We start from the raw sequence: 57671 nt of genomic DNA, 5'->3' as shown, positions 1-57671 counted from the left end.
CCAACAGGTACGGGAACTCTGGGGACTACCGTTATGGGTTCAATGGAAAAGAGAAGGATGATGAAATCAAAGGTGAAGGAGCTCAATATGATTATGGATTTAGAATATATGATCCAAGAGCTGGTAAATTTTTGTCCCAAGACCCATTATTTAAATCATTTCCATGGCTAACCCCATATCAATTTGCTAGTAATACCCCAATAATGGCAGATGATTTAGATGGGTTAGAGAGCAGAATTGTAATTTTTGGGCCATGGGGAACAAAGCCAATTACGTATAGTGAAAATGATAAAGGGATTGATTATAGAGCTATAAAAGCAGCACATTACAAGGCTTTTGCAAATCATGAGAGTTGGGTTTTAGGGGCTGATGATTATCATAGTTCTACTAAAGGTTGGACAGGTCCTAATTCAGGAACACTAACAATAGACGGGCAGGGAAGTACAACTAAAATTACTTATACAAAAGATTCTGGCTTTAAGGTGTTGAAAAGGTCTTTGTCTAAAGGTAGTGAGGCTATGAATACTTATTTGTTTAATCCTACTCAGCTAAATGAAGGTTCTGAAAAATTTAAAGAGACTGTTTGGACTTATACAGCTGCTGTGGTTGGGGAACCATTGGTTGAAGTAGGTTTGGCAAGAGGAGCAGTATTGTTAAAAGAAGCTTATTTTTTAAGTAGGCTTAATCCTGGAAAAACAACTTCAATTGTTGGTAGTTGGGATGATATAAAACATATAGATAAAGCTTATAGTATTGAAAAAAACGGTACGAATATTGGGGGATTATCTAGGTTGAGTGATGATGTGTCTTGGAATAAATTAATAGATAAATATACTGATGCTAAAGGAAATGTAGATTGGGATAATGTTAATAATGATTGGTGGAATCAATATAATGAACCTTGGCTAGATGCTATTATTAAAAGAGGAGATGATATAAAGGTTGTTTCAGATACTAAAAATGAAAAGCTACTTTATTTTACAGATGCTACAGGAAGAAAAACCAAAAGACATTTTAAGAGGGAAATAGATTATTTAAAATCCAAAGGGTACAAAGAAAAGGGTGGTTATTTTGTAAAAGAGTAAATAAATGAAGGGATTAGATTTAAAAAAATATGTTATACAGAGTATGCAAAATCATGAGTGGTTTGGTAGGTATGGAGTAATGTTGGAAAATGATTTGCTGTGTAAAGTTGTGTTTAGAAATAGTATTGTAAAGTTCGTAAAGAATGAAAACTATGGATATGTTGATTGTTATGTTGTTAATCCGAGAGATTTAATTAATAAAAGAGGTTTTGAAAAACGATATTATGTCTCGGGAATTTTAAAAGCCCTCGATAATTTTGATGTGATTTTGAAAGATCAATTAGCAAATGAAAATGATGGATCATATATTGATTGCTTTGTCAAAATTTTAAATAATCAATTAATAGATGTAGTTAAGGGGATGTTTTTTTGGACGGATAGATATAATGAAATTAATGATAATGAAATAGAAATATGTGAAGTTATGGATGGTTATCTAGATTCTGAAGATTTTTTGGCTATAAATAAAAAAATGTTAACTAATGATGTTAGTTGGAAAATTGATTTAGAAAATTGGAAAAAAAAACGATAGCGCGGATTTGACCTAAACCCTGCTGCCGCCCGAATGAGTGATCGCTAGTGCTCGACTCTGTCGGGTACCGTATTAGATTGGTATTACTAGAGTGATAAGGGTAAGAGTAATAAAATAAAAATAGATTAAGATATAGATTCTGTTTACTTGATCCGCCACCCGAAAGGATTCAGGCGGTAGCGTAGGTAAATTCAAAGTATAAATGGTATTATAATTAAAAGCTGTAGTAAATTCAATATATAGTGTATAGATATAAGATGTCTATATGGATATAACAATTCTTAATAACTTTACTGTAAGGTTTATGATCAAATTGCTACTTTTACAATATATAAAACGAAGAGAATATGTCTGATACAATAGAAAGAATAAAGTGTCTTATTATAGGTTCAGGTCCTGCAGGATATACTGCGGCAATATATGCGGCAAGAGCAGATCTTAAACCTATTATGTATACTGGTATGGAACCAGGTGGCCAATTAACGACTACTACAGAAGTGGATAATTTCCCCGGATACCCAGAAGGAATAGATGGTCCTACGATGATGGTACAATTACAACAACAAGCAGAGCGTTTTGGTACAGAGGTACGTATCGGGATGGTAACTGCTGTTGATTTTAATACTACAGAAGGAGGAATCCATAAAGTAACAGTAGATAACTCAACGCAGATTGAAGCAGAAACAGTTATTATTTCTACAGGAGCTACAGCAAAATACCTGGGACTACCTAGTGAACAAAAATTACGTGGTGGTGGAGTTTCTGCCTGTGCAGTTTGTGATGGATTCTTTTACAAAGGGCAAGATGTAGCGATTGTAGGAGCAGGGGATACTGCAGCAGAAGAAGCTACTTATCTGTCCAATATATGCTCTAATGTTACGATGTTGGTTCGTAAAGATCATATGAGAGCTTCTAAAGCAATGCAACATCGAGTAAATAATACTCCAAACCTTAAAGTATTATATAATACAGAGGTAGATGAAGTATTAGGAGATCAGGTAGTAGAAGGATTACGAATGGTAAACAATCAGACAGGCAAAAAAGAAGAAATTGAAATTACCGGTTTGTTTATAGCTATTGGCCATAAACCTAATACAGATATCTTTAAAGGACAATTAGATATGGATGATACAGGGTATCTTATTACCGAAGGAAAGTCTACAAAAACTAATATTCCGGGAGTATTCGCTTCAGGAGATGTTCAGGATAAAGAGTATAGACAAGCTGTTACTGCTGCAGGAACCGGATGTATGGCAGCTCTGGATGCAGAACGATATCTGGCAACAGTAGAAACAAGTGACGAAGTTTCTGCTTAAGCCGAAAAAAATATAGCATTAAAAAAACATCTCGCTTAGCGAGATGTTTTTTTTTAATTTATCTTAAACCTACTAGGAACGTAGTCTATATTTTTTTTATACAAAATAGCTTCATTAGTGAATATTTTCATCATAACCTTAGGCTCACCAAGGAGGTAGATTTCAGTTTTATCCTTAGCTTCAATACTAATTTCTTCATTAGTTAAAATATAACAATCACTGGCACCTTCTGCAATTAGTGTAGTTTTGGCAACACTTAATTTTTCGCCATAAAAATCAGTATCATTATCTGCTCTAACCAGCATTGATTTTGCTTCCCCTTCAAGTTTAGCATATCCTTTTTGGTATAAATCTACTTTAAGGCTATCAGTCGTAACAATTCCTTTTACTTCTGAATTTTCATTAATTTGATAAGTAACTTCCTGAGCTGTAACATGTAACTCTACTATCGATTTTCCATTGGTTATGCAATCTACTTGATTGGCATCAGCTGTAAGAAATACTTCGGCATTATCATTTGCATTTACAATTAGTTTAGTAGTGTTTATAGGAGACAATGATTTAATATTTACCTTGTCATATAGTATAATTTTCTTTAATTCTGAAGCATAAGAGATATCGAGATTTAATGCTTTTGCACGTCGCATATCCCGATCCGATTTGATTGTTAAAACACTATCTACAACTTCTACCTGTATAACCTCTTGCAGATTACTATCTGCTTCGATCTTTACTTGATTATCACTACCCTCGTCTAATGTAACTTCGAAACCTTCATAAATTTCTATGGTATGGAAGTCTTCAACGTCTAGTTGTTCTGTGCTAACAATTTTGTTGCCTTTAATTTTTTCCTTTTGCCCATAGGTGTTTCCCAATACCAGAAGTGCCAATACTAACAATAGTGCTCTCATATTTGTGCGAAATTTATATACTAATAAACAGTTTTTTTTGCCTTTAAGTATAGTTTTGTATAAAACTTGTTACAAATATAAATAGAGAAGTGGTTTATATTATTTCAGATTAAAAATAATGTAGTATCTATTATATGAACATGAGATATTTTGTTATTAATAAAAAAGGTCGCCATATAAGCAACCTTTTAAAATATCTAATTTTTTTACCAAAAAATGATTAATTATGAACATCTGTATACCCTTTCCAATGTTCTCCAAAAGGAGCGGCGCGATATGAACCTCTTCTTTTTCCAAAGGTACTTGATGCTCCTTTTACTGCCCACCATCCCGGTTGTATAGTATGTTCTTTGTGTTTATGCTTATTTTTACCCCAGGTAAGGTGGGCGGTTACAGCCCCATTACTATTATGAAAAACCGATGTATACATTTGTATATATTTCCATGTAGCAGAGGATTGATAACGTCTACTGGTCTTTTGACTATTATAACATTGTTCTGCACCTGGAAAATTATGACAGAAGGCTTTGGTCTCTAAATTAGGATTTGTAGTCATTAACTTTGTAGGGAATTTTGTAATAGAAAAAACCGAGTGATCTAATTTTTCTACTACTGGTCTATCGCTTGATAGTTTTGCTTTTTCATCAGCATTAGCAAAATCTATTAGTGCTTTAGGGACAGGAGTACCTTTGGGAGTAAGAGATAAATATACTTTGAGTATAGAGTTATTTTTAAAATCAATAAACATCTTGGTGTCATTAGGACCAGATTCCAGAGTAGATACATAGAGTTCTGATTCTTCATACCCTTTGCTCATGGTCAAACTAATTCCGTTAGAGAAATTGAAGGTTGCCAAATCAATTTCTTCGACTTCTGAGATGTCATTTGTTATAATATCTTCTTGGATATCCTGATCTTCTTCTTGACAGGAGATAATAACAAGTGTAAAACATGCAATAAGCACGAATTTTGTGACATTTAAATACTTCATTTTGTTTTTTTTAAGTTTGTTAATATTGGAAGCAAACTTAATACTGTCAGATTATGAAGTGTCCTGATTTTTTGAAAATCAAAAAATCAGGACACTTTCTTGTACTTTTATATGCTATAGGAGGGAAGAGTTGTTTTCTAATACCAGTTATACTTTGAATTTACCGCAATAAAATTCTCTTTTTCGCCTATGCTTCAAAATAAAAATTAACCGAAGCTATGGCTATGCTGAATTTTTCTTCTTTACATAAACAAAAAATAGCTGATTTTCTTTTACGGTAAATTCAAAGTATAACTGGTATAACTAGATTTAAGAGAAACAGAGATTCTATAAAAAAACTGCCCGAAAAGCATTGGTTGGTTAGTGTTGCTTTCTCAGACAGCTTAGTTTTGGTTGATTAAATTAATTGGGTTGTTAGATCTTAATGACCTCTAACATCTCCACCAGAGTTATCTGTTTCAGATACTTTTTCTGGTTTTCCGTAGTACACAACATCTGCACCACTTGTTGCTTTTCCTGTAAACTCGTCCTTTGCATGGATTTTAATAGAAGCACCACTTGTTGCTCTTGCTTCGGATACTAAGCTTAACAAATCTTCTGCGCGGATATCTGCACCACTGGTAGCATTTGCTTTATGATTGTTTACTTTTCCGGTTAAGTTCATCATGGCTCCACTGGTAACAGAAGTTGTTATAGTTTCTGCCTTTACTCTTAATTTAATATCTGCACCACTAGTTGCGCTAAGATCAAGATCTTTTTGAACTACAGCTTCATCTGAAGAGATGCTGGCACCGCTATTAACATGAACTTTATTGATTTTGTCATAAGATACAAATACATTTTTTTCATCTGCATAGTATATGTTTTCATCAGAAGTAACATATAGTGTACTACCTTCTACATATACTTCGATATGATCGTGTAAGTTTTTATTGGCTTCTACAATTACTTTTTGATCAGAATTGTTTACCAGGATAACATCTAAGCCTCTACTTGCTTTTATAGCGTTAAAGTCTTGACTTATGGTTCTTTCTTTTCTAATTACTTCTCCTTGACCTTTAACCCCATTAAAGACAACATTACAGGAGCAACATAAAGCTGATAAGCAAAAGGTGATAATAATTTTGGCTAGTGTAGTCATAATTGTTTGTTTTGATATGTTTAACTGTTCGTTTTTTGATTAGTCTGCCAGAAGCAGATTGATTTAGTTTTCGGTTTTTATTTCGATTCCGTTCTCGTCTATTTTTACTTTTACGGGTTCATTATTTAATTCTACTCCGTCTTCTCCTATTTTTAGTTTAAAGTCTTTGTCTTCAGAGTTTATATTTATGTTTACGCTATCATCATCTTCATCCCATTCGTTATATTCCCAATCGTTCTTATCTTCTGGACATTCTTTACATTCGAATTTCCCGTCGACTAATTTGATGTATTCTCCTTCTTTACCATCAATAGAAATATAATCATCGTATTTCCATGAGTTATTAAATTCTGATGTATTATCATTAGCAAACACTGTAATTCCTTCTGGTAATGTTAAGATTACTTTTATTTCCTGATCTCTATATTTGCTTGCATAGTCAGTAATTGCGTATCCATCTAATAAGAGGGTATTACCATTAACTTCATATCCATATTTGAGTTCTTCGGCTCTTTTTGAAGCTTCTTCATACGATCTTCCTTCTGCATTTTTTTCTATAGTAAGTCGTACTGTCGAATCTCTTTTTGAAGCTTTTAAGTATATTTCTATATCTCGGATAACGATTACTCGATTACCTTGGTCATCTCTTTTGATTTTATAATCATTTCTATGGTATAAATGTTTGACATACCTATTATTTCCTTCCATTTTTATGGTTAACGTATCGTTACTTGTAATAGGAAGTACTTTTTGCTCCATGATCACATCTGCGTCATAAGCTTCGAGTGTAGCTTGTCTAACTCCAAGAATTCCTAACCCGATAAGAGAAAATATCCATATGGCTAGTAAGCCTAATTTGGCTGGTGTTCCGATTGATTTTAGGTTTTTTATCAGAATTTTTAACCCAAGAATAAATAAAAAGAAAAAAGGTATTCCTACAGCAAAAAATGTTACTAATGATATTAACCATAATGGAACTTCGGGGTGACTACCTACTTCAATATATTCGACCCAGGGAACATCCATAAATCCAAATGTTCCTATTGTAAACAGACCAACAAATAAACTAATAAGAGTAACACCGGCTACTATAATAAGAATCACACCGATAAATTTCACAAAAATCTTTAAAAAGAATAGTAATACATCACCTAAAGCTTCAAAAAAAGTAGTAGAACTGCTTTTTACCTTGCTACTATATTTTTGATAATCTACATTTTTTACCGTATCTGCTACACCATCAAATCCTTCTTTAATTTTCTTTTCGATGTTACTGATATTAACAGCTTCGCCTTTCATAGCCAAAAAATCAGCTGTTGTTTTTGCTTCTGGTACAAAAATCCAAAATGCGATATAGATTAGAATAAATGCACCACTAGAAAAAATAGTAAACAATAACCAGGCTAATCTAATCCAAATTGGTTCAATCCCCAGATAGTGACTTAAACCAGAGCTTACTCCTCCAACATAAGAACTTGTAGTATCTCTAAATAACTGTCTTGATGCTTTCGTTTTTTGATATGTTGTATTTGGTTCATCCTCGAAGATTTCTTCATCTAATCTATAATCTTCTGGTTGCCCCATTACGGCAATTACTTCTTCTACTTCTTTGTTTCCGATAACCTGTCGTTCATCCTTTATTTTTTCACTGAACAATTCTGCTATTCTGGCCTCTATATCAGATATAATCTCATCTCTCCCTTGTGAATCGGTAAATGAGCGTTTTATAGCACTGAGATAGCGTTGCAGTTTTAGATAAGCGTTTTCGTCTATATGAAAAAATATGCCTGCTAAATTTATATTAACTGTCTTATTCATTTTACTTCTTTTTTTGTTTGGTTACCAGATTTACAGCATTCCGTAATTCGTCCCAAGTGGTATTTAATTCATTAAGAAACAATTTTCCTGTTTCTGTGAGTCCGTAATATTTTCGTGGTGGCCCTGATGTAGATTCTTCCCAGCGATAACTCAGCAATCCAGCATTTTTGAGTCTAGTTAATAAGGGATATATCGTGCCTTCTACCACAAGCATCTTTGCGTCTTTAAGGGTTTCTAAAATTTCAGCTACATAGGCATCATCGTCCTTAAGGATAGAAAGTATGCAATATTCCAGAACACCTTTGCGCATTTGCGCTTTTGTGTTTTCGATCTTCATAAAACTAATTTTTAAAAGTTAAACTGTTCATTTTTTGATTGATGTTGGTGTTTGATGATTGATGATTATTTTAAAAAATATTGATCAGAAAGTACTACACCGGCAATTAAAACAGAGGTTAAAAGATAATTGATTAGGTTAAATTTTAAACTATATCCTTGTTCTTTTGACGTTTTTATGACAAGAAAAAATAAAGTAAAACATACAATTAACGGTAGTATCCATTGTCCAAGTCCAAGCCATTGGCTTATTCTGGCTTCATCATTAGGATTAAAGATAGATACAATCATAGCCATTAATCTAAATGCAAAAGCAAAAAACAAGAATGGATACCAGTATGTGTTTTTTGTTTTTCTGATCACATAAAAAAACACAAATGCTGTTAGTATAGTGAAAATTGGTCCTGCAGCACTTATAAAATGATCATGCCATGCAGATTCATATTCTCCATTTACCAAGAAAGCCGAATTAAGTGTCATCTTCATTGAATATCCTAATAACTTTCCTGTAAGTAAATGTGCCAATTCATGAAAAAAGAAGGACAACAGAACAGCAAGAGCGGTTATTAAAATATATTTTATGTTAATTGTTTGCTTCATTATATTATTTTATAAACCGTATAGATAATGGATATCTGTAACTTTCGCCTTTATTCGCTTTTAAAGCGGCAGTGATGACAAAAATGATTTCCAGAAAAAATCCGATTAATGCTATAATTCCAATAAAGGAAGCTCCTATAAGAGTTCTAAATCCTCCTGCATCAGAAAAATTGATTGATATATCATTAAAATGAAACAAATCTGTAATTGTAGCATCTCCAAAGACATGAAAAATGAAAAATGGAAAAGAAAATATTCCTAGTATTACAGTATATAATAGAATACTTAATTGAAAATTGATTGCTTCCTTACCATGATCATCTATAAAATCTGATTTATCCTTATTGGTAGACCATAATAATATTGGAACTATGTAATTTCCAAAAGGAATAAAGTATTTAGAAAATACTCCCAGATGCATAAACGTTGCGATATTTTTGTGATTTTTGATTGACATTGTAAAAGTATATAATAGTTTCTTATGCAAATATATGGTTAAAAAAAGGTATTATGCAAAACATAGTACCATATTTTAACATAAATTTAAGATTTATACCCCTTTTCTTGACTATTTCTTTTGCCTATATTGTGAGAACTAAAAATAAAACTCATGGATATTACTCCTAGAAAACTTAATGCCTTCTTACTATTTAAGTTACCCTCTGCCTGGCTATGTGGTGTAAGGGTTAAAAATATAGATAGAACAAGCTGTACCGTTAGTGTAAAACATCGATGGATAAACCAAAATCCTTTTAAATCTATGTTTTGGGCAGTGCAGGGAATGGCGGCAGAATTAACTACCGGGGCCTTGGTAACAGGATATATAAGAGACAGTGGAAAAAAGATCTCGATGCTGGTGGCAAGCAATAATGCAACATATACCAAAAAGGCTGTTGGTAGAATTACTTTTGTGTGTACCGAAGGAGATTTGGTAGCAGATGCCATTAGAAAAACTATTGAAACCGGTGAAGGACAAACAGTATGGATGAAATCAATAGGAACCAATCAAGATGGGATTGAAGTTTCTACGTTTAATTTTGAATGGACAGTTAAAGTGAAGAATGAAAAGTAAAATAGTGTAGGGAAAAAATGAGTAGACTGTAACACTTTATGAAATTCGTTTACTTATAAAGAAACTATTCATTAATCAAAACACTATAAACATTAAAAAATATGACAGCACACGAAATCGACTACGAAATTATTGGTGAAGAAATGCAATACGTAGAGATAGAACTAGATCCACAAGAGGGGGTGATTGCAGAAGCAGGAAGTTTTATGATGATGGAAGATGGAATAAAGATGGATACGATTTTTGGTGATGGTTCTGCTAAAGATACTGGAGTTCTGGGTAAAATATTTGGAGCTGGTAAACGATTGTTAACTGGAGAAAGCTTATTTATGACGGCTTTTTATAATCAGGTAGGAGGGAAAAAGAAAGTAAGTTTTGCATCTCCATATCCAGGAAAGATTATTCCTATAGATTTAACTAATTATGGAGGAAAATTTATTTGTCAAAAAGATGCATTTTTATGCGCGGCCAAAGGAGTTTCTATCGGAATAGAATTTTCTAGAAAATTAGGAAGAGGACTATTTGGTGGTGAAGGGTTTATTATGCAAAAATTAGAGGGTGATGGTATGTCCTTTGTTCATGCAGGTGGGACTACATCTAGAAAAGAACTACAGTCTGGCGAAAAACTAAAAGTAGATACAGGTTGTATTATTGGATTTTCTAAGGGAATACAATATGATATAGAATTTGTAGGAGGGATTAAGAATACAATTTTTGGAGGAGAAGGATTGTTTTTTGCAACATTAACAGGTCCAGGAGTTGTGTATATACAATCTTTGCCGTTTAGCAGACTTGCAAATAGAGTATTGGCATTGGCCCCCAGAGGAGGAGGGAAAAGCAAAGGTGAAGGTAGTATTCTAGGTGGTTTGGGAGATATTTTGGATGGCGATAACAATTTTTAACAGTGTTAAATAAGCGCTAAAAGACTATTTTTTTGGTTTTATTTACATATATTAGCTAGAACAACTTTAAAAACTATAAGATTATTCCTACAATTACTTGTTTTAAACCTAACATTTTTTAAACCCCTATTAATTTATGGCTAGAGCAATGTTTGATTACACAAAAACTGTGCTTAAAAAAGTAAGTTTTGATGTTAATCTTTTTACTAAGGAAGTTTTAAAAGCACTAAACAGACTACTTCCTCACGAGATTGAAGAATTAAAAATCTGGATTCAATCATTAACGATGAAACAACCAGAATTACAATCTTGTTTAATCTATTTAAAATCATAAAAAAAAAGCGACTTTCTAGTCGCTTTTTATTTTTGCCATAGGGCTAATGATTTTTACATTTTGAAAAGTAATAGCTCCTTTTACAACTCCAGCAATAGTAGAATGCAAAGCATCAATAATTTGCATTTTTAGTTCACTTTTATTAAAAATTAAGCTCACTTCTCTCGCAGGAGAAGGCTCATTAAAGTAGTGAAGATTACTTTTTTCATCATTCTTTATATCTAAAGTATGTAAATAGGGTAGAAGTGTCATTCCCAAGCCTTCATTTGCCAGCTTTACAAGTGTCTCAAAACTTCCACTTTCTAACTGAAAATGATCCTCCTCATAACTTTTCTTGGTCTTACACAGGTTAATAATCCCATCTCTAAAACAATGACCATCCTCCAGAAGAAGCATATCATCAATATCAAGATCAGTAATATCAATTTTTTTCTTCTGATTTAATCTATGAGTAGAAGGAATATAACCTACAAAAGGTTCATAGTATAAAACACGTTCTTTAATGTTTTCGTTTTCTAAAGGAGTTGCTGCAATAGCAGCATCCAGATGACCATCGAGAAGACGTTCAATTATAGCTTCTGTGTTTAATTCCTCTATTTTTAATTTTACCTTTGGATATTTTTTTATAAAATTGTTTAAAAACATAGGTAAAAGAGTAGGCATTATCGTAGGAATTACACCTAATTTAAATTCACCACCTATAAACCCTTTTTGTTGATCTACAATATCTTGAATTCGTTCACTTTCATTTACAATATTTTTTGCCTGTTGAACAAGTTTGTTACCAACTTCTGTAAGTTCAATAGGTTTTTTACTACGATCAAAGATGAGGATATCTAGCTCTTCCTCAAGCTTTTGAATTTGCATGCTTAGCGTAGGTTGAGTCACAAAAGTTTTTTCTGCAGCCTTCGTAAAATTTTTGTGTTCGGCTACTGCTAAAACATATCTTAATTGTGTTATGGTCATGGTTTGCGTTTTGGGGAACAAAAATATAAAAGCTATTGATATTATTTATTAAATAATTATTAAAAATTTATTTTATCTATTGTGTTTGAAATAAAAAAAGGAATAGCACAGATGAAATGCTATTCCTTTTTAGATATACCTGTTAGTCAGGTTTTGATTGATGAATATGGGGTTATAAATTACATTCTGATTTCTAGTTCCAGATTTTCTGAGTTTACTTCGAATTTGGCTTCATCCCATAATGGAGGACCGTAACTCATATTGTTATTAGATACACCATAATCTTCTTTTGGCATTCCGCTAGGTTCAAAATCCATTCGATTATTTCCATTCACATCATGAAAACAACTAATAGCGAATACTCCTTCGGGAACATTAGAAAAAGTAATTTTTGCTACACCATCTACAATTGTACTTTTTTCGCCTTTGATTGGGGCAGCTTTCATAAAAGTATTTTCATTATAAAGCCCAAAAATAACTTCTCCTTCAGAACTTGTTATATTGGGAACGGTTACTGTAATGGTTACTCCTTTAGTTTTTTCTTGAGCTTGAAGAAGAAAGTTAGAAACTAAAAGCGCGGCTAGTAAAGCTAGAGTTTTCATAAGATAAAGTTTTATAGTTATTTGTTTTTTGATGAACCAAAAGTCTATAAATCTTTATTTGAGAACAATAAGAAACTCCCCAGTTGTCATTTTTGTAGGATGAAATGTATTTTTGAAATGATTGTAGAATAGGAGATTAGAAATTATACCCTATCTAGTCTGAAGATGATAGTCTGAAATTTGAAATTTTCGAATAGATTTTTTCACTTATCAAATAGTTTGTATTGCCCTTTTAGTCTTATCGTTACGACAATATCTTCTTTGTTGTTATTTCTAAAATACCAACCGTGTTTCCCTTCAAAAGGAGCTGTAAATGTTCCTGCCATATTGTTAGAATATGCTAAAGTATAACTCTCATAAAATACATTTTCCGGAGGTTTTTCTTGTCTCACTTCTCCATGAAAATCAATATAAACAATAGCATCATTAGCAGTACTCCACTCATACTTTATACTCCCATATTTTAATGCTTTAAACTTGTATTCTATACCTTTTCCAGCAGGGACAGTCACATTAATAGTATCATTTTGCTCTGCAAATTGTTCTGATGGTGGTGGATTGTTTGCTTCTTTGGGTTTAGGTACACTTACCGGAGAACCTAATTTTTCTAATTTCAGTTTCTCGAAATTTAATTGAGATACTGGTTCTGTATCGACTGTTTTTATTTTTTCAGTATCATTTACATATAATCTGCTAAAACCAAAAAGCTTTCCTGTACCTAGTGGGTCTATATTGTATTCTGCAGGCAAAACTGCAGTTATAAGCACAACAAAACCAATAAATAAGGCTATAAAAATTGATTTTATAAGTTGTTTTTTATTCATTATGTGGGTATTGCTTGTTGTCATAATTTAGAGTTACGTCATGAAATATCCTGTCATTTGAAATCCAAACAACAAAAAGCCTGCAGCCATAAGAATTATATTGGTAAGGTTAGAGAATTTAACGTAACTGTTATACCTTCTCCAAACCCCTAAAAGTATAAGAACTAATCCTAAGGCTAAAAACTGTCCTATTTCTACACCTATATTAAAACCGATTAGATTTACAAAAAGGCCTTCTCTATCAAAATTGAATTCTTGTAATTTGGTCGCTAATCCAAAACCATGAAACAACCCAAAAATTAATACCGCTATTTTGGTATTGGGTTGTTTCTTAAAAAATTGCTTAAATCCTCCCAGGTTATCAAATCCTTTATATACAATCGATAATGCGATAATGGCGTCTATTAAAAATGCGTTTACATTAATATCTGCCATTACACCAAGTAATAAGGTAAGACTATGACCGATTGTAAAAAAACTTACATATAATAATATTTCTTTTGTTCTGTATAAAAAGAAAATGACCCCTACCAGAAAAAGTAGATGGTCATATCCTGTTATCATATGTTTTGCTCCGATGTATAGAAACGGACCAAAAGCGATTCCTTTATTTCCTAATAAAAAAGACTGTGTTTCATCATCAACACCATGCGTAGCGTTTGCTGTTATTGAAATCAGTACAAAGGCGAGAAATATAAAGAATGTTTTGGTGTTTTTTAACATTTTTGCAATATAGATTAATGTGCGTGTCCGTGTTCTTTTACTTGTTGGATGCTATCTAATCTTGCTTTTTCAGCTTCATCAATCTCTGTTGTTGATTCTTGAGTAGCTTCTACTTTAGCAGGATCTGTGTTTTCTTCTTTTTTTTCTTTTTTCTCTGTACAGGCTCCCAAAACCCCTAAAGCTAAAACAGCTATAATCATTGATTTTTTAATTGTCATGTTTGTGTTTTTTAATAAGTTAATGCTAATAAATCTCTTTTAAATTTTGAAGTCAATACTAATTAATTTTTCAATCAAAATGTATTTTCTTCTTAATCTTTAAACAAAAATTCATCATTTTTAGTATGTGTGATTTAACAAGTAAAATAGTTTTGTTTACATGGTAAATATAGTTTTTTTTCTAAGATTGCCACAAAGAATGTATATCTCTTAGTGGTATGAATATTCTATAAAAATAGAAAACAAAAAATAGTGATTTTATCGAAGCAAGAGTTGTAAACAAGCTTTACTTATAATAATCCTCGAGCTTTGATCTCCAGATATTTATTAATAGTATTAACAGTAAGATTTTCTGGAGTAGTTAAGACGGTTTGTATTCCATGTTTTTGTAGCTCTTTTACCATTACTTTTTTATCATATGCAAATTGTTGTGCAATAGTTTGATCATAAATAGTTTGTAGATCTTCTGCATTTTGTTGGATAAGATGATCAAGTTCTGTATTCTGAAAGAAGATGACTACCAGCAAATGTTTTTTTGCTAATGCCTGTAAATATGGAAGTTGTCTTTTTAAAGATGATATGTGTTCAAAATTAGTATATAACAAGAGTAAACTTCTATGGTTAATTTGTCGTTTAACATGAGTATATAATAACCCATAATCAGAATCAAGAAACTGGGTTTTGACATTATAAAGTGTTTCAGAAATATTGTTAATGTATGTTTTCTTTCCGCTAGACGGCAAAAAATCATTTACTGTATTAGAAAAAGATAACATTCCTACTTTATCATGTTTTTTTAAGGCGATATTAGAAAAAGCCAGCGTACTGTTAACAGCATAATCCAGAAGACTCAATCCTCTAAAAGGCATTTTCATAACACGACTAGCATCGATTATAGAATATATAGGCTGAGATTTTTCATCCTGAAATTGATTGATCATCAAATTGCCATGTTTTGCAGAAGCTTTCCAGTTAATGGTACGAACATCATCACCGGTTACATATTCTTTAATTTGCTCAAACTCCATAGTATGCCCAATACGTCGTATTTTTTTAAGTCCTATTTGGGTTAACTTATTATCAATAGCCAAAAAATCATACTTTTTCATTTGGATAAAAGAAGGATATACTTTTACCATTGCAGCTTTATCAAAACTATAACGACGTTTTGCAAGGCCTATTCTGGTCATGGCGTACACATATAAGTTTCCAAAGACATACTCTCCTCGTTTTACAGGGCGTAATGAGTATTCAAAATCTAAAATAGACTTAGGAGAAATACTTCCTTTTTTGAGAAAATCACGTTTTTGAAATTGCACTGGGATCTCATCAATAATCTCTACATTAGTAGTGAACTTGTAATTACTTCTTATTCTTACCGGAACCGCATTAAAATCACTATTCGAAAATTTATCTGGTAAAATTCTATTGGCATGAACTCCATTTTGAGTATTATATAAAGCCACAATATCAAACAGAAAAACAATCATTAATCCCCATACCAATAACCAGACAATAGGGTAGATTGGAGTAAACCAGTATGATAATAAAAACAATACTGATATTAGAGTGAGTATATAAAATACTCTGGAACTTAGATATAGTGATTTTAAAAATTGGATCAAAACTAGCGGGGTATTTCTACAGATTGCAATATCATTTCAATAACATTTTCTGTTGTCATTCCTTCCATTTCACGTTCTGGTGATAAGATTAAACGATGGCGTAATACAGGGAAAAGCGATTTTTTTATATCCTCTGGTGTTACAAAATCTCTCCCGTTAATTGCAGCAAAAGCTTTTGAAGCATTCATAACAGCAATTGATGCACGCGGAGAACCTCCTAAATATAAGTGAGGATGTGTTCTGGTTTTGGTTACAATCTCTGCAATATATCCCAGAATTTTCTCTTCAATGATTACATCTTGTGTTTTTGCTTTAAATTCTAGTAATTGTTTTGGAGTAATTACAGGATCAACCATTTCTAAAGGCTTTGCTGTTTTTCTAACATGATGGGTCTTTAGGATATTTACCTCGTCTTCAAAAGTAGGGTAATCTACCTTGATTTTAAATAAAAACCGATCCAGTTGTGCTTCTGGTAAAGCATAAGTCCCTTCTTGTTCTACAGGATTTTGAGTTGCCAATACCATAAAAGGAGGATCCATAGGATATCGAATGCCATCTATAGTTACTTGCTTTTCTTCCATCACTTCAAACAGGGCTGCTTGAGTTTTGGCTGGAGCACGGTTAATCTCATCGATGAGAACCATATTAGAAAAAATAGGACCTTTTTTAAATTCAAAATCACTGGTTTTCATATTAAGTACAGAAGTCCCTAATACATCACTAGGCATAAGATCAGGAGTAAATTGGATTCGGTTAAAATCAGTCTTTAACGTTTTTGCAAATAATTTGGCAGTTACCGTTTTTGCGATCCCAGGTACTCCTTCGATTAAAACATGACCGTTAGATAACAAGGAAACAATTAATAGCTCGATAAAATCCTGCTGTCCCACGATTACTTTTGCCAATTCTGCCTTTAGTTTTTCTACAGATTGTTGTAATTCACTAAGATCAATCCTGTTCTGAAAACTCAGATTTTGCTCTTGAGATTCTGTTTCGGGAGATTGCTCTGGATTTATATTGTTTTTAATTTCTTCGTTTTCCATTTATACTTCGTTTAAATGATATATCGTTTTTAAGATCGAGTTTTGAATATGTTGATTAATTGATAAAGTTTTAATAAATCTTCTTTTTCAACTTTTACTTTTTTATTGAGTTCATCAAAATATTTAAATATTATTTTGGTATCTTCTATACTATTGTTGCTTCTGGCTGCAATATCGACTATTGTTTTTTCATTTAGTTCATTTGTAGGAATTCTAAGCACGTTACGAACATAATCCAAAAATAACAGGTTTTGCTTAGTTGCTATTTCTTTATGTTTTCCTTTTTCAAAATACATTCCGCTAATGGTCTTTGTAAAAGATAAAGTCTGATTTTTTAAAGGCTCTATAATCGGAATACTACGTTGTTTTCGTTTTCCTTCAAAAATTACAAAAAGCACTACTCCAATAAGAACAAAGTAGTACGCCCATTTGAGATAGCGATTATTTAAAAGTAAGAAAAGGGGAGAGGTATAAAATGTCTTTCCCGATTTATAATAATTATCCCATAGTATTTTTTGATTGGGATTTATATATGCCAAAAGGTTTTGAGTATATTGATAATTCGTGTCTTTTAGCATAAAATAATTTCCAAAAGCTTCGGGAAAGGTGTGTAATAGGATTTTTCCATTACCAAAAGATTGTTGTATATAGTTTACTTTTGGATCTTTGATTTTTAATGTATCGTTATATAATTGTGAAACTCCTAAAATAGTAGCATTTATAGTATCTAATTCACTAAAATATGGATTGTAAATATCTTGATTATATAAAAAAGGAGACTGTGCTTTAAGTTCTTTATTAACCAACTCAACAAGTGGTTTGGTAGATATTTTGTCAATAGATATAAGATTATCTGTCTCAATATTAAGAGTGTCTAATAATCGATTTTCTATAGTTTTTGCTGAAACAAATAAAGTATTCCCTCTTTCGACCCATTTTAATATTGTATGTAGCTCATTTTTATCAAAACTTATTGATCCATTAATAAAAAAATATGTTCCTGATACACTATCATTATCCTTGAGAAATTCATAAGGCGGTTGGTTTATATCCTGTAACCCTTGAGTATCAAAAGACTCTTTTATTAAATTGTAGGATACGAAAGAACCCAAGGGAATTTTATCTGTTTTGGCATAACTCGGATACCAGTTTACAGGTTCGGGCTCACTAGCTTCTATGTAGGTGAGTAAACCAATGGCTCCTATAATAATGATGATTAATATTTTAGAACTTTTAGTCATCACATTAACGTTGGATAAGATGGGTTATAGAAGTAAACTCTTTTTCAGCTTTCAGGTATAACTTTTCATTAACCTCAAAGCTTCCGTACCAGATAAAATCATATAACTTGGTGATGGATTTAAATTGATGTTGTACCGAATCATCTGTTAATTCTTTTATATAATCGGTATTTGTTTTTTGAGCTTCCCATTGAATGAGTTCTACATCAGATAATTTTTTTAATACAAACAAGTAATAATACCGAATTGCTAATCTATAATTTTTATGCTCTAAGGCCTGATTAATGAGCTGTTGGATATCCTGATTTTGAATAATATCTTCGTCTTCTGTAAGCTCTACCTGTGGAGCAAGTTGCTTTTCAAGAAGCATATCTGCAGGATTTACCCTCATAAATAACCAACCTAATAGAAATAATACACCTATAACTAAGAGATAGGGTAATAACCTAAAAACTACAGCCCAGAATCCGGTTACTTCTTCTGTACCGAATAACCACGAGATAAATTGATGCCAGAGTTGAGTCACCCAATTTTTAAATTGTGTCCACCAGTTATCAGGTTCCTGATATTCGGTATAATCAAAATCGTCTTGTGTTTTGAATTCTTCTATTTTTTGATCATCAAACTGAGGTGCTTTTTGCTTAGAATCGAGATCATAAACTAACTCCCGGGGGGCAGATATAGCAGTACTATCCTGAACCCTTGCTGATAAGAAGAGTGGCACAAAAAATAAGACGTAGTAAAGAATTTTCAATTTATTCTGATTTACCTAAAGAGTCAATTTGTTCTAAAGCGCCTGTAGCGTGTTTTCTTTCATTCAAATTATAATATATAAATGCAGTAGAAATTGCGGTGATAATATATAATATATATTGAACTGCCGATGATAGCGTATTTAAGACTATAAAAACCCAATCAACCATAGTAGATGGATCGGCCAAAGACCCTTCTGAAGCTGCAGTAAACGTTTTTGTAAAAGTATAGACTACTGCCGGAATAGAAAATACCATACTTATAATCCCTATAATTATTGCAATAACAAAAAGTGTAGCAAAGGTAATCCACCATTCGTTTTTCACAAGTAAGAAACTATCATTTATAGCATCAGAAATACTGGTGTTACGAAATACCAGAATTGAAAAAACCAAACTCATAGGGACATATAAATAGATACCTGGAATTGCACAAAGCATGAAACCAAAAAAAGTAATCAATCCCGAAAGTATTCCTAATCCGATAATATTTCCGAAATCTTTTTTTACTCCCTGTACTACAACTCCCTCGTCAACACTACCTTTGTTATCTATATAGTTTTTAATATAATGTAAAACGGTTCCGAAAAGTAATGCATAAAATACGAGTAATGTTGCCAGCATTGCAAAAAGAGCAATAATAAGCACTCCCGAATTTAGCATCCCTCCATTTCGGATACTCACCGGATCAAAAATATTAGCAGAAGAATAAGTATAATACCCAGAAGCAAGTAAAAGTAATACAAAAGCGATACCTGATGTTTTTAATAAAACAGATATCAATGATTTACCATTTTCTCTTATAAAAGCAAAAGTATCTGTTAGGATATCTCCTAACTCTCTTTTTTTCTTAAACTCTATGTAATTATTATTCATTTTTTTGTCTGTTGTAAAGTTGTCTGGGGTAAATTACGTAATAAAATAAGATTAGAGCTAGCGACCCACATATGATTACAATGGCTAGCCAATCCGGCATTTCTGTATGTCTGGTCACAAAACCTTCTAAAAACCCTGCTACTATAAAAAAAGGAATCGTGCTAATCACAATTTTTAACCCTGCTTTAATTCCTCTAATAAAAGAAGTAAGTCGAGTATATGTTTTTGGAAATAAAATAGAATTTCCTACAACCAGGCCTGCACATCCTGCAATAATAATTACAGAGATTTCAATAGTACCATGAATCCATATCGTGCGAGCACTTTCCCAAAGTAATCCTTTCTCGTAGAAGAAATACTGAAAAGAACCTAGCATTATAAAATTTTGCATGAGCATATATATGGTTCCTATCCCGAACATTACTCCTAGAATAAAGCAATTAAGAGCTACTTTGATATTGTTTAAAGTAATTCCCAAAAACATATTGGTTTCTCCCATTTGTTTATATACTGCCATGGGATCTTCATTAGCAATATTTTCTAAGGTCATATTTACATATGCATCACCTAATATAGATCTTACAAAAGCTCCGTCTGTCGCAGAAGAGTACGCTCCGATAGCTGTAAATAAAGCAGAAATGAGGAATGCGATTAGTAAGTGTTTTTGATATTGATAGAACTCTAAAGGAAATTCTTTAACCCAAAAAGAATACAATCGGTTTTTTTTCTCTTTTTTTGTTTTATAGATTTTTTGATGGGCACTGGATGCTAAGCCATTTAAATAGTTAAGAGTTTGACTATCAGGGTAAAATGTCTGAGCATAACTAAGATGATCAGTTATTTCTATATACAAATTAGAAAGCTCATCTGGAGTTATTTGAGTATTATTAACCAGAACACTTTCAAATTTTAACCATTTATCTTTATTTTGCTTCACAAAAGCCGCCTCACGCATGTATCGAAGATTAAGAGGCTCAAAGAAACATAATTAATGGATAATTTTCAAATAGAAACTGCTCAAAATGTTAGTATACAGCAAAATGCTGCTGGGATAGGAGAGCGTATTCTAGCGTATCTTATTGATCTTTTGATTATCATAGCTTATTTTATCATAGCTATATTTATGATTGGGGCATTAAGTCTTGATTATGGAGACGAGTGGGCTTTTTGGTTAATTTTAAGTTTACCTCCATTCTTATATTTTATATTATGGGAAACATTTTGGGATGGTAAAACTCCTGGTAAAGCAACGATGAAGATAAAAGTGGCTCGCATGGATGGTGCAAGACCAGCTTTTTCGAATTACCTGGTGCGATGGCTGCTTCGCTTATTAGATATTACTTTGGCATTTGGTGGTGTTGCGGTTATTTCTATTTTGTTAAACGGCAAAGGACAACGTCTTGGAGATATGGCAGCAGGTACTACTGTGATTAGTGAGCGGCAACGTGTACGATTTAATCAGACCATATTAGTCGATATTCCCGAAGATTATGTAGCCATGTATCCTCAGGTTACTGTTTTTAGTGATGCAGAGATTCGTAAAATAAAAACTATTTATACAGAAGCCAGGCGAGATGCAGATCATAATATTATTCTGGAACTTTCGAAAAAAGTAAGTGCTTTAATGGATGTTACTCCACAAGAAAAACCATTACAGTTTGTAGATCGAGTAATAGCCGATTACAATTATTATACGCAGAAACTATAATTAATATTACTTATGATTGGTTGGTCTTCTACAGGCTAATACTAACAATTGAACTTAGGTTTGTCTTTTTAGTCTTTTTTACCATTAAAGCACTTTAATTATCATGTTTAATATTTCAATAATTGATGTTATACAATTGAAAAAGAGGTGTTTTTATCTTTTTTTAAATTTATATTCATCTTGTTGTCAGTAGGTTGTGGTGATTCGTAAATGTTTTACGGTATAACCGTATGCGTTGCGTCGAGAAAAAATGGTAGTATTGTATTACAGTTCGATTTACTCCACTATCCTACCTAGAAATCGGATTTTCATATTTGTTTTATTGATCAATTTCAAGAATGAAGGTGTGTAGTATGTATCTAATCATATTTTCTTGTATCAAGAAAAATGTAATTGATATAGTACAGAAATATACGGCTGATTTTTGAATTGAATATAAAAAAGAAAACCGTTTCTGTAATCAGAATTAAATATTAAATACAAATCATTAATTTTTTAAAATCAAATTAGATATGAAAAAAATCGTTTTAACTTTAGGAATATTTTTAAGCGCATATGCGACGTATGCAATAGGTAATAATAGTAATGAATTAGAAATTGAAAGTAATAATTCAATACGAATTGTTGAGGAGGATGATAATTGTTATAGAATAGTGGATCATTATGATCACGCTGGAAATTGGATAGGTGTTTCTGTATATCCATGTTAGTCAATTTAAATAAATAATTAAATTTTTATGGAAACGGTTTTAATATAAATAATCTTATATAGTAGAAATGAAAAACCTAATATTTATAATAGCTTTTTTAATCTTTAATTATACAGTTAACTCGCAAAAAGAAACTATTGGTATTGTAAAATATCAAAATATAATCCATAATGAAAATGGAGTTTCTTTTGCGGTTCCTTATAAGTTGTACTTTAACAGTGTTATTTCTTCGTATAGAGAAGAAGGAGTAGCAAAGAGAGTAAATCATGAAAAAACAATAGAAGAAGAAAGAGAAGAGGGAGGGGTTGCTTCTGAACATAAAGTAATGAAGAATAGTTTGCCACGGGCATATTACTACACAAATAACAAAACCAATGAATTAATTTTTAGAGAATCAATAGTTGGTAAACTTTATGTTGTTAAAGATAGTATTGAATCTATTCCCTGGCAGTTACATGCTGAACATAAAAAAATAGGGGTGTACCCTTGTCAAAAAGCTACAGCAAAATATAGAGGAAGAGAATATACAGCATGGTTTACATCAGAAATTCCTATATCGCATGGCCCATGGAAGTTGAGGGGATTACCAGGTCTGATTCTGGAAGTTACAGAAGAAACTGGTAAATTTGAGTTTAGAGCAATTAAAATAAACCTACAACCAGATAAGAATGAAGTTCAAGATAAATTAGACAAGCCAAGTATAGACAAAATCACAGATATGACAACCTATATAAAAGCACTTAAAAATAAATTTGAAGAAACATTGGCAAACCTTAGGGCTTCTTTACCCAGAGGAGCAAAGCTAATGACAGACTGTGATGTTTGTCCCGATCCAAAAAACAATAGTTTAGAGCGATTTGATTAATTATGAAATGAAAAAGTTATTATACTTAATACTACTATTTGTAATTAATTGGACAATTACTGCTCAAGATCAGTTTACTGGCATTGTACAGTATGATTTTATAATCAATAATCCAAATGGTGTTTCTTTTGCTAATCCATATTTGCTTTATTTTAATAATCAAGTGTCTTTTTATATAGAAAACGGAGATGCAAAACGAATAGACAATAGTATTGATCAAGATATGATGGAAATAACGGGTAATATAGTTGAAGAAAAGATTATGAAAAGTACTTTGTCTAAAGATTATGTGTATACGAATGTAGATAAGGGTGAATTAATTTTTCAAGAAGAAATAAACCAAAAAGTTTTTGTAGTAAACGATAGTACTGCCAATATTAAATGGAAATTATCTACAAAAAATAAGAAAATTGGAAAGTATACCTGCCAAAAAGCAGATGGATTGTATAGAGGCAGAACATATACGGTATGGTTTACAACAGAAATACCGGTATCCCATGGCCCATGGAAATTAAGAGGATTACCAGGTTTAATTCTAAAAGTAACCGAGGAAACAGGGAAATATGAATTTCAAGCTTCAAAAGTAGATTTGAGCCCAGAAACAAAAGTAGTTAATAAGAGGTTAAAAAAGCCGGAGATTGAAAAACCCTCTAGTATGGAAAAATATATCAAGGCAATTAAAAACAAACAAAAAGATTTTGAAGCAATGCTAATGGCAACATCATCTGATAGAAATATGAAATTTAAAAGAAATTGTGATGAATGCCCCAAAGCAGAAGATCTTAGTTTAGAGATTTTTAAATAAAAAAATAATTTTTTTAAATTGATAAAGACCAAAATATCACAATATTACAGCTGCCTAATATTTCTTCTATTAGGCAATTTTTTATCTGCCCAGTCTATTGTTTCGGGTACGGTAACAGATTCTATATTAAATCCTATTGCATCGGCTAATGTGTTTTTAAAACAAAAAGATACACAGGCTATTATTGCTTTTGCTTATACCGATCAAGAAGGTAAATATATTTTAGAATCTGATGCTACAGGAGAACTAACCTTAAGTTTTTCGGGTCTGGGATATGCTACAAAAGATGTTGCTATTATACTAGAAGATAATACAACAGTTCAAAAGGATATGATGCTATATGCTACTTCATACGAATTAGACGAGGTAGTCATACAGTCAGAAAGAGCAATCACCGAAAAAAAAGATACCATTGTTTTTAATGCTTCATCATTTAAACAAGGAGAAGAAACTGTTGTAGAGGATTTACTTAAAAAACTACCGGGAGTAGATGTCTCAGAAACCGGAACAATAAAAGTAGACGGTAAAGAGGTAGAAAAAGTAATGATAGAGGGGGATGATTTTTTTAAAAAAGGATATAAACTATTGACCAAAAATCTAGACGTAAATGCCGTAGACAAGGTTGAAGTATTAAGACGGTATTCGAATAATAAATTGCTTAAAGGTATTGAAGAAAGTGAAAAGGTTGCCTTAAACCTTAAATTGGATGAAGATTTTAAAAGAGCATGGTTTGGTACAATTTCTCCAGGCTATGGAGTAGTTTCAGAAAATAGATACGATGTTGATGCTACTATTTCTAGTTTTGGTAAGAAAAACAAATATTTTCTATTGGGGAGTCTTAATAATATTGGTGAAGATGTAACCGATGATGTACGAGGACTTATCGATGCACAAAATTATACCGAAGAACCAGGTAGTATAGGAGAAGATCAAAGAGCATATGGATTAATATCCTTGAACACTAATGTACCGGGATTAAAAAAGTCTAGAACTAACTTTAATAATGCAGAGCTGGTTTCTTTAAATTCTATTTTTAAACTTTCTTCTAAGATAGACCTAAAAGTATTGGGGTTATTTAACGCTGATGATAATCGTTTTTTTAAAGACGGATTCGATACTTTTTTTAGTAATACGACCGAGTTTACCAACACAGAAAAATATACCTTAGGTAAAGCTACACATGTTGGATTTGGAAGAGTTGAACTTAATTATGATATCTCTAATACCAAGATGTTAGAATATGAAGGGAAATATAATAGATCACGAATTGAAACAGATTCACAGCTGTTATTTAACGAAATAGAAAATAGCGAGAATTTAGAGGATGAGAATATGTTACATGATCATATGATCAAATATAGCAATAGGTTTAAGAACAATAAGGTTCTATTACTAACAGGAAGGTATATTAATGAGAAAAAACCTCAAAAATATAGGACAGATCAATTTTTATTTGAAGAGTTGTTTTCATCGGTTCAAGAGGTAGATAATGTAGAACAATTCAGTAGGAATGAACTTAATTATACAGGGATTAAAGCTCATATATTAGATAGAAAAAAGAACAAAGATTTACTAGATTTTAGTGCAGGATATGAATTTAGAGAAGATCAATTATTTTCTGAGTTCTTTCTAAAAGAGAATGAAAGCATAGTGTTTGATCCTCAGGAATATAAGAATAACACCCAATATCGAACACATGATCTATATTTGAGTACTGGGTATAGAAAGAAGTTGAATGATATAAGTGTAGCATTACATATAGAAGGGCATCAATTATTTAATTCTTTAGATGAGATCAATAAAAAACTAAAGGAATCTCCCTTTTTGATGAACTCAAAATTGGATTTTAGCTGGGAGATTAATAAAGCAAATAGGGTTTTTGCATTTGCGGAAAATAGAAATTCTAATGCTCGTATATCAGATGTGTATACCAATCATGTATTAACAGGCTACAGGAGTTTTTCAAGAGGAACAGGAGAATTTAATCAACTTAATTCTACAAGAGTATTTGCAGGATATAATCTGGGTAATTTTGGAGATAGATTCATTGCTAATATAGCATTGTCATATATCAAAGACAACGACTTTCTAAGTACTAACGCTGTAATAACTCAAAATTTCATACAAACGACAAAATTAATCATTCCTGACAGAGAATTCTATAGCGTAAATGCTGGTTTAGACCGATATGTAAGATTTATCAGAAATAATATCAAAATTAAGTTCGGGTATTCACAAGCAGAGTTTAAAAATATAGTAAATAGTACAAGTCTAAGATCGATAACAAATCAAAATTATAAATATGGTTTTGAAATAAGATCAGGTTTTAGAGGAATTTTTAACTATCATCTTGGCACAACTTGGGATACAACAGAAATTGGGACAACAATCGCAACAAATACAGCAACACAAAATACATCTTTCCTCGATCTTTCATTTGTGTTAAGTTCTAGGTTAAATTTGCAATTGCAATCTGAACGTTATTATTTTAATAATTTGGAGAATGATGATGATACCTATTATTTTTTAGATTTTGAAATAAATTACACCCCTAAAAATAAAAACTTGAACTTTTCTTTGATTGGTAATAATGTATTAGACACAAAGGTTTTTAGAAATTATTCGATAAGTGATACTAATATTTCAAGTACAGAATATAAATTATTACCAAGATATGTATTGCTTAAGGCTAGCTATAAGTTTTAAATTATCCTAAATACAGCAAAATAATTTTCTTCTTTGTTTTATTTCTTCCCTTCAGTTTTATAAAAAAAATCTTTTTTAAGGCAACATTTTTTTCCTTGAATTACCGATGATGTTTTAATTAAAATATAAGGTAACATTTATAAATTGATAAGTTAAAATTTATAAATGTTAAGTACTACACCTTTCAATACAGCATACCATTGCATTACCTTTATTGGACATAATATTTTATGATGTCATAAAATATTTTCGCGAAAATAGTCGTAAAGTCGTAAGCGACTTAAAAAAAATACAGACAAATTAATTCTTAAAACAATAATCATGTTAAAATCTATTTTAGAAATTAATGGTGTTAAATCACTAACTAGAGGTAGCCTAAAAAATATATCAGGTGGAAGAATGAGAACAGATTGTAGTATAATATTTGGTGCGTGCGATGAACAACACCCTACAAATGATGATAAGTTTGTAAAGTGTCTGAATTATAGTGGTTGTGGACCTGCTTTCTAAGATGATAATGCCAACAAGCAATAATCATAAGAACAGTACTTAAAATTTATTTTAAAAAGCCCTTTCAAGGGGCTTTTTTCTTTTCAATAGCCGGAAATAGACTTAGAACTGAATCTTATAGGTTTTAAGTTATCTTAAATACTGCAAAACAACTTTCTTCTTTGTTTTATTCCTTCTCTTCGGTTTTTATAAAAATAGTTTCTTTTTTAGGGTAACAATTTTTTTCCTTGTTGATATGATGGTATAAATCATAAAACTTTTATAACATGAAAAAAATGAATTTTAAAAAATTAGAATTAAACAAGAAGACCATTGCACAGGTAAAAGGAGGGTTGGCACACCCTATGGGACCATATAAAGAACGCGTAAAGTGGGCTGTGGGAACACATAACACATGTCAATGTGAAACTATTGCTGCACCATGTTAAATTTTATAAGCGGACTTAGGTCCGCTTTTTTCTTTGTTTTATACTATAACTAGTATTGCTTACTTAATCACTTCAGCTTTTATAAAAATATTTTCTTTTGGCCATTCGCTACCATCTGTAGGAACATTAGAGATTTTATCAGCCACATCCATTCCTTTTACAACTTTCCCAAAAATCGTATGTTCTCCATCCAGGTGAAAAGCTCCGTTTTTAGCAATTACAATAAAGAATTCGAATGGAGTTGAACGATTTGATGGATTATCTACCCATTGTTTGGATAAGGCAACAGCACCTCTGGTATGCCTCAAACCTTTTACGGGTTCCTGCGGAATGGTATAGTCTCCAATTTCATGACGTTTGTTTGCCATTTGTTGACGATCACTATTTCCTCCCTGGATCACAAAACCTTTGGCTACTCGATAGAAAAAAGTTTCATCAAAATATTTCTGTTTTACCAGATAAATAAAATTTGCTCTATGTATAGGTGTTTTTTTATTTAATTTGATATGGATATCACCATATATGGTTTTTATATTAACCAATGTCTCTGGATTTTCTTTACCATAATTAGTCAGGAATTCCTCTAGATTATCATTGGTGAGTCTAAATGGCTCTTCTTCAGAGTCTTTGTTTTTGCTGTCCGATTTCTTTTTTCCCTGTGTTGCAGTAGTATTCGTTTTTTCCTTTTTATCATTTACAGAAATTGAGTCTGTATTTGTTTTTACATTCTGTTTATTTTTCTTAGAATGTGTATCTTCACAACTAGAGAATATGAAAATAGATACGCAAAAGCATAAAATTGATTTGGTAAATGACATTTGAAACATTTAAGAATTTAATCCCAAAAATAGAAAAAATGTCAGTACCGGGAGAATCTTCCCATTTTATTATGGCTCCAGAAGCTCGTATGAAAGCATTAAATCATCTTAAAATTGAAGAGAAGAACCCTCGTAATGCTGCAGTGATGATGCTTTTTTACCCAAAGGATGCTATAACTCATCTTGTACTGATTTTACGACCCGAATATGAAGGAGTTCATTCGGGACAAATAGCATTGCCAGGAGGAAAAGTAGAGACTTATGATTTAGACTATACAGAGACCGCATTACGCGAAACTCATGAAGAAGTAGGGGTACAGCCCAATACGGTTACAATTCTAAAGTCCCTTACAAAAGTATATATACCTCCTTCTAATTTTTGGGTACATCCGTTTTTAGGGTTTTCTGAAAGAAGACCCAATTTTGTTCGCCAGAAAGAAGAAGTTGCAAAAGTTATTGAGGTTCCGCTAACAGAACTTCTTAATGAAGATAATGTAGTTTTTAAAAAATTAACTACTTCTTATGCAAAGAATATAGAGGTACCTTCCTTTGAACTAAACGGTTACGTTGTCTGGGGAGCAACTGCAATGATGTTAAGTGAGCTTAAAATGCTTTTAAAGACGTCAATAGCGTTATGATTTTGTATATTTGGCATTCCTAATACAACCGGTTTTCTACATATGGGATTATTTAAAAGAAATCCATTTGGACATATATTATTTTTTAAAAAATGGCTTATCCGTATTATGGGTGGGTTAACGCATAGTCGTTATAGAGGTTTTAATGAATTACAAATTGAAGGAAGTGAAATTTTTAAAAACCTTCCAGATAATAATGTGTTATTTGTTTCTAATCATCAGACCTATTTTGCTGATGTAGTAGCAATGTTTCATGTCTTTAATGCAAGTTTAAGTGGTCGCACAGACTCTATTAAAAATGTAGGGTATCTGTGGCAACCAAAAATGAATCTATATTACGTTGCTGCAAAAGAGACGATGAGAGCTGGATTGTTAGCAAGAATTCTAGCATATGCAGGAGCTATTACTGTAGAGCGCACCTGGAGAGAGAAAGGAAAAGATGTAAATCGCCAGGTGAAAATGAGCGATATTACTAATATTTCAAGAGCATTAGATGATGGGTGGGTGATTACATTTCCGCAGGGAACCACAAAACCTTTTAAGCCTATTCGTAAAGGGACTGCTCATATTATCAGAAAATATAAACCAATAGTAATCCCTATTGTAATAGATGGTTTTAGAAGATCTTTTGATAAAAAAGGTATTCGAATTAAAAAACGAGGAATATTGCAATCTATGGTTGTAAAAGAGCCACTGGATATTGACTATGAAAATGATTCTATTGACGATATCGTTAGTAAATTAGAGTATGCCATAGAACAGCATCCTTCTTTTCTTAAAGTAATTCCGAAGGAAGAATTAGAAGCCGAGGAGGAGTTAAATAAGAAAAGACAGTGGGAATATTAATCTTTTTAGTGGTTTCTAGCTGCTCATTTTGTTAGTTAACCAACATTTTTCATTATTATTTCTTTGATTATAATATTTGATTTCCTTCCTTTTCTAATTGTTTAATGAAATAAGAGGGATATATTCCTGTTTTTTTGTGAAAGATTACTGAAAAAGATTTTGAGTTAGTAAAACCAATTTCTTGTGCAATTGCATCAACGGTATATTTTCTGAATACTGTATCCTTCTTTAATTTATTAGTTATATAATCAATTCTTAGATCGTTAATATAATTACTAAAGTTTTTTTCCTTATGTATATTAATAACTTTAGAAAGATACGTAGAGTTCGTTTTGATTTTTTTTGCCACAGAATTTAGGCTACAATCCTTCCGTAAAAAAAAATCTTGATCTTCAAGTTTATTTAAACCTAATAATATTTGTTGTACTTTAGATTCATCTATGGAGGTTATTTTAGTTGATTTTTGTTTAATCCTAGTTTCTCCCTTAATTCTCTCCAAACGGTTGATTTTTTCTATCAAATCATTGAATCGTAAAGTATTAGATTTTTGTTTTTTAACATATAAATATCCTCCTGCCATCAACATCAAAATAAGTAATCCAGAACCAACTAGACTATATGTTTTAACTTTTTCGCTAGCATCCTGTTTGTTTTTTAAGTCCTCTATTCGATTTTGAAGCTTTTGAGAATCGCGTTCAAAAATTTTATTAGCAGTTTCATCCTTTTCTTTCTCATAGGACTCTATTAATCTCATATACTTATTGTGCCAAGAAATAGCCGTTTTAAAATCCTTTTTTTCTCCATAACAATTTGCTAACAAAAGATACGCCTGAATTACAGACATTTTATTGAAATCATTTCCTTTTGCTGTCTTTGTTATTTTTAATATATATTCGATTGCCAAATCATAGTATCCCTGCTGGTAATAACAACTTGCTATAAAATAATAGGTCAAAGCTTGAGGAAAAGAATTTCTATTAATTTTATTATTTGCTAATAATTCTTCTGATTGAAATAAATAATTAAAAGATTCATCATAATTCTTTTTATTATAATATACCATTCCTTTTTCAATGTATAAGTGAGCTAAGGTTTTTTTGTCATCAAATAGTTTACTTATTTCAATTCCTTTATCGGCAAAATATAATACAGAATCATATTCTTCTAATGCTAAATATATTTCATTACTGGTAGTCAATACACGCGAATGTATCAGTTTGTTTTTTAAATGTGAATTTTCAGTTAAACGCAAAATTCTTTGTGTAATTTTCAGTGCCCTATCCAGTTGCCCCATTCTTTTTAAAATTGTAACAATGCCAGACAGTGTAATTATTTCTCCTCTTAAATCATCTATTTTTTCTATTACATCTAAAGATAAGAAATATGCATCTAATGCTTCAGGATATTTACCGTCAAGTAAATGAACGTGACCCATACCTGTATAAATAACTCTCAGTAACTTCTCATTCTTTAGCTCTTCTGCAATAGAAGCAGCTTTTTTAAAATATTTAAGGCTTTTTGTAAAGCTTTCTTTGTTTAAAAAAAACCATGCTAAACGGATATATAACTTTGTAGTAGTGGTATCATTTTTGTGGGAACTCATCACCACTTTTTCATAAACTTTTATTTTTGTAGTATCCGAAGATCTAATCAAGTTTTCTAGCTCTTCTGGGGTTATATTTTTTAGACTATCAGGCGTTTCAAACTTAGTTTCCTGAGCATTAGTAACAATTGATATTAAAGAAAATAAAAGTAATAGAAGTAAAGAGGGGCGTTTTTTTAAATGCATTCTAATAGATCTTATATTCAAGTAATAAATGCAACAGCTATTTTTACTTTGTCTCAAAGGTATCGAATTTTTATTCTAGACAAGTAAAAGCTTTCCAGGTAAGTTGTATCGATAGGATTGTGAAAAGTAATTTTCATTTACAGGAAACAAAGAAGTAATTCAGATAATCGTAGTGGTCAATGCGAAATAGATTTGTATCAAAAGAATTGTGAATCAAACTCAATCTATAAAAAGGGATACCTATACCAGAACAGGTTGATGGATCAATATGTGGATTTTTGATGACAGACATTATTTAGGCAAAAAGTGAATACTTCTCTTGGTTTCTATCATTCTAACCACATCTTAAAATCCTTTACACGCTCTCTTGCTACAATAATTTCTTGTTCGTTAAAATGATTGAGTTTTATTTGTAATCTTGAATTGGTATAGGATATAATATCTTGTATCGCATTTATGTTGATGTAGAACTTTCTGCTTGCTCTAAAAAATTGTTGTGGATTTAATTCGTCTTCAAGAGACTCCAGAGTTGTATCGATCAGATAGTTTCTATTATCTGTTGTATGCAGATATGTTCCTTTATTTTCAGAATAAAAACATTCGATATCTTCTACCGAAAATATTTTGAGATGTTGTCCTACCTTTGTTGTGAATCGTTTTTTGTATGTGCGATCCATAGGGTTTATTAATAGCTTTTTGATATCTTCAAAATCTACCTGAAGCTGTTGTTTTTGTGGTAATTGTTCCTTGTATTTTTTTACAGCAACTTCTAACTCTTCGTCGTCTATTGGTTTTAAAAGATAATCGATACTATTTAGTTTAAAAGCTTTAAGAGCATATTCGTCATAAGCAGTAGTAAATATAATTGAGCTTTTTATAGTGATCGCATCAAATATTTCAAAAGATAAACCATCGCTTAATTGAATATCCAGAAAAATTAGATCCGGATGTTCATTAGTACTAAACCATTCTATAGATTCTCGCACAGAATGTAACATGGTATGTACTTTTATATCTAGTTCACCAAGCATTCTGTTTAGACGTCTGGCAGCAGGTTTTTCATCTTCAATAATTATAATGTTCATTCTTTTAAAGTTAGATAGTTTTAAAGTTTTAAAAAGGTAAAGAATTTATGCCTAGTGCGTATCACTCCTGATTTCACACTTTTATAGTTATCATTTTTATTCCCAACGTTGTTGTTCCGGGCCTTGTTCCTCGTCCATGTATTCTCTAATCTTACGTTCTTCCCAGTCTTTATCAAACATAGGGTTTATTCTATAAGCTTTGACTGCATGAAAAGCTAAACCAATTCCCCAACCGAATGCAGCCCATAAAAACCAAGCATAATGCCATTCATTTTGATAATAATTTAATCCGGCTAAAAATCCAATAACAATAACATAAGAGAATAAATTATTATAGAATTTTTTTAATTCTTCTACTCGTTCTTTTGCTCGTTCATATCTTTTTTCTTTATTGAAATCTTTCATGATAATTAGTTTTTAAGTTTATTGATACTGTTTTAAAAAGAAATTAAAACTTATCCTTGTCCATAAATTCTTTGATTTTACGTTCTTCCCAATCTTTGCTGAAAATAGATTTTTTAAAGAATTTTTTCAGAAAGAATCTTTCTCTAAATACCCATAATCCATGGCCTAGCAATACAACTCCCCATATTACAGGAGTTAAAATGGTATTCCAGAATTTCCAATTTCTAAACCCTGGATCATCATTATTAGCATCAACAAATATTATCAACTTAGACATGAAAAAGAATAGAGCAATATTGATTACTATATATACTACAAGGTGAGAATAGAATCCTTTTTCTTCATCAAGTCTTTTCTTTGCTTTTTCATAAGCTTTTTCTTCGTTATAATCATTCATGGTAGCTGTCATTTGATTCGTTCATATATTTTCTAATTTTTTTCTCTTCCCAATCCTTTCCTAATACTGGGTGATATCCATAAGCTTCTGAATAATGAAAGATGAGTCCGATACCCCAACCTACAATAGGAAATATTACCCAGGGAATACCAAATCCTGTTGTTTTGTAATTTAGTACAGCCAGGCAAGGGATAACGATTACATAAGAAATCAGATTACCATAAAATTCTTTGATCTTTTGTACACGTTCTTTTGCTCTTTTATATTTTATGCTTTTTGTGTGTTCTATATTTTCTGAAATTGTCATATCTGCTGATTTTATTTGTTTTGTTAATATTGGAAGTTCTGCAATAAATGCATCTTCCGTTTTATACACCGAAAATTTTCTTTTCGTTAATAGCGCGTATCGTTGTTGTACATTTCCTAAGCCTACGCCACTGCTTTGTTTTATGACTTCTTTAGGTTGAAGATTATTTTCAACGATTAAAAAATTATCTTTTTCATAGATTTTAATATGCAGAGGGTTCTCTGGCATCACTATATTGTGTTTTACAGTATTCTCAAGTAAAATTTGTAATGATAATGGTACTACTCTGGCTTCAGGGTTTAATGCTTGCTCAGGAATCTCAAAAATAATACTGTCTTCAAAGCGTAATTGTATTAAGGTCATATACGTTCGAGCAAATTTTAATTCTTCATCCACAGTGACTAATTCTTTATCTTTTTGCTCTAAAACATATCGATATACTTTTGATAATGATGTTGTAAATTTTTGTGCCATTTTTGGATTTTCCTCAATTAGCGAGGTCAATACATTAAGGCTGTTAAACAAAAAATGAGGATCTAATTGATTCTTTAATGCTGCAAACTTTGCAGAAACAGTTCCTGCTATAATCTTTTGCTCGGTAACTTTTGTCTCCTGTAATGCTTTATAAAAGTATACCGTATGAAAGAATAGAGAAATGATAACTGTTAGTAATAATGGAAACAGATAATCTTTAAAAGACTGATCAACAATAAATTCTGAGCTTGTTTGGGTTTTAAGTATAACTACAGCAACAACAAACTGGCATATTGCATACCCTACCATTGTTATGATGATAGAACCTCCGGCTCCAATTAGAACCCTTTGTAGTCCCTTGTTTTTCCATTCAAATTTATTATTCAAAACATTAAAATAAAAAGAATTAAGGTATGTTAAAATAAAACAATACATATAGGCAATAGTCCACCATTTTACAGTAAGGATTCGGTCAAAATTAAATCCATTTGCTAATAAAGTTACCAATGCGACTATCACAGAGACCACTAGGGAAATAATGGCTATTCTTTTTAAATCATTCATGTATACCTCTTTTTATTTTAATGTGATCAAGGGTGAATTTTTTAACTTTAAAAATTATCCTTTACAGTTTTCCTGAACACGTTTTACCTGATCTTTACCCCATTTTGGGTAAAATGGAATATCGTGTGATTCGTTTTCAAAATACAAGATAGCTTTTTCTATCTCAGGACAAAAGACTTTTGGGTCTTTACCGAAGAATTTTGCGCCCCCCATTTTCCATTCGGCATGGTATAAAGTAGCTCTGGGGTTTTTAGGTTCTAATACCTTTGCTTTTTGATATAATTGTTCAACTTTGGCAGACAATGTCATCCCGTATACCGAGGGATTATATGCAACATATGCTGTGTTAAGTAATGCTTCCATAATTAGTATTTCGGCATTGTCACTCGCATATGTTTTTGCTTCATTAAGGTAATCCTGAGCCTTTTTTAATCTGGATTCTATAGCTTCTGCATCTTTTATACTAAAAGTTGTAATAATATGAACTTGGGCAGCATAATAATACGGTAGCCAGTTTTCTTTTTCAGCTTTAGCAATACGTTCAAAAAGATTAATAGCCTCATCTGGGTTTTTATTTCCCCATAATTCAAAAGCTTTGGTCATTCCTTTTTCATATGATGATTGAGCATTGGTTGCAGTAATGGTAAAAAAAGCAAGTATAATAACTATTGTTTTCATGATGGTTTAGTTTTTAATTTATAGTGTAAAGATCATTAGGAAACTGATCTTTTTAAAGTAATTATGACCGAAGTGTATTTTTTAATGGATGAAATGTAAACACACTTATAATTTGATAGATTGTACGATTGCTTTATCAGAAATAGAGAACTTAGCATCTTCCCATTTTGGTGGTCCAAACTTTCCTTTTGCATTATTACTGGTCCCATATGGTTCTGTGGGGATGCTAAGAAAAGTGTTCAATTTCTGGTTATTATCCGTATCGTGATATAATGAAATAGCATACTCTCCTTTAGGAACATTTTTGAAAATGACTTCTACACTTCCGGTTTTGGCTTTGGTACTGATAGATTGGTATGTTTTATTCAGGAAATTACCTTTATTATCGTATAATCCTATCTGTATTGTACCCTTGTCGGATTCTATATTGGTGATCATAACGGTAAGAGAAAATTCTGATTCCTGAGCAATACTTGTTTTTGTACATAACATAAGTAATAGGATGATCGTAACTTTTAAAGTTTTCATAATAGTATAGATTATAGTTTTCCTGAGTTTTATAGATTATCTAATTGATTATCGGTTTTATTATCACTTATGGTCCAGAAAAAACCAACAATAAAAAAGCGATCTGCATTAGGTGTTATAGCTCGTCTGGAGAAGTTTCCGTCGACATTGGGTGTATTTGCATATTGATAGTTAAAAACATTATCAAACCCTAATACATTAGAAACCGAGAAGTATAGGATTTTTTGCTGACTGATAAGATATGCCCAACTAAAGTTGATTGAATTATAAGTTTTTGTCTTTTCATTTTGAAATACAGATTGATTGGGATTATTATAGGGCCTACCAGATGCAAAATTATAGGTGGCACTCATTAATGATTTCCAATCTTCGATCCAGTATTTAGTAACCAGAGACAGGTTGTGTTTTGCTGCAAAGTTTGGAGTCGCTTTATTAGGGTAGTTTCTGTAATCTCTTTTAGTATCGAGATAAGAGTAACTGGCCCAATATTCGAGATTCTTGATAGATTTGTTATCTCGCCAGAAGATATCTAATCCAGCAGCATAACCGCTTCCATTATTAGTATACAAACTGGTAAATTCTGGACGATCTGTATCAAACTTTATGAGTTCCTCATAAGATTTGTAATAGGCTTCGGCTCTAAAAGTTCTTCGATTATTTTGATATAGGTAATTAAAAATATAATGCGATGATTTTTCGGGTTCCAGAGTTTCATTATATTTTAAAACATCTTGTTGTGGTGCTTGGTAAAAATCACCATATGCTAATGATATCTGAGATTTTGATGATGTTTTATAAGCTAAAGAAGCTCTGGGTGAGATCTTGGTATAATCTAATAAGGTATTATGAACTCCGCGAACTCCTATTTGCATTGCTAGTTTTTTACTGAAAAACACATTAGCTTCAGTAAAAGCGGCAGTACTATTATTATCAAATGAACTTTTAAAAGGATCAGAATTAGGAACGGAAACATGTTCTGAAAACGTACCTACATATTGTTCTGCACCAAAATTTAATTTAAAACGATTGCTAAATCTCTTTCTTAATTTCAATTTAAAATGAAAACTGTTCTCATTATTATCGACGTTGGTATTTACAATTTTAATGTCATTATGATCATTCGCAAAACTAGTACCAGTTGCGATAGTCCAATCGTTACCTAAGTTTCCTTTATACGAAGTGTTGAGATATAAATTTCTGTTTTTAAGCCCAAAATTAACTCCTTCTGGCGTATTGATATCTTCTTGAACAAGATCAAATTCGGAGTAGTTTAAACCTCCGTATACTTTTAAAAGCCCTTTTTCAAATGTATGACGGTATACCGCTTCTCCTGATAACGATTCGTACGGCTTTTTCCAATCTACCCGTTGCGATATGATTTCCTGATATGGCTTTAGGTTTAGGTAAAAAGCATTAATACTTAAAGAGTTCTTTTTCCACTTTTGTGTATTTCCTACGCCAAGACCAACACTTATAAAAGATAAGTCTGTTTTTTCCTGATCGGGTTCATCGATAGTATTTAATAATAAAACACTTGATAATGCATCTCCATACTCTGCAGAATAGCCTCCGGTAGAAAAGTTAGTGCCTTTAAAAAGAAAAGGCGAAAACCTCCCACGAGTAGGGATATTATTTGTGGTTGCGGCAAAGGGCTGAAAAACTCTCAGGCCATCAATATAGATATTAGTTTCATTGGCATCTCCACCGCGTACAAAAAGTCTACCGTCTTCGGCAACTGTAGATGTTCCTGGTAACGTCTGAAAAGCGCCAATATAATCCCCTGCAGCACCTGCTGTAGTAACAATGTCCAAAGGAGAGAGTACAGAGGCCTTGCTGTTATCTCCGGCAGAAAATGTTCCGGCATTAAGAATTACACTACCTAAAGAATTTACATCTTCTCTTAGTGTAATTTTTAAGTTGTTCATTGCAGAGACATCTGTTAATATTGTATATGTTTCAAAAGAAAGAAAAGAAACTAGTAAGGTTTGAGGCCCTGTTTCTGAAGTGGAAAAAGAAAAAGCTCCATTTTTATCAGAAGATCCTCCATCATATGTTCCGTCGAGATAGACATTTGCTCCTTCAATAGGAATTCCTGATGCATCGGTCACATTTCCTGTAATAGCGGTTTGGGCGTTTGTTGATAATAGAATTGTGATAAAGGCAAAGGTTAGTGCTAGTTTCATGTATATAATAGTTTTTTGATTGCGAGGTCAAAAATGGTCTATCTATACAAAAACTGAAATTGAATTTTACCGAACTGTAGAATTTTAAGGACTAATTGTAATGTTGTTTTGTTCTAAAAAAAATGACGAGAATGACATCTCCTCAGGTAAATGAGAAGGTAAACCCAGGGAACAGAAATGCTTACTTGAATATATTACAACCTATATTTAAGATGTGCAGTATTAGAACTGTTCTTTTTTCTTTTATGTATTACAATTAAGATGTAAAGAATATAATTGTCATCTATTTTGAAGTATGGAGTAAGATAGCACTACACTCGCTCTATAGTATCTTCTTTATTCTTAAACGGCCTTACTATCAATCTTGCTGCTTTATCATAATTGATATAATTGTATACCCAGTTAAAGAAAGTAACAAATCGATTTCTAAAACCTACCAGAAACCATAAATGAATAAACATCCATATAAACCAAGCAAAGAAGCCTCCGAATTTAAACTTTCCAATATCGACTACTGCTTTATTACGACCGATAGTAGCCATAGATCCTTTGTCAAAATATTTAAAAGGGACCATATCTTTACCTCTAAGGTAGCGTTTTAAGTTTTTGGCAAGATGACTTCCTTGCTGTATTGCAGGTTGTGCAACCATTGGATGCCCTTTGGGATATGTTTTAGTTTCCATTACAGAAATATCTCCAATAGCAAAAATATTTTCATACCCATCGACCTGATTGAATTCGTTTACTTTATAACGATTGGCTCTTGGGATCAGGGAATCTGCATGTATTCCTGATACGGGAGCTCCCGTTACACCGGCAGACCATATAAAGGTTGCGGTTCTAAGGGATAGGTCAGTATTAGTGCTTACAATATTATTTTCATAGTGTTGTACCTGGGTATTGGTATGAATATGTACCCCTAGTTTTTTTAAGAATTTAGTAGCTTTTTCTGATGCGTGTTCACTCATAGGAGGTAGAACACGAGGTGCACCTTCTATCAAATGAATTTCCATATCTTCAAAATTCATATCAGGATAATCTCTGGGAAGTACATTTAATTTTAATTCTGCAATTCCTCCTGCTAGTTCAACTCCTGTTGGACCAGCACCAGCGAGTACAAAACGTAGAAGTTCTTTCCTTTCTTCTGGATCTGTGGTAATCACTGCCTGCTCCAGGTTTTCAAGCATTAAGCTGCGCAGATTTAATGCTTGCGGTAAGTTTTTCATTCGCATTGCATTTTTTTCTATAGTAGTATTTCCAAAAAAATTGGTTCGCGCACCTGTAGCAATAACAAGATAATCATAAGAAATACTACCAATATTGGTATGTACATTTTGAATATCTGGATCTATGGCCGTTACTTCTGCCATTCTAAAAAAAGTATTTTTACCTCTTTTAACAATCTTACGAAGTGGATATGCAATAGAGTCTGGTTCTAATGAAGATGTAGATACTTGATAAAGAAGTGGTTGAAAAGTGTGGTAATTATGTCTGTCTAATAAGACCAGTTGCACATCTTCTTTAACCATTTTTCTTGCTAATGCAACCCCGGCAAACCCCCCGCCAATTACGACTAATCTGGGTAAATTGGTATGTGGAATATTCATAAGATATATGTTGTTTTACAAAGATAAAGTGATAAAATTATATACCCTACAGAATACTTGGATTTATGACTAAAATTATCATACTTTTATTTTTATTTGTAACATAAACGTTTTCTTGACTACATATAAGAAGTAACCGACCAAAGTGAATAAAGAATTAGAACATAGTTTTGTAACCAATCTTGAGCAAAATCAGAATATTGTGCACAAGGTCTGTAGAATATATACCAGTGATTCTGATTCACATAATGATTTGTTTCAGGAAATAACGATTCAGCTTTGGAAAGCATATCCTAAGTTTAGAGGAGACGCTAAGTTTAGCACCTGGATGTATAGAGTTGCATTAAATACTGCAATTACATTATACAGAAGGTCCAAAAGAAGTATTAAGACAGCTGATCTTGATACGATGAACTTTAAGATAAAAGCTGAAGAATATGATGATGAAGTTGAGCAACAACTGAAACTAATGTATGCAGCAGTAAAACAATTAAATGATATAGAGAAAGCTTTGGTTTTCTTATATCTTGAAGATAAATCATATAGAGAAATAGCTGATACCATGGGTATTAGCGAGGTAAATGCCCGAGTAAAGATGAATAGAGTAAAAACGAAGTTGAAAAAAATACTAAATCCGTAACCCCATGGATGAATTAGAACTATTAAAGAAGGACTGGAAGAAGCAAGAAGATGTGCTTCCCAGATTGTCATATAAAGAAATATATAAAATGATTCTAAAAAAATCTTCTTCTATTGTAAGATGGATTTTTATCATTAGTATTTTAGAATTTCTATTATGGGCTTCTTTGGATGTCGTATTTAGACTAAATGGAATGTATTCGAAAGTAGAAAAGGTAGATATGGGGTCATTCTCTTTGATAGCTTCGATTGTTTCTTACGGTATTTTGATATACTTTATTACTCGTTTTTATATAAACTATAAGAAAATAAAGGCGACCGATTCTGCTAAAGTGTTAATGGAAAATATTATAAAAACAAGAAGAACAGTAAAACAATATATCTGGGTAAACATTAGCTTTTTTGCATTAGCAATGGTTGCTACCATGAGTTATGCACTTATATTCACAGAAACATTTCAGAACAATTCTGTCAAAAACCAATTGCCAGTATGGTTAGTTGTAGTGGTTACTTTGTTAGTAACATCAATATTTATAGGAGCAATAGCATTATTCTACAGAGTTATTTATGGAATTTTTACCCGAAGGTTGAAAAGAAATTATGGAGAACTTAAACAACTTGAGATATAAGTTATTTATTCTCATTAAATGCTGATGGTAATAGCTGAGGAATAAATTTTACCAGTAAAGGTAATAGCAGACTTCCACCCGGAAGAATAAAAATAGCCAAAGAAGGTATCGTTTTACAAATATCAAGTAATTGTTTTTTTACTTGTTGTTTTTCTTCCTTAGATAAATCTCGCATTGTAGATTGTCCTAATAATATCATTAGGTCTTTACTTTCAGAGATTTCTTTAATTAGCCTCTTTTTATTTCTTAATATCAATACACTAACCGTTCGAGAGGTTTGCTGGTAAAAATGTAATGCAGGATTCGAATAATTAAAAAACGAAATATCTTCCTTATGTTGATTAATGAACGATTGTACCAAATCAATTGATTCTGCTATTACCGTATGGGATAGCTCAAGTTCTGTGCCCAGAGCCAGCATAAAACTCTGTTCTCCTTTATCTACCTCTTTATCATTCCAAACAGCCAGACTGGTAAGATCCAGAATATATTTTTTTTCAATTTCGTCTGTATATGGATCTAATTCTATATAATCAAAACTAGCTTCTTCTTCTGTAGAAATATTAGTATATCGTACAGATGAAGAGAATAATTTAACTAAAAGCTTGTCATATTCATCTTGCTCTTTTTTAGAGTTAAGAGCAAGAAAAACAGTATTTGTTAGGGTCTCCTCTAATTTGGAAGCATACTCAAAAGGGTTCTTATCATGTATAAGAAAATATTCAAAAGCTAATACATCAATAAACAATAATGCATTAGTTAGTAGATGACTGAAGTTTTTCTTAAAAAGAGATTCATTTGTTTGTATACGGGCGTGTATAATTTTTTCGAGCTTTTCATTTTTATTCCCCGGTAATATGTTGCCCAAAGAAAAAATAGATTTTTTGGTATCTAAAAAACCATAGAATTGCACAAGTGCATCAACACAATCATTTTTATCGGCATTTTCGATTGTATCATAGTACGTAATCACTAGTGCAGCGAATAAATTGATCTTTGTCTTTTCTTCTTCAGAATAAACAATATCCGAATCATTAACTATAATGGTATCTATAGAAGTACCATAGATAAAACCTACTCGTCTTAAATCAAGATATAGTTCGTCAAATGACCATTGAGGCAAATTGGGATCGCCATCAAGGTCTCGTAAAAACTTTTCTATCCAACCCGAAGTCGAAGGATTCATTGATTAATAATTTGTTACAAAGTTAATTTTATTTTGGTGAAATGCTATTTTGAAAAGTTATTAAAATGTATTAGAAAAAGTGAAATTTTTAATACACTATGATAGTAATGAAATATGCATATGAGTTATATCAAAAGATGTCAGAACTCAGGCATAGAGAGTTGTTATAAAACATTTATATAGATATTAACAACAACGCAAGAAATGGGTTTTAAGAATCTGATAATTATAAGAATTTTATAGTTTCAAAAAAAAGAGTAAATAAAAACAGTTATAAGAACCGAAACATTATAAAAACCAGTGAAAGCAATACAGCATAAAGTAGAAACTATAAATTGGCAAGTAATAACAGAGGAGATGAATGAAAAAGGATATACGATTATCCCAGAATTTCTTTCAGAAAATCAATGTAGAGAAATGATAGATAGATATGATAATCCCACAGGTTATCGCAAAACTGTGGTGATGGAACGATACAGGTTTGGTTTGGGGGAGTACAAATATTTTGATTACCCATTACCAAAACTTGTACAGACTATTAGAGAAAGTGTATATCCAAAGCTTGCTCCAATTGCCAATTTGTGGATGAAAGTATTGAAAATAGACAAAGTCTTTCCCGAAACATTTCGGGAGTTACAAACATTGTGTCATGCTAATCATCAGCTAAAACCTACACCATTGATTTTAAAATATGGAATAGGGGGATTTAATACTTTGCATCAAGATTTATATGGAGATGTGTATTTTCCTTTCCAAACTGTTTTGTTTTTAAACGAATCAGGTAATGATTATACAGGAGGAGAATTTGTAATAACACAACAAACTCCCAGAGCTCAGTCTAAAGCTATTGTTTTACAGCCTAAAAAAGGAGATATGCTCATTTTTACAACTAACTTTAGACCTGTAAAGGGAACAAAAGGATATTACAGGGTAAATATGAAACATGGAGTGAGCGAATTACATAATGGTAAAAGATATACCTTAGGAGTGATTTTTCATGATGCTGTTAGTTAGAATGATACTACACAAAGAAATAGGAAATACAGGCTTAAGAAAAAAAATAAGGCAAAAAGAAATTTGCTTTGGAGGTAACCTAAAACTCAAAATTTATGGAACTTTGAAATGTAGATCGGGAAAGAGAATGAAACGAGAAAATCGAGTATTTTTCTTGTCAGAAAATGAAGCAAAGAATCATGGATACAGGCCATGCGGACATTGTATGAGAAGTGAATATAAAAAATGGAAGAATGGATTTGTTTAGTCATATCATAGATCATGAGAAAAATATATTACCCCATGATGGTATCGTAAATTATTATGGTAAATTGATGTCATCACAGCAAGCCAATCATTATTTTAATCGCTTACTAGAAAATATAGAATGGAAAAATGATGAGGCTATCATTTTTGGTAAACGAATTGTAACCAAACGTAAAGTAGCTTGGTATGCAGAGAAATCATTTGAATATACGTATTCAAATACTACAAAATTTGCACTACCCTGGATACCAGAACTGTTAGAGTTAAAAGAACTTATCGAGCAAAAAACAGATGAAACATTTAATTCTTGCTTGCTTAATTTATACCATACTGGTAGCGAAGGAATGGCTTGGCATAGTGATGCAGAAAAAGATCTTAAAAAAAATGGAGCAATCGCATCATTGAGTTTTGGAGCAGAACGAAAATTTGCGTTTAAACATAAAATAACAAAAGATAAAAGAGCATTGGTTTTAGAAAATGGTAGTTTGTTGATAATGAAAGATACAACGCAAACTAATTGGCTGCATCGCTTACCTCCCACAAAAATGATAAACACTCCAAGAATTAATCTGACATTTAGAACGATAGTAGAAAAATGAGAATATTAGTAAACAAGTAATAATACTAATTGCATAAAGGCTTTACATATCCTTAATAGAAGATTTATGCTCAATTTCTTACTCTATAAACATCAGTAAGAGCAAGATCTATTAAGTTTTGTTAGTTTTATATATTTTATCCGTAATTTCCTTTTTTTATTTAATTCTAATAAATAATGGGTTTAAACGGCTTTTAATTATTTATTGATGAAAAAACAATAAGTGTGAAGTGTCTACAAAATATTACAGTATTAATATTAATAGTATTTGTTTTTGGATGCGATAAATCTGAAACTGATCTCACCACATATGTACCTATTCCTGCAGGTAAATTTTTGGATGATTGGACATTTCATGTAAATCAACAAAGCACCGGTGGTTTTGATATTGCAGAATTTAGATTATGGGTTCCGGACCCAACAGACGTTTCTGGTTTAAAAGCAATTTTGGTAATAACGCCCCATTTTAATGGTAATGGATTAGGTAATGCAGATTCTGAGGCGTGGCAAGAGTATGCTAGAAATAATAATATTGGCCTTATTGGCGTTCGGTTAAAAACACTAAATTCTATAGCTGCTTTTGATACCTATGCAAATGCAGAAGAGGGTAGTGGACAAGCACTTCTAACAGCCCTTGAAGCTATTGCAGAAAAAAATAATATTCCAGAAGTAACAACATTACCTTTTTTATTGAAAGGCTATTCGGCAGGAGGAATGTTTAGCTATTTTTTTTCAGCTTTTAAGCCTGATCGTGTAATCGCGTTTGCTAATATTAGAGGATGGGCCATATCTACAAAAAACGAAAGTAAGGATATACCAGGTTTAATGCTGATTGCCGAAATGGATACACCAAGTAGAGGTATAACTATAATGAAACAAGTAGTTGAAACAAATAGAGCTCAAAATGGACTTTGGAGTTATGCTGTTGAGCCTAATGCAGATCATTTTACTCCATTAGCTAAATCAGATGAATTAATAAAATTATTCTTTTCTTCTGCCTTAGCATATAGAGTAGATGGTACATCCAGAGAACTACTTCCTATATCAGAGACTTCGGGATGGCTAGGTAATAAAGTTTCTAAAAATATCTTTTCATATGAGACTTATCCAGATAATAAAAATGAAGCAGTATGGCTCATTGATGAAGGCTTTGCCAATACATGGAAAGATTATCAAATAGAGTGATAAAAACGTAAACCTGTAGGGTATATAACAAAAAAGAGGCTATTCTAAAAATAGCCTCTTTTTTGTTATATAAGATAAATTTTATTGGATAATCCCACCACAACTCACTCTGCTACCTGCGGCACCAGAAGGTTGAGAAGTAAAATCATCAATACCTTTATGTACAATAATTGCTTTACCTACAATATTCTTTTTATCATCATCACAACCAATACACCATTCATTAGTAGCAAAAGTGATATTGCCATTACCGCTTGCATCAGCTTTAAAGTTTCCTATATCTCCCTTGTGATATCCTTCTTTGGCACCCCATTTTCCATGAGATTCCATTGTTGGATTCCAATGCCCTCCTGTAGATTTACCATCTGCCGATGAACAATCTGCTTTTTCGTGAATATGAATAGCATGCTCTCCTTCATCTAGTCCTGTTAATTCTGCTATCATGTTTACCATACCTTCAGATTCGGTAAAAATAACTTTGCCCGAAACTTTACTATCACTTTTTGGTTCTAGAGTAAATTCTAAGGTCTTTGCATTATCCTCTTCTTCTTGATCTGTTGTAGTATCTACATTTTCTTTGGTGTTCTCTTGATCTGTAGTTTCTTTCTTTTCTCCTTTACAACCAAATACAGCTATAGATAAGAAAGCTAACACTACCAATTTTAACGTTTTCATAGTTTTATGGTTTGTATGTCATTTACAAACGTAATATAATGTAGTTTTAGTTTATGACAAAGAATTTGGATAGGAAATACCGAAGCATTATATAATACGTAAATTATATTCTTTTGAGAAGTTCTTTATTATCTCGCACACCTCGCTTTAGGTTTTCAGTGATAATTAGAGTTTTATCGATTCGGGATTGAGAATTTTTTATTTTTAGAATATAGTAAATTAAACTTCTTTTTTTTCCATCGGTCAAAGACTCAAAGATATCTAAAGCTTCCAGGTCACTTTGTAAAACAGCATCAAATTCTTCTGGCATCTCTACTCCGTATTTGGTAGTATCTTCGTGTAAGGCAACCTTAAAAAAATCTGTAGGGAAAACACCTAGTTTCTTTTGATTTTGTTTATTAAAAGTAATATGATAATTGCTTTTCCATTTTTGTAAAGCTGCATGAAATCGTACTGATGCTGTATTGAAAGTAATTTCTACAATCACTCTTTTATGCCCTTCTTCTATAAGATATTGTGCAATTTTATCTGGCACAATAATACTATGACTAGAATTGAGTGAAGTTTCAAAAAATTGATTTTTCATAGCCTATGATTTTACCGAAAATACAAAACAAAATTTGCTTCAATTTAAGAATATTTTGTTTAATGTTTATTTAATAGTGTTAATCAAATTTGATATTTAGTAAAGATAACTAACGTTAGTTATAGAAAAATTCAATACTAAATTCGACACTTTTTCCGTAATGTTAAAAAGGGATTCTTATTCTTCCCTTTTTTTTAGTAAAGTTTTAGATAAAAAATATTTTAATCATAGAACCAGTATTCATAATAGTTGAGCAAAGTATTATTTGTGATAAAAAGTGTATTAGTGTCTGTATTAAACATATTTCAATATTATTGTTAAATTTCGTGTGTTTCGTGAGACATTCTCATTTGTTTATATAAATGCTTTAATTTTTGTTAATTTTATAGAACACAAACTCAAAATTTTTTTTTATGAAAAAAGGTTACTCGTTTGTCATTCTATTATTTTTAATAGGGCAAACAATTCTTGCACAGAACTCGAACACGCTAGTTCGAAATCACTTTAGCGATATTGCTAAAAATGAATCTTCAAAAACTTTAAATACTGATTTTTCAGAATGGAGAATTACAGATGAGGTTCCTTCATTAAAACCTGGTTTAACACATGTATATGTTAATCAGCTTTATAATGGAATTCCTATTGTAGATGGAACTTTTAAGTTAACGGTTAATAATGGTAAAATTACTTATGAAATTGATCAATTTATTAAAGGAGTAAAATCAAAAGTAACTTCTACTAAAGCATCTTCTACAGAAGTTTCGGCAATAAATGCGGTTATAAGAGCGCATAACTTGCCTTCTGCTAAAAGATTGTCTAAAACTGTAAGCAAATCTAATGGAAACGATGTTTCACAATTTGCGGATTCTGGAATTACAGGGGATAACGAACCTATTCAAGTTAGAAAAGTCTATAAATTACATAATAACGAATTACGTCTAAGTTGGAATGTGAGTCTTTATGAGAAAAACGGACATAACTGGTGGAATAGTTTTGTAGATGCCGCGACAGGTGAAATTATATATGAAGATAACTGGGTAGTCAAGTGTAACTTTGAAAGTGCTGATCACGGGTCACACAATCATGAATCAGTACTTATGGATACCAAAGCAGTAGTAACAGTTGCAGAAGCACCAACGGCAGCTTTGGCTCCTGACTCATATAATGTACTTGCAATGCCGGTAGAAAGCCCAATACATGGTAGCCGTTCTGTAGTTACAAATCCAGCAAATACTACAGCATCTCCTTTTGGATGGCATGATACTAACGGAAGTAATGGAGCAGAACATACCATTACAAGAGGTAATAATGTATGGGCACAGGATGATATTAACGGAAATAATGGTACAGGTGCTTCTCCTAGTGGAGGATCAAGTCTTGATTTTAATTTTCCATTAAATCTTAATCAAGACCCTAGCAACTATAGAGATGCTGCTATAACCAATTTATTTTACTGGAATAATATAATACATGATGTATTCTATCAATATGGCTTTAATGAAGCTAGTGGAAATTTTCAGGAAAATAACTATGGTAAAGGCGGGGCAGGAAGCGATTCTGTAAATGCAGATGCTCAAGATGGTAGTGTTACTTGTAATGATCCAAGAACCAATTGTATCAATAATGCAAATTTTGGTACTCCACCAGATGGAAGTAACCCAAGAATGCAAATGTTCTTATGGAATAAAACGAATCCTAAGAGAGATGGGGATTTTGATAATGGAATTATAGCTCATGAGTATGGTCATGGTATTTCTACTCGATTAGTAGGAGGACCTTCTTCTAATGTTTTAGGAGGATCTGAACAAATGGGAGAAGGCTGGTCTGACTTTTTTGGATTAATATTGACCATGAAAGCAGGTGATGTAGGTACAGATGGAAGAGGTGTTGGTACATATGCGCTTGGCCAACCAACTTCTGGAAACGGAATTAGACCAACTCGATATTCTACAGATACATCTATTAACAGTACAGATTATGGAGATATAAATAACCTACGTGTACCACATGGAGTTGGTTATGCATTTGCAACCATTCTTTGGGATATGACCTGGGCTTTAATAGATCAGGAAGGTTTTGATGCGGATTTTTATAATGGAACAGGTGGGAATAATATTGCTATGGCCCTTGTTATTGAAGGATTAAAGAATACAGCTAATAACCCAGGATTTGTTTCGGGTAGAGATGGAATTCTTCAGGCAGACAAAGATTTATATAACGAAAAATATAAGTGCTTGATTTGGAAAGCATTTGCAGCACGTGGAGTAGGGAAAGATGCTAACGAAAATAATAATGGTGGTTCTAATAGTAATACAGATCAAACTGTTTCGTTTGTGAATCCTTGTGATGGCACAGATCCAGGAACAGGTAATTGTTCTGGTGATGTGACTTCATTTCCTTTTTCAGAAAGTTTCGAAACTAATTTAGGACAATGGGCACAAACAACATCTGGAGATGACTTAAACTGGACCAGAAATTCTGGAACCACTCCATCTACAGGAACCGGACCAAGTAGCGCAGCAGATGGTACTTTCTACCTTTATGTAGAAGCTTCTGGTAATGGAACCGGATTCCCTAACAAACGAGCTATCCTAAATTCACCTTGTTTAAATTTCAGTAGTTTAACTACTCCTAAACTTGCATTCCAATACCATATGGTAGGAAGTGCAATAAACACTTTAGTAGTAGAAGCAAGAACCAATAATACAGGAAACTGGACAAGCGTATTCTCTAAAACAGGTGCTCAGGGTACCAGTTGGAATACAGCAGATGTTGATCTATCAGCATATGCAGGTAATGCAAGTGTACAATTACGATTTAATGTAGTTACAGGTAGTGGTACTAGCGGTTGGCAAAGTGATATTGCAATAGATGCAGTAAGTATTCAAAATGGTACGACAAACCCTCCGGTGTGTGATGCGTTGAATTTTAATGATTTCCAGATTAATGCGTTCTCTAATCAAGATAATGCAGGTAATTTCTCAATCGTAAGTGGTGGAACAGGATTATCTATGCAGAATAATACCTGGAAATATATTAGTCTTAACTATACCGTTACAGCTAATACAGTAATAGAATTTGATTTTAGCAGTACTTCTCAAGGTGAGATTCATGCAGTTGGTTTTGAAAATGATAACACACTGACTTCTACACGATATTTTAAAGTACATGGAACTCAAAATTATGGAGTAACCAACTTTGATAATTATGCTAGTGGTACTAAGAAATATGTTATTCCTGTAGGTGATTTTTATACAGGTAGCATGGATCGTTTAGTATTTATCAATGATAATGACGCAGGAAGCGGAAATAACTCAATATTCTCTAATGTGAAGATTTATGAAGGATCTTGTGGCGGAGCATTAGCAGCAGAAATGGTTGCAGGATTTGGAAATATGACACCTATCCTGGGTGATGAAGATGAAGGTGATGTATCAACCATTAGAATCGCACCAAACCCATTGAAGAAAGGAAACTTACTTCGAGTGTTTGTTCCTAGCAAAGAAATATCAAATACATCGTATTCTGTTATAAATATTATGGGACAAGTAGTTGGAGAAGGAAGGCTTAATAATAATGGTTTTATCAATCTTGATCGCTTGGGTGCTGGTATGTATATACTTAGAATCCAAAATTCTGAAAAGAAAGAAAAAGATACAATAAAACGCTTTATTATTGAATAACTGATTTGTAGAGTAATACTAAAGACCGTTCGAAAGAACGGTCTTTTTTGTTTTATAGATGTATTTAAATTTGGTGATATTGATCTTTAAATCAAAGTAGTAATGACCTGAGTTTCACTATGCAAGGTCTTATGAACGGGACATTTATCTGCGATCTGTAGGATTCTGGTAATTTGTTTTTCATCAAGATTTCCTTCGATCTTTATTTCTCTTTCGAAAGTATCGATTTTTGCTGTTGGATCTTCACAGTTTTCACAATCTACCATATGAGATTTACTATAACTGGTATGTACTTCTACATGCTGTAAATCCCACCCTTTTCTGGCAACGTACATTTTTATGGTCATAGCTGTACAGGCAGATAATCCGGCTGATACATACTCATAGGGTGATGGCCCAAAATCATGACCTCCTACACTTTCTGGCTCATCGGCAATCAAATAATGATTTCCAACTTTCATTTGTGTTGTATACCCTTCAGCATTTCCTAAACTGGCAACTACATGGTGTTGGCTTTTAAGTCTTGGTTCTTCAGGAATTTCAATATATCGAGAGGACCATCCTGCAATAACATTTCCGGCATACATAGAATCTTCTTTCCGCATCAGCAAGTGATCTGCTCCATCTAAGGTTACGAAGCTTTTGGGGTGTTTTGCAGCATGATAAATTTCTTCAGCATTTTTTATAGGTACAGTAGTATCCTGTGGAGAATGCATTACCAGAAGTGCTTTATCCAAATGTTTTGCAACTTCAGGAAGTGATTTGGTTTCTAAATCATCCAAAAATTGTTTTTTTATCGTAAAATCTCTCCCACTTAGGTTGATTGTAGCTTTTCCATTTATTTGAATTTCTTCTAAACCGCTTTTTAGTAAATGTGCAACGTGCTTTGGGTTAGAAGGAGCTCCAATCGTTGCAACTGCTTTAATAGTGTCAATCTTTGCTGCTGCAAATATTGAAGCGGCACCTCCAAGAGAATGCCCAATAAGTAGAGTAGGAGCTTTATACTTTTTTGCCAAAAAGTCTGCTGCGGCTACAAGATCTTCGACATTACCAGAAAAGTTGGTGTCTTCAAAATCACCTTCGCTTTCTCCAAGCCCGGTAAAATCAAATCTCAGTACTCCAAATCCTTGAGAAGTAAGTCCTCTACTTATATTTCGTACCGCACCTAGATTCTTATTACAAGTAAAGCAATGTGCAAATAATACAAAATTATGGGGATGTTGATCGGCAGGAAGCTCTAAACGCCCCGATAGTGATTGACCTTCAGCATTGATAAAAGTAACTTTAGAAAGACTCATATAGATGGTAGTTTGTATTAAAGGTCGAACTTTTTACTTTAAAATAACATTTTAAGTATTAATAATTTCAACCTGCAAGGAATTAAGGGATCAACAGGTTTTTGTATTAAATTTCCTTTTTAATGTTGGTCAATTAAAATAGGATTTCCATCAGGATCCGTAATCATAAAAGATACAGGTCCTTCTTTCTTATCCATACCATTCGACACTGTAACTGTAATTCCTTCTCCTTTTATCTTTTTATGAATACCCCGGGCATTTTCAGAATTAAAAGTTAATGTATTGCTAGGAAACATTTCCTGAAACAAACCAATTTTTGAATTTCCATTTTTAAGGATAGCCCATTTTTGATCCAAATTACCATCAATCATTGTAAAACCTAGTTTTTCATAAAAGCTTTTAGAAGCTTTAATATCTTTTACTGCTAATGAAATTGAAAAAATACCGAGATCCATATTTTTTATATTTTTGGTTATATACCAAATGTACGACCTTCTTTTTTTCCATGTTTTGTCGGATTGAATGTCGAATGAGGTGGTGATAAGTTCTCCTTCTTTTAAACTAGAAAGATGCCTGTGAACATTTTTACTACCATTGGGGCTTATGAATTCCTGAATCATTTCAGTTTGATTTCCTTCTTTTTGAGTCATAGGGCCGATTCCAACCGTACCATCACTGCCATATTGAGCGACAATACCTTGGCTTTTGAAAAAATCCCAATATTGACGAAATTCCCAAAAGGTTCCCTGTTTTTTTCCATTTATTAATCCATAGAGTTTACCTGTGATACTTTGTTTCCCGATTCCCCATTCCCAATCCATACCATACTGATCAAAGGGTTCATTTTTGCTTTTATATGTTTCATTATCAGTAATCCAGCTCCCTATGGATTGTTCCATGTTTTTAACAAACCAATCTGGGATTTTTTGTTGAGAAAATACAATTTGTGAGGATATTAAAAATATAAGTATTGTGATATATGCTTTCATGATATTGATTTTATTTTTCTGCTATTTTCTGCCAGTTATTTAATAAAAACTCAGTGTCTTTTTCAGCTTGTCCTGTTCCCATGGATAAGAAATATCCACTTAGGAAAGGGCTCTTGAATTCATAAGAGAAATCTAGAAAAAGACGGGTTTGCATAGCGCTTATTGCTTCTAATTTCCAGGAACCGGATAATGATTTTAAAGGAAAAGGGTAGTCTTCTTTTTGAGTGTTTACAACAAACTGAAACTCTTTACCAGGATTCCATAATGTACAGGTTTCTTCCCAACTGCTTCCATCTGGTGCACTACAAACACGTTTCATACCTAAACCTTCTCCTTCAATAATCTCGACATGATTAATACTGGGGGCCGTTACTTTGTGGTAGTTGCCTACATCAGAAATTACTTCCCAAACCTGATCTTTGGGAGCATTAATGATTCGTTCGGCGGTAAAGTGTTGTACACCTTTGGCTTTTGGATATTGAACAAAACCATATACAAGTATAATGACAATATCGAGTACTAGAAATAGTGCTATTCCTTTTAAAATTTTACGTATCATAACTATTTGTTTTATTGTTTCTACATCATAAAAGTACCTAAGAAAATCACGGGAAGCCTTGAAAATAGGGAACACTTAATTAATTGAAACTCATTTGTTATATATTCTATCTAATTCAGTTTTTCATTTAATTAAGTAGTACTATTTTTATGATATGAATAGTATAGAGTCTTTTGCATTTGGAATTACTTTTCTATTAGGAGGAGTAATTGTCGTTGGTAGTTTTGTTGTTTTGGTTATTTTGAAAAGTACTTCACTTAAACAATCGAGATATTTTCTGGCGATAGCTCTTTTTGGACTTATACAACATTTGTTTACCTATTTATTGTTTACTACTCAACTGATCAAGCAATGGCCGCATATGTTGGGGATTGGATATCCATTGTTATTTTTGGTAGGCCCCTGTTTTTATTTATTTGTGAAGAGTTATGGAGATTCTTCTTTTAGATTAAAGAAAAGAGATAGTATTCATCTTTTGCCTTTTTTAATGATGTTGATACTTCTTTTTCCCAGATATTTAGGGAGTTCTGAAGAAAAGCAAGAAATTATACAATACTATTATGATATTTTACCTGATGGTGCAGTAGCCTTTTCTGATTGGTTACAAGCAAGTTTACATTTGATTTTGTTGTTGTTCTATGCGTTGGCAACCTTAGTAATGATGTATAAAAAAGATAAAAAGAATAGTATATTATTAAAACGATTTGGTGTATTGTTAATGATTTTAGCTTTTACAGAAATCGTATTACAAACAGGTTTTTTACTTACAGGAGCTTCAGCAATAACCGCAGAAATTATTCTTTCTGGATTAATGTCAATAACTATATTATTACTAGGATATTGGATTGTGGATATAAAGCAAATTCTCCCTGTGTTGGAAGGGAAAAAATATAAAACATCACCATTATCTGAAATGCGATCGCTGGAGATACAACAACAAATACAGACATTTTTTGAAAATGAAGATTGGTATCTAATATCTAACTTCAAAATTGCAGATCTGTCAAAAACTATTGATGTACCATCTCACCATATCTCACAGGTATTGAGTGAGAAAATGAGTTCTAACTTTTATGAAATTATTAATCATCATCGTATTAAGAAGGCTAAAAAAATGCTGCAATCGGGAGCACTACAGAAAATATCCGTTCAGGCTATTGGAGAAGAGTGCGGGTTTAGTAGTAAAACCAGTTTTTACAGAGCGTTTAAAAAAGTAACTTCGATGACTCCAACAGAATATCTTGGTAAAGGTGCTAAGAAACACGATGCTACTACAAATTAATTTTTAATTACTTCAGAAGATTAAAATGAAATATGAATATTACCCAGATATCATACTTTTTACTACGGCCCAGTTCCCAGTATCTTTAGACTCTTCAGAAGCCATACCTATAGCTTGTAATTCTGCAACCAGATGTGCATTTGCAAAACTCGGATTTCCACTTTCTACAGCATTTAAAAAATGAGTTATTGATTCTCTCATTCCGGGCCAGTCTGCATATGGCTGCAATGCAGGGAAATGTTCTGTTAAAGATTTTTCTTTAGTTCTTAATTTCAGTTCTCCTGTTAAAATATCTATTTGGATATCTCCTTTGCTACCAATAATCTCTACCGTAATTACCAGTTTATCTACACTATCTATATTAACTTTTAGTTCACCCCAAATACCGTTATAATCAAAAAGACCAGTACTTCGACTTTGTCGTCTTCCATCGGTTCCTTGACCATCCATAATAAGAACACGTTTTGGTGTAGCATTTAGTAAAATGTTAAGAACATGAACATACCAGAGTGATAAGCGATTAATGTTTGTTGTATCCTGATCGGGTTCAGGTCCCCAATTAGACCTTAAATCAATACTTACAGTTTGTATTTTTCCAATAGCTTTATTTTTTATAAGTTTAGCTGCTTCTGCTATAACAGGAATAAGTCCTAATTCTAGATCGGCATGTGTAATTTGTGGAGCATTTATCAACTTCTTCAGTACTTTTGGTATCAAATCTCTAGTATGACCAATAGGAGGTTCATAAAAAATAGCCTTACCAGAATCTAATGCTTCCATTACAATTTTACCATGTAAAGCATCAGGAACTGCAATCATTATGGCATCAATCGAGGGCGAATTTAATAAGTCTTCATAATTACTATATACATCAATGGTATTTCCAAATTGTGATTTGATAGCTGCGATGGTAGTATCACTTTTTGCAGAAATGGCAACAATATCGGCTCTTCCGTCATATGTAAGAGCTGGTATATAAGCGTCTTTAACCCAATTGCCATACCCTATGATTCCGATTTTAATTTTAGACATGCTTAATTTTTTTATTCTTTTTGAATACTATTATACATAAACCGATTTGCAAGAATAATGCAAGACTATTGGTAGTCCATAAAGCGACTGCTTCAAATCGAAGGCCATAGATAGCCCAAAATGAATACACAAATAGCCAACCCATAACATAACCGGGTGAAAGACTACTAGATTGTTTTGATTTATATTCTTTAATGATTTGAATAGCAGTTATAACGCAAACAAAAAAACCAATAGAAAAACCGATAATTTCAAATATTGATTCTGGTATAGATTGTAAAAAGTTCATTTTATATGGTTTTTATGATTGCACATGGATTTCCAAAAGCTAATGTATTATCAGGAATATCTTTAGTTACTACCGAACCTGCTCCTATGGTAACATTGTTACCGATAGTAACTCCGGGTAATATAACGCTGTTTCCGCCTATCCATACGTTATCTCCAATTTTTACAGGACTCGTTAATGTAGTAAAGGGAGCATTGCCAGAGTTTTGTATTCTATCAGAGGCTTTTACAGGATGTTTTGCCGTATATATTTGAACAAAAGGCGCAATTAGCCCGTTTTTTCCAATGGTTATTGTATTATCATCGATAAACATGCAATTGGTATTTATTACTGTGTTTTCTCCAACAGAAATATGCACTCCATAATCACAAAAAAAAGGAGGTTCGATCCATGCGCCATCTCCAATATGTCCTAATAAATTTGATAGTGTTTGTTTTTTACCTTGGGTATCTGTAGAATCCAGAGCATTGTATACCTGCATTAATTTTCTGGCATTATGATACATTTCGATTAATTCTGGATCTCTCGTATCATAGGATTCACCAGCCAGCATTTTTTCTTTTTCGGTCATATGCATGTTTTCTTAAATTAAATAACGACCGTACAAAATTAGCTTTGTTTTAGAAGAATATTTTTTACCTATGTTAAAAAATGTTGTTTAGCTCTTAATCTACTTAAAGTAACTTGAGTAACTCCTAAAAAAGAGGCGATATAGCCTAGTTTTACACGTTTAAATAAATCAGATTTCTCTTGAGTAAAAGTATCGTAGCGTTCCTTAGCCGATTGTGTAGCCAGGGCAATATGTCGTAATTCTAGATCAAGAAAAGCTTTTTGATGTGCTATTCTGGACCAATTTGCAATTTCAATATTGGTTTTATACAATAAATTTAATTCATGTACAGGAATAGCGTATATAACAGAATCTTCTAATAAGTCTACATATTCGAAACCCGGTTTGTTTTCATAACAACTTAACATAGAAAAGGCTAATTCTCCTTCTTTACTAAACCAGGTAGTAGCTTCTTCTCCATCAATAATACAATAAGAACGAGTCAACCCTTTTTCTATGAAATAATAATTCTTATCAACGATCCCACTTTTAATAAGTACATGCTTTTTAGGAAGATCTAGTTTTGTCATCTTACTTGTTAAAGATGCTATAGAAGCATCGCTTACAGCATACATACTTTTTATACTAGATATAATTTTTTCCACGTTTTTAAGGTATAGTTCTTATTTCCAAAAGTAAGAATTTAGTATTATCCCTTACCTTATTTTGTATAATAAACGAATTTGGTATATCTCTTTTACCGTTTTGAACATAAGTAGCTTTGATCAAAGATCTTTAATTGTTAAAAACTATAAGAAATATAGAGAGATTAGTTTGTGTTCATGTAGATTTCACATAGTTTTGAAAGACTACTTTATAGGATTGCCCAACAGATAATTTTATATCTTTTATTATTACCGAATGAGAATCAAAAGCCGAAATATGATCTACATTAATAATAGTTGATTTATGAATCTGTATAAACTTATTTCCTAATTCATCCAGGGCATTTTTAATCGATTGTCTGGCCAGAATATTTTTATCTTTAGTAATATAGCTTATATAATTACCATCTTTTTGAAGATATAAAATGTCTTCGATCTTAGTTTTAAATTGTTGTTGACCACTTTTTATATAGATGATACCATTGGCTACTTCTTCTAATTTTGGTTCTTCAATAGTGTCTTTAATTTTAAGTACTGCTTTCAGAAAACGTTCAAATGAAATGGGCTTTAATAAATAATGGCTCTAGTTTATATTTGCGTTGATATT

62 protein-coding genes (1 of these 62 running past the window's edge) are annotated in these 57671 nt (G+C 32.1%); 23 read left to right on the top strand and 39 right to left on the bottom strand.

The features are described 5' to 3' along the window. The 3 genes from Z054_RS0111840 to trxB form a co-directional block, all read left to right on the top strand. Window positions 1-1085, top strand: the 3' portion of a protein-coding gene (locus Z054_RS0111840) for an RHS repeat-associated core domain-containing protein (RefSeq protein ID WP_152538531.1). The gene continues 9190 nt to the left of window position 1, outside the view; 1085 of the gene's 10275 nt are visible here — the last part of the coding sequence; the start codon falls outside the window, past its left edge; the stop codon is at window positions 1083-1085. A 4-nt stretch (window positions 1086-1089) separates the two neighbouring features. Then, entirely contained in the window at window positions 1090-1617 is a 528-nt protein-coding gene (locus tag Z054_RS0111835) for a hypothetical protein (RefSeq protein ID WP_024770280.1), read from the top strand. 347 nt (window positions 1618-1964) lie between these two features. Further along, complete coding sequence (trxB, locus tag Z054_RS0111830) at window positions 1965-2933, top strand: thioredoxin-disulfide reductase (RefSeq protein ID WP_024770279.1); 969 nt, start codon at window positions 1965-1967, stop codon at window positions 2931-2933. A gap of 53 nt (window positions 2934-2986) precedes the next feature. Here trxB and Z054_RS0111825 read toward each other — a convergent pair whose 3' ends face one another. From Z054_RS0111825 to Z054_RS0111795, 7 genes are all read right to left on the bottom strand, one after another. After that, entirely contained in the window at window positions 2987-3844 is an 858-nt protein-coding gene (locus tag Z054_RS0111825) for a GIN domain-containing protein (protein WP_024770278.1), read from the bottom strand. Between the two features lie 220 nt (window positions 3845-4064). After that, complete coding sequence (locus tag Z054_RS0111820) at window positions 4065-4835, bottom strand: hypothetical protein (protein WP_024770277.1); 771 nt, start codon at window positions 4833-4835, stop codon at window positions 4065-4067. 421 nt (window positions 4836-5256) lie between these two features. Continuing rightward, a complete protein-coding gene (locus tag Z054_RS0111815) occupies window positions 5257-5976 on the bottom strand; it encodes a head GIN domain-containing protein (RefSeq protein WP_024770276.1) in 720 nt (239 codons plus the stop codon). 63 nt (window positions 5977-6039) lie between these two features. Further along, on the bottom strand, window positions 6040-7794 hold the full coding sequence (locus tag Z054_RS0111810) for a PspC domain-containing protein (RefSeq protein ID WP_024770275.1): 1755 nt from the start codon (window positions 7792-7794) through the stop codon (window positions 6040-6042). A 1-nt stretch (window position 7795) separates the two neighbouring features. After that, window positions 7796-8131: a PadR family transcriptional regulator gene (locus Z054_RS0111805; protein ID WP_024770274.1), complete on the bottom strand. Its 336-nt coding sequence runs from the start codon at window positions 8129-8131 to the stop codon at window positions 7796-7798. Window positions 8132-8196: 65 nt separating this feature from the next. After that, window positions 8197-8730: a zinc metalloprotease gene (locus Z054_RS0111800; protein WP_024770273.1), complete on the bottom strand. Its 534-nt coding sequence runs from the start codon at window positions 8728-8730 to the stop codon at window positions 8197-8199. Window positions 8731-8734: 4 nt separating this feature from the next. After that, window positions 8735-9187 (bottom strand): DUF4870 domain-containing protein, encoded by a 453-nt coding sequence (locus Z054_RS0111795; protein ID WP_024770272.1) that lies wholly within the window; start codon window positions 9185-9187, stop codon window positions 8735-8737. Window positions 9188-9340: 153 nt separating this feature from the next. Here Z054_RS0111795 and Z054_RS0111790 point away from each other — a divergent pair, with 153 nt between their 5' ends. From Z054_RS0111790 to Z054_RS0111780, 3 genes are all read left to right on the top strand, one after another. Continuing rightward, window positions 9341-9802, top strand: coding sequence for a DUF4442 domain-containing protein (locus tag Z054_RS0111790; RefSeq protein WP_024770271.1), 462 nt, complete (start codon window positions 9341-9343; stop codon window positions 9800-9802). Window positions 9803-9903: 101 nt separating this feature from the next. Next, a complete protein-coding gene (locus Z054_RS0111785; protein ID WP_024770270.1) occupies window positions 9904-10704 on the top strand; it encodes a TIGR00266 family protein in 801 nt (266 codons plus the stop codon). 136 nt (window positions 10705-10840) lie between these two features. Further along, window positions 10841-11038, top strand: coding sequence for a hypothetical protein (locus Z054_RS0111780; protein WP_024770269.1), 198 nt, complete (start codon window positions 10841-10843; stop codon window positions 11036-11038). Window positions 11039-11053: 15 nt separating this feature from the next. Here Z054_RS0111780 and Z054_RS0111775 read toward each other — a convergent pair whose 3' ends face one another. From Z054_RS0111775 to Z054_RS28370, 11 genes are all read right to left on the bottom strand, one after another. Continuing rightward, window positions 11054-12004: a LysR family transcriptional regulator gene (locus Z054_RS0111775; protein ID WP_024770268.1), complete on the bottom strand. Its 951-nt coding sequence runs from the start codon at window positions 12002-12004 to the stop codon at window positions 11054-11056. 179 nt (window positions 12005-12183) lie between these two features. Continuing rightward, window positions 12184-12606, bottom strand: coding sequence for a DUF2141 domain-containing protein (locus tag Z054_RS0111770; protein WP_024770267.1), 423 nt, complete (start codon window positions 12604-12606; stop codon window positions 12184-12186). A gap of 203 nt (window positions 12607-12809) precedes the next feature. Next, window positions 12810-13430, bottom strand: a complete 621-nt coding sequence (locus Z054_RS0111765; RefSeq protein ID WP_241461410.1) for a hypothetical protein — start codon at window positions 13428-13430, stop codon at window positions 12810-12812. Window positions 13431-13463: 33 nt separating this feature from the next. Further along, on the bottom strand, window positions 13464-14153 hold the full coding sequence (locus Z054_RS0111760) for a HupE/UreJ family protein (protein ID WP_051473727.1): 690 nt from the start codon (window positions 14151-14153) through the stop codon (window positions 13464-13466). 14 nt (window positions 14154-14167) lie between these two features. Next, the gene (locus Z054_RS0111755) at window positions 14168-14371 is read right to left on the bottom strand and encodes a hypothetical protein (protein ID WP_024770264.1); all 204 of its coding nucleotides are present in this window, start codon (window positions 14369-14371) and stop codon (window positions 14168-14170) included. 290 nt (window positions 14372-14661) lie between these two features. Beyond that, window positions 14662-15993: a DUF58 domain-containing protein gene (locus tag Z054_RS0111750; protein ID WP_024770263.1), complete on the bottom strand. Its 1332-nt coding sequence runs from the start codon at window positions 15991-15993 to the stop codon at window positions 14662-14664. Window positions 15994-15998: 5 nt separating this feature from the next. After that, a complete protein-coding gene (locus Z054_RS0111745) occupies window positions 15999-17039 on the bottom strand; it encodes an AAA family ATPase (protein ID WP_024770262.1) in 1041 nt (346 codons plus the stop codon). A 29-nt stretch (window positions 17040-17068) separates the two neighbouring features. Next, window positions 17069-18280, bottom strand: coding sequence for a DUF4350 domain-containing protein (locus tag Z054_RS0111740; RefSeq protein ID WP_024770261.1), 1212 nt, complete (start codon window positions 18278-18280; stop codon window positions 17069-17071). Window positions 18281-18284: 4 nt separating this feature from the next. Then, window positions 18285-19034 carry a hypothetical protein gene (locus Z054_RS0111735; RefSeq protein ID WP_035091604.1) on the bottom strand — a complete coding sequence of 250 codons (750 nt, stop codon included), beginning with the start codon at window positions 19032-19034 and terminating at the stop codon, window positions 18285-18287. Between the two features lies 1 nt (window position 19035). Then, window positions 19036-19908 (bottom strand): hypothetical protein, encoded by an 873-nt coding sequence (locus Z054_RS0111730; RefSeq protein WP_024770259.1) that lies wholly within the window; start codon window positions 19906-19908, stop codon window positions 19036-19038. Continuing rightward, window positions 19901-20863 (bottom strand): stage II sporulation protein M, encoded by a 963-nt coding sequence (locus Z054_RS28370; RefSeq protein ID WP_035091601.1) that lies wholly within the window; start codon window positions 20861-20863, stop codon window positions 19901-19903. The genes Z054_RS0111730 and Z054_RS28370 overlap by 8 nt, the downstream gene beginning before the upstream one ends. Window positions 20864-20899: 36 nt before the next feature. On the opposite strand from Z054_RS28370, the gene Z054_RS0111720 reads away from it, so the two are divergent. The 7 genes from Z054_RS0111720 to Z054_RS31710 all read left to right on the top strand — a co-directional run bounded on the left by Z054_RS0111720 (window position 20900) and on the right by Z054_RS31710 (window position 27640). Beyond that, entirely contained in the window at window positions 20900-21616 is a 717-nt protein-coding gene (locus Z054_RS0111720; protein ID WP_024770258.1) for an RDD family protein, read from the top strand. Window positions 21617-22128: 512 nt separating this feature from the next. Next, window positions 22129-22326 carry a hypothetical protein gene (locus Z054_RS0111715; protein WP_024770257.1) on the top strand — a complete coding sequence of 66 codons (198 nt, stop codon included), beginning with the start codon at window positions 22129-22131 and terminating at the stop codon, window positions 22324-22326. A gap of 67 nt (window positions 22327-22393) precedes the next feature. Next, complete coding sequence (locus Z054_RS30170) at window positions 22394-23191, top strand: GLPGLI family protein (RefSeq protein WP_024770256.1); 798 nt, start codon at window positions 22394-22396, stop codon at window positions 23189-23191. Window positions 23192-23198: 7 nt separating this feature from the next. Then, entirely contained in the window at window positions 23199-23996 is a 798-nt protein-coding gene (locus Z054_RS30165; protein WP_051473726.1) for a GLPGLI family protein, read from the top strand. An 18-nt stretch (window positions 23997-24014) separates the two neighbouring features. Beyond that, window positions 24015-26702, top strand: coding sequence for a carboxypeptidase-like regulatory domain-containing protein (locus tag Z054_RS0111700; protein WP_024770254.1), 2688 nt, complete (start codon window positions 24015-24017; stop codon window positions 26700-26702). Between the two features lie 321 nt (window positions 26703-27023). Continuing rightward, a complete protein-coding gene (locus Z054_RS0111695) occupies window positions 27024-27212 on the top strand; it encodes a hypothetical protein (RefSeq protein WP_024770253.1) in 189 nt (62 codons plus the stop codon). A gap of 266 nt (window positions 27213-27478) precedes the next feature. After that, a complete protein-coding gene (locus tag Z054_RS31710) occupies window positions 27479-27640 on the top strand; it encodes a hypothetical protein (protein ID WP_158237238.1) in 162 nt (53 codons plus the stop codon). A gap of 59 nt (window positions 27641-27699) precedes the next feature. Here Z054_RS31710 and Z054_RS0111685 read toward each other — a convergent pair whose 3' ends face one another. Next, entirely contained in the window at window positions 27700-28458 is a 759-nt protein-coding gene (locus Z054_RS0111685) for a peptidylprolyl isomerase (protein ID WP_024770252.1), read from the bottom strand. Between the two features lie 38 nt (window positions 28459-28496). On the opposite strand from Z054_RS0111685, the gene Z054_RS0111680 reads away from it, so the two are divergent. Both Z054_RS0111680 and Z054_RS0111675 read left to right on the top strand, forming a co-directional pair. Beyond that, window positions 28497-29096, top strand: coding sequence for an NUDIX hydrolase (locus tag Z054_RS0111680; RefSeq protein WP_241461409.1), 600 nt, complete (start codon window positions 28497-28499; stop codon window positions 29094-29096). A 42-nt stretch (window positions 29097-29138) separates the two neighbouring features. Continuing rightward, window positions 29139-29942: a lysophospholipid acyltransferase family protein gene (locus Z054_RS0111675; RefSeq protein WP_024770250.1), complete on the top strand. Its 804-nt coding sequence runs from the start codon at window positions 29139-29141 to the stop codon at window positions 29940-29942. 67 nt (window positions 29943-30009) lie between these two features. Here the strand turns inward: Z054_RS0111675 and Z054_RS0111670 are convergent, their stop codons facing one another. From Z054_RS0111670 to Z054_RS0111630, 9 genes are all read right to left on the bottom strand, one after another. After that, a complete protein-coding gene (locus Z054_RS0111670; RefSeq protein WP_024770249.1) occupies window positions 30010-31731 on the bottom strand; it encodes a helix-turn-helix domain-containing protein in 1722 nt (573 codons plus the stop codon). A gap of 329 nt (window positions 31732-32060) precedes the next feature. Beyond that, the gene (locus tag Z054_RS0111665; RefSeq protein WP_024770248.1) at window positions 32061-32816 is read right to left on the bottom strand and encodes a LytR/AlgR family response regulator transcription factor; all 756 of its coding nucleotides are present in this window, start codon (window positions 32814-32816) and stop codon (window positions 32061-32063) included. Between the two features lie 96 nt (window positions 32817-32912). Next, complete coding sequence (locus Z054_RS0111660; RefSeq protein ID WP_024770247.1) at window positions 32913-33221, bottom strand: 2TM domain-containing protein; 309 nt, start codon at window positions 33219-33221, stop codon at window positions 32913-32915. A gap of 43 nt (window positions 33222-33264) precedes the next feature. Continuing rightward, on the bottom strand, window positions 33265-33618 hold the full coding sequence (locus Z054_RS0111655) for a 2TM domain-containing protein (RefSeq protein WP_024770246.1): 354 nt from the start codon (window positions 33616-33618) through the stop codon (window positions 33265-33267). Next, window positions 33611-34963 (bottom strand): 2TM domain-containing protein, encoded by a 1353-nt coding sequence (locus tag Z054_RS0111650; RefSeq protein ID WP_024770245.1) that lies wholly within the window; start codon window positions 34961-34963, stop codon window positions 33611-33613. Before Z054_RS0111650 ends, Z054_RS0111655 begins: the two co-directional genes overlap by 8 nt. Window positions 34964-35017: 54 nt before the next feature. Next, a complete protein-coding gene (locus tag Z054_RS0111645) occupies window positions 35018-35641 on the bottom strand; it encodes a hypothetical protein (RefSeq protein ID WP_024770244.1) in 624 nt (207 codons plus the stop codon). A gap of 105 nt (window positions 35642-35746) precedes the next feature. Then, window positions 35747-36169, bottom strand: a complete 423-nt coding sequence (locus Z054_RS0111640) for a DUF2141 domain-containing protein (RefSeq protein WP_084050295.1) — start codon at window positions 36167-36169, stop codon at window positions 35747-35749. A 29-nt stretch (window positions 36170-36198) separates the two neighbouring features. Next, a complete protein-coding gene (locus Z054_RS0111635; RefSeq protein WP_024770242.1) occupies window positions 36199-38352 on the bottom strand; it encodes a TonB-dependent receptor in 2154 nt (717 codons plus the stop codon). 311 nt (window positions 38353-38663) lie between these two features. Continuing rightward, window positions 38664-39959, bottom strand: coding sequence for an NAD(P)/FAD-dependent oxidoreductase (locus tag Z054_RS0111630; RefSeq protein WP_024770241.1), 1296 nt, complete (start codon window positions 39957-39959; stop codon window positions 38664-38666). A gap of 145 nt (window positions 39960-40104) precedes the next feature. Here Z054_RS0111630 and Z054_RS0111625 point away from each other — a divergent pair, with 145 nt between their 5' ends. Then, window positions 40105-40599 carry an RNA polymerase sigma factor gene (locus tag Z054_RS0111625; RefSeq protein WP_024770240.1) on the top strand — a complete coding sequence of 165 codons (495 nt, stop codon included), beginning with the start codon at window positions 40105-40107 and terminating at the stop codon, window positions 40597-40599. 4 nt (window positions 40600-40603) lie between these two features. Continuing rightward, complete coding sequence (locus tag Z054_RS0111620) at window positions 40604-41227, top strand: hypothetical protein (protein WP_024770239.1); 624 nt, start codon at window positions 40604-40606, stop codon at window positions 41225-41227. A 1-nt stretch (window position 41228) separates the two neighbouring features. Here the strand turns inward: Z054_RS0111620 and Z054_RS0111615 are convergent, their stop codons facing one another. Next, window positions 41229-42413, bottom strand: coding sequence for an LETM1-related biofilm-associated protein (locus tag Z054_RS0111615; protein ID WP_024770238.1), 1185 nt, complete (start codon window positions 42411-42413; stop codon window positions 41229-41231). A gap of 300 nt (window positions 42414-42713) precedes the next feature. On the opposite strand from Z054_RS0111615, the gene Z054_RS0111610 reads away from it, so the two are divergent. The 4 genes from Z054_RS0111610 (at window position 42714) to Z054_RS0111595 (ending at window position 45456) form a co-directional block, all read left to right on the top strand. Further along, a complete protein-coding gene (locus Z054_RS0111610) occupies window positions 42714-43427 on the top strand; it encodes a 2OG-Fe(II) oxygenase (protein WP_024770237.1) in 714 nt (237 codons plus the stop codon). Between the two features lies 1 nt (window position 43428). Next, window positions 43429-43674 (top strand): Ada metal-binding domain-containing protein, encoded by a 246-nt coding sequence (locus Z054_RS0111605; protein ID WP_024770236.1) that lies wholly within the window; start codon window positions 43429-43431, stop codon window positions 43672-43674. Further along, window positions 43661-44272 carry an alpha-ketoglutarate-dependent dioxygenase AlkB family protein gene (locus Z054_RS0111600; protein WP_024770235.1) on the top strand — a complete coding sequence of 204 codons (612 nt, stop codon included), beginning with the start codon at window positions 43661-43663 and terminating at the stop codon, window positions 44270-44272. The genes Z054_RS0111605 and Z054_RS0111600 overlap by 14 nt, the downstream gene beginning before the upstream one ends. Window positions 44273-44496: 224 nt before the next feature. After that, window positions 44497-45456: a hypothetical protein gene (locus tag Z054_RS0111595; RefSeq protein ID WP_024770234.1), complete on the top strand. Its 960-nt coding sequence runs from the start codon at window positions 44497-44499 to the stop codon at window positions 45454-45456. An 81-nt stretch (window positions 45457-45537) separates the two neighbouring features. Here the strand turns inward: Z054_RS0111595 and Z054_RS0111590 are convergent, their stop codons facing one another. Together Z054_RS0111590 and Z054_RS0111585 are read right to left on the bottom strand one after the other, a co-directional pair. Next, the gene (locus Z054_RS0111590) at window positions 45538-46131 is read right to left on the bottom strand and encodes a superoxide dismutase family protein (protein WP_024770233.1); all 594 of its coding nucleotides are present in this window, start codon (window positions 46129-46131) and stop codon (window positions 45538-45540) included. A gap of 103 nt (window positions 46132-46234) precedes the next feature. After that, a complete protein-coding gene (locus Z054_RS0111585) occupies window positions 46235-46717 on the bottom strand; it encodes a YdeI/OmpD-associated family protein (RefSeq protein WP_024770232.1) in 483 nt (160 codons plus the stop codon). Between the two features lie 413 nt (window positions 46718-47130). Here Z054_RS0111585 and Z054_RS30160 point away from each other — a divergent pair, with 413 nt between their 5' ends. Beyond that, window positions 47131-50400 (top strand): M36 family metallopeptidase, encoded by a 3270-nt coding sequence (locus tag Z054_RS30160; RefSeq protein WP_024770231.1) that lies wholly within the window; start codon window positions 47131-47133, stop codon window positions 50398-50400. 86 nt (window positions 50401-50486) lie between these two features. On the opposite strand, the gene Z054_RS0111575 is transcribed toward Z054_RS30160, so the two are convergent. From Z054_RS0111575 to Z054_RS0111565, 3 genes are all read right to left on the bottom strand, one after another. Then, window positions 50487-51698 carry a bifunctional alpha/beta hydrolase/OsmC family protein gene (locus tag Z054_RS0111575; protein WP_024770230.1) on the bottom strand — a complete coding sequence of 404 codons (1212 nt, stop codon included), beginning with the start codon at window positions 51696-51698 and terminating at the stop codon, window positions 50487-50489. Window positions 51699-51817: 119 nt separating this feature from the next. Next, complete coding sequence (locus Z054_RS32635) at window positions 51818-52687, bottom strand: VOC family protein (protein WP_316929927.1); 870 nt, start codon at window positions 52685-52687, stop codon at window positions 51818-51820. Between the two features lie 10 nt (window positions 52688-52697). After that, entirely contained in the window at window positions 52698-53246 is a 549-nt protein-coding gene (locus tag Z054_RS0111565) for a type II toxin-antitoxin system RatA family toxin (RefSeq protein WP_024770228.1), read from the bottom strand. A 154-nt stretch (window positions 53247-53400) separates the two neighbouring features. Between Z054_RS0111565 and Z054_RS0111560 the strand changes: the two genes are divergently transcribed. Further along, on the top strand, window positions 53401-54528 hold the full coding sequence (locus Z054_RS0111560; RefSeq protein ID WP_024770227.1) for a helix-turn-helix domain-containing protein: 1128 nt from the start codon (window positions 53401-53403) through the stop codon (window positions 54526-54528). A gap of 39 nt (window positions 54529-54567) precedes the next feature. Here Z054_RS0111560 and Z054_RS0111555 read toward each other — a convergent pair whose 3' ends face one another. From Z054_RS0111555 to Z054_RS32700, 5 genes are all read right to left on the bottom strand, one after another. Continuing rightward, window positions 54568-55560, bottom strand: coding sequence for a Gfo/Idh/MocA family protein (locus tag Z054_RS0111555; RefSeq protein WP_024770226.1), 993 nt, complete (start codon window positions 55558-55560; stop codon window positions 54568-54570). Further along, window positions 55553-55849 carry a SemiSWEET family transporter gene (locus Z054_RS0111550; RefSeq protein WP_024770225.1) on the bottom strand — a complete coding sequence of 99 codons (297 nt, stop codon included), beginning with the start codon at window positions 55847-55849 and terminating at the stop codon, window positions 55553-55555. The genes Z054_RS0111555 and Z054_RS0111550 overlap by 8 nt, the downstream gene beginning before the upstream one ends. A 1-nt stretch (window position 55850) precedes the next feature. Further along, on the bottom strand, window positions 55851-56420 hold the full coding sequence (locus Z054_RS0111545) for a sugar O-acetyltransferase (RefSeq protein WP_024770224.1): 570 nt from the start codon (window positions 56418-56420) through the stop codon (window positions 55851-55853). A 68-nt stretch (window positions 56421-56488) separates the two neighbouring features. Continuing rightward, on the bottom strand, window positions 56489-57064 hold the full coding sequence (locus Z054_RS0111540; RefSeq protein ID WP_024770223.1) for a Crp/Fnr family transcriptional regulator: 576 nt from the start codon (window positions 57062-57064) through the stop codon (window positions 56489-56491). 175 nt (window positions 57065-57239) lie between these two features. After that, on the bottom strand, window positions 57240-57500 hold the full coding sequence (locus Z054_RS32700; RefSeq protein ID WP_394331061.1) for a LytR/AlgR family response regulator transcription factor: 261 nt from the start codon (window positions 57498-57500) through the stop codon (window positions 57240-57242). Window positions 57501-57671: the final 171 nt, after the last annotated feature.

Origin of the sequence: Aquimarina macrocephali JAMB N27, from assembly GCF_000520995.1 — a bacterium.
Taxonomy (GTDB): domain Bacteria; phylum Bacteroidota; class Bacteroidia; order Flavobacteriales; family Flavobacteriaceae; genus Aquimarina; species Aquimarina macrocephali.
Note: the sequence above shows the minus strand (reverse complement) of the source record. Positions and strands in the feature narration are given on the sequence as shown.

What these genes read in the sequence shown, in the direction of transcription:
- Z054_RS0111835 (WP_024770280.1), top strand. Translation starts at nt 1,090, where the DNA reads ATGAAGGGATTAGATTTAAAAAAATATGTTATACAGAGTATGCAAAAT.
- trxB (WP_024770279.1), top strand. Translation starts at nt 1,965, where the DNA reads ATGTCTGATACAATAGAAAGAATAAAGTGTCTTATTATAGGTTCAGGT.
- Z054_RS0111825 (WP_024770278.1), bottom strand. Translation starts at nt 3,844, where the DNA reads ATGAGAGCACTATTGTTAGTATTGGCACTTCTGGTATTGGGAAACACC.
- Z054_RS0111820 (WP_024770277.1), bottom strand. Translation starts at nt 4,835, where the DNA reads ATGAAGTATTTAAATGTCACAAAATTCGTGCTTATTGCATGTTTTACA.
- Z054_RS0111815 (WP_024770276.1), bottom strand. Translation starts at nt 5,976, where the DNA reads ATGACTACACTAGCCAAAATTATTATCACCTTTTGCTTATCAGCTTTA.
- Z054_RS0111810 (WP_024770275.1), bottom strand. Translation starts at nt 7,794, where the DNA reads ATGAATAAGACAGTTAATATAAATTTAGCAGGCATATTTTTTCATATA.
- Z054_RS0111805 (WP_024770274.1), bottom strand. Translation starts at nt 8,131, where the DNA reads ATGAAGATCGAAAACACAAAAGCGCAAATGCGCAAAGGTGTTCTGGAA.
- Z054_RS0111800 (WP_024770273.1), bottom strand. Translation starts at nt 8,730, where the DNA reads ATGAAGCAAACAATTAACATAAAATATATTTTAATAACCGCTCTTGCT.
- Z054_RS0111795 (WP_024770272.1), bottom strand. Translation starts at nt 9,187, where the DNA reads ATGTCAATCAAAAATCACAAAAATATCGCAACGTTTATGCATCTGGGA.
- Z054_RS0111790 (WP_024770271.1), top strand. Translation starts at nt 9,341, where the DNA reads ATGGATATTACTCCTAGAAAACTTAATGCCTTCTTACTATTTAAGTTA.
- Z054_RS0111785 (WP_024770270.1), top strand. Translation starts at nt 9,904, where the DNA reads ATGACAGCACACGAAATCGACTACGAAATTATTGGTGAAGAAATGCAA.
- Z054_RS0111780 (WP_024770269.1), top strand. Translation starts at nt 10,841, where the DNA reads ATGGCTAGAGCAATGTTTGATTACACAAAAACTGTGCTTAAAAAAGTA.
- Z054_RS0111775 (WP_024770268.1), bottom strand. Translation starts at nt 12,004, where the DNA reads ATGACCATAACACAATTAAGATATGTTTTAGCAGTAGCCGAACACAAA.
- Z054_RS0111770 (WP_024770267.1), bottom strand. Translation starts at nt 12,606, where the DNA reads ATGAAAACTCTAGCTTTACTAGCCGCGCTTTTAGTTTCTAACTTTCTT.
- Z054_RS0111765 (WP_241461410.1), bottom strand. Translation starts at nt 13,430, where the DNA reads ATGAATAAAAAACAACTTATAAAATCAATTTTTATAGCCTTATTTATT.
- Z054_RS0111760 (WP_051473727.1), bottom strand. Translation starts at nt 14,153, where the DNA reads ATGTTAAAAAACACCAAAACATTCTTTATATTTCTCGCCTTTGTACTG.
- Z054_RS0111755 (WP_024770264.1), bottom strand. Translation starts at nt 14,371, where the DNA reads ATGACAATTAAAAAATCAATGATTATAGCTGTTTTAGCTTTAGGGGTT.
- Z054_RS0111745 (WP_024770262.1), bottom strand. Translation starts at nt 17,039, where the DNA reads ATGGAAAACGAAGAAATTAAAAACAATATAAATCCAGAGCAATCTCCC.
- Z054_RS0111740 (WP_024770261.1), bottom strand. Translation starts at nt 18,280, where the DNA reads ATGACTAAAAGTTCTAAAATATTAATCATCATTATTATAGGAGCCATT.
- Z054_RS0111730 (WP_024770259.1), bottom strand. Translation starts at nt 19,908, where the DNA reads ATGAATAATAATTACATAGAGTTTAAGAAAAAAAGAGAGTTAGGAGAT.
- Z054_RS28370 (WP_035091601.1), bottom strand. Translation starts at nt 20,863, where the DNA reads ATGCGTGAGGCGGCTTTTGTGAAGCAAAATAAAGATAAATGGTTAAAA.
- Z054_RS0111720 (WP_024770258.1), top strand. Translation starts at nt 20,900, where the DNA reads ATGGATAATTTTCAAATAGAAACTGCTCAAAATGTTAGTATACAGCAA.
- Z054_RS0111715 (WP_024770257.1), top strand. Translation starts at nt 22,129, where the DNA reads ATGAAAAAAATCGTTTTAACTTTAGGAATATTTTTAAGCGCATATGCG.
- Z054_RS30170 (WP_024770256.1), top strand. Translation starts at nt 22,394, where the DNA reads ATGAAAAACCTAATATTTATAATAGCTTTTTTAATCTTTAATTATACA.
- Z054_RS30165 (WP_051473726.1), top strand. Translation starts at nt 23,199, where the DNA reads ATGAAAAAGTTATTATACTTAATACTACTATTTGTAATTAATTGGACA.
- Z054_RS0111695 (WP_024770253.1), top strand. Translation starts at nt 27,024, where the DNA reads ATGTTAAAATCTATTTTAGAAATTAATGGTGTTAAATCACTAACTAGA.
- Z054_RS31710 (WP_158237238.1), top strand. Translation starts at nt 27,479, where the DNA reads ATGAAAAAAATGAATTTTAAAAAATTAGAATTAAACAAGAAGACCATT.
- Z054_RS0111685 (WP_024770252.1), bottom strand. Translation starts at nt 28,458, where the DNA reads ATGTCATTTACCAAATCAATTTTATGCTTTTGCGTATCTATTTTCATA.
- Z054_RS0111680 (WP_241461409.1), top strand. Translation starts at nt 28,497, where the DNA reads ATGTCAGTACCGGGAGAATCTTCCCATTTTATTATGGCTCCAGAAGCT.
- Z054_RS0111675 (WP_024770250.1), top strand. Translation starts at nt 29,139, where the DNA reads ATGGGATTATTTAAAAGAAATCCATTTGGACATATATTATTTTTTAAA.
- Z054_RS0111670 (WP_024770249.1), bottom strand. Translation starts at nt 31,731, where the DNA reads ATGCATTTAAAAAAACGCCCCTCTTTACTTCTATTACTTTTATTTTCT.
- Z054_RS0111665 (WP_024770248.1), bottom strand. Translation starts at nt 32,816, where the DNA reads ATGAACATTATAATTATTGAAGATGAAAAACCTGCTGCCAGACGTCTA.
- Z054_RS0111660 (WP_024770247.1), bottom strand. Translation starts at nt 33,221, where the DNA reads ATGAAAGATTTCAATAAAGAAAAAAGATATGAACGAGCAAAAGAACGA.
- Z054_RS0111655 (WP_024770246.1), bottom strand. Translation starts at nt 33,618, where the DNA reads ATGAATGATTATAACGAAGAAAAAGCTTATGAAAAAGCAAAGAAAAGA.
- Z054_RS0111650 (WP_024770245.1), bottom strand. Translation starts at nt 34,963, where the DNA reads ATGAATGATTTAAAAAGAATAGCCATTATTTCCCTAGTGGTCTCTGTG.
- Z054_RS0111645 (WP_024770244.1), bottom strand. Translation starts at nt 35,641, where the DNA reads ATGAAAACAATAGTTATTATACTTGCTTTTTTTACCATTACTGCAACC.
- Z054_RS0111640 (WP_084050295.1), bottom strand. Translation starts at nt 36,169, where the DNA reads ATGAAAACTTTAAAAGTTACGATCATCCTATTACTTATGTTATGTACA.
- Z054_RS0111635 (WP_024770242.1), bottom strand. Translation starts at nt 38,352, where the DNA reads ATGAAACTAGCACTAACCTTTGCCTTTATCACAATTCTATTATCAACA.
- Z054_RS0111630 (WP_024770241.1), bottom strand. Translation starts at nt 39,959, where the DNA reads ATGAATATTCCACATACCAATTTACCCAGATTAGTCGTAATTGGCGGG.
- Z054_RS0111620 (WP_024770239.1), top strand. Translation starts at nt 40,604, where the DNA reads ATGGATGAATTAGAACTATTAAAGAAGGACTGGAAGAAGCAAGAAGAT.
- Z054_RS0111615 (WP_024770238.1), bottom strand. Translation starts at nt 42,413, where the DNA reads ATGAATCCTTCGACTTCGGGTTGGATAGAAAAGTTTTTACGAGACCTT.
- Z054_RS0111605 (WP_024770236.1), top strand. Translation starts at nt 43,429, where the DNA reads ATGATACTACACAAAGAAATAGGAAATACAGGCTTAAGAAAAAAAATA.
- Z054_RS0111600 (WP_024770235.1), top strand. Translation starts at nt 43,661, where the DNA reads ATGGATTTGTTTAGTCATATCATAGATCATGAGAAAAATATATTACCC.
- Z054_RS0111590 (WP_024770233.1), bottom strand. Translation starts at nt 46,131, where the DNA reads ATGAAAACGTTAAAATTGGTAGTGTTAGCTTTCTTATCTATAGCTGTA.
- Z054_RS0111585 (WP_024770232.1), bottom strand. Translation starts at nt 46,717, where the DNA reads ATGAAAAATCAATTTTTTGAAACTTCACTCAATTCTAGTCATAGTATT.
- Z054_RS30160 (WP_024770231.1), top strand. Translation starts at nt 47,131, where the DNA reads ATGAAAAAAGGTTACTCGTTTGTCATTCTATTATTTTTAATAGGGCAA.
- Z054_RS0111575 (WP_024770230.1), bottom strand. Translation starts at nt 51,698, where the DNA reads ATGAGTCTTTCTAAAGTTACTTTTATCAATGCTGAAGGTCAATCACTA.
- Z054_RS32635 (WP_316929927.1), bottom strand. Translation starts at nt 52,687, where the DNA reads ATGAAAGCATATATCACAATACTTATATTTTTAATATCCTCACAAATT.
- Z054_RS0111565 (WP_024770228.1), bottom strand. Translation starts at nt 53,246, where the DNA reads ATGATACGTAAAATTTTAAAAGGAATAGCACTATTTCTAGTACTCGAT.
- Z054_RS0111560 (WP_024770227.1), top strand. Translation starts at nt 53,401, where the DNA reads ATGAATAGTATAGAGTCTTTTGCATTTGGAATTACTTTTCTATTAGGA.
- Z054_RS0111555 (WP_024770226.1), bottom strand. Translation starts at nt 55,560, where the DNA reads ATGTCTAAAATTAAAATCGGAATCATAGGGTATGGCAATTGGGTTAAA.
- Z054_RS0111550 (WP_024770225.1), bottom strand. Translation starts at nt 55,849, where the DNA reads ATGAACTTTTTACAATCTATACCAGAATCAATATTTGAAATTATCGGT.
- Z054_RS0111545 (WP_024770224.1), bottom strand. Translation starts at nt 56,420, where the DNA reads ATGACCGAAAAAGAAAAAATGCTGGCTGGTGAATCCTATGATACGAGA.